Genomic DNA, 57,671 nt, shown 5'->3' on the forward strand with positions numbered 1-57,671 from the left:
AAATCGAACGCCCAATTATAGAAACACAAGCGGAAGAAGCTGCATGAATAGAAAATACAAAATTACCTGTGCCTTGACTGTTTTAACGCTTGCACTGGCTGGCTGTGCAGGTAAAACCACTAAAGTTCCAGAAGTAAAACCGAATCCACTTCCAAAACTGACCCAAGCCAAAACCCTGGTCCCTGTATTTTCCACCAGTGTGGCGTCAACAGATGCTGCTGATCCGTTGCGTTTACGTCTGGATGCAGACAATGGCGTGGTCTTTGCGATTGACCCGAAAGGCGAAGTGTCTGCATTTAAAGGCAAACAGCGTCTGTGGCAGAAGAAAGTCAGCAAAGACAATTTAAGTTCTGGCGTTGAAGCTGCCGAAGGTCTTGTTGTCGTCGGCAACCAGAAAGGCCAACTGTTTGCGCTGGATCAGCAAACCGGCGAGCAAAAATGGACTGCGCAATTGACGGGTGCTTTACTGGCACCTTCATTAATTCATGCTGGTCGTGTCATTAGCGTGAGCAATGACGGCACAGTATATGCGCATGAAATTGCGACGGGTGCGCAAGTTTGGACTTATAACTTACCTAATGTACAATTCAGCCTGCGTGGCATGGCTGCACCTGTTGCATTAGATGCTCGTAATATACTGATTGCCTCTTCCAATGCTTATATCTATGCATTGGATGCCTTAAGTGGTGTGCCAAAATTACAGCGTCGTGTCGCAGTGTCGGATGGACGTTCTGATATCCAGCGTCTGGTGGATATTGACGGGGAACCGGTCGTTGCAGGCCAGTTTGTGGTGACCACCAGTTATCAAGGTCAGGTGACTGTGCTGGATTTAGCTTCACAACAGGTGGTCTGGAGTGAAGATGCCAGCAGTATCCAGCGTCCAGAAGTTGTGGGCAATGGTGTATTTGTGGCGCAAACCGATGGCAAAATCAAAGCCTTTGAGATTACTTCGGGTCAACCGCTTTGGGAAAATGACCAGTTGCTGAATCGCAAGTTAAGTAATCCGGTGATGCTGGGTACTGACCTTGTAGTCGGTGATCTGGATGGTGTCTTGCACCTGATTGATCCGCGTACTGGACAGATTACTGGTCGTTCGAAAACTTCTGGGGAAGTGCGTAGCTTACGCGTCATCGACAACCAGCTTTATGTTTCTACACGCAAGGGCGCATTAAGCATTTGGCAGAACCGTTAATTTTAACGAGCCTTATGCTAAACTAGCCACAACCGTATTTTTGTGAACGCGGGGTGATTGAAAAATCAATGCCCCGTGTTTTTATTTAGGGTATTTCCCCCTTATATCTTCCTATGCTTTCTGATGTTCAGGCTACTTTGACGCCTGATATTGAATAAAGGTTACTCTATGAAACCCGTAATTGCGCTCATTGGTCGTCCGAACGTCGGAAAATCGACGCTGTTCAACCAGATTACCAAGAGCCGTGACGCATTGGTGGCAGACTTTGCAGGTCTGACACGCGACCGTAAATATGGCGATGCTACTTATCAAAATAAATCTTTCATTGTGGTCGATACTGGCGGTATTGGCGAAAATGAAGGTGGTATTGATTCATATATGGCAGAGCAATCCAAGACTGCCATTCATGAAGCCGATATCATCATTTTTGTGGTTGATGCGCGTGCCGGACTGCTGGCATCTGATGAACAGATTGCCCGTGAATTGCGTACTTTAGGCAAAAAAGTCTTTCTGGTGGCCAACAAGGTCGACGGCGTACATGCTGAAGCTGCCTTGGTTGAATTCTACAAACTGGGTATGGGCGAGCCGCTACAAGTGGCAGCCAGCCATGGTCGTGGTGTTCAGCAGATGCTGGAAGATGTACTTGCTGATGTACCTGAAGATGAAAATCCGGAAGAGCATGACAAAAACACGGGTCTGCGTTTAGCGATTATTGGTCGTCCGAACGTAGGTAAATCCACGCTGGTGAACCGCTTGCTCGGTGAAGAGCGTGTGGTGGCATTTGACCAGCCGGGTACAACACGTGACTCGATTTATATTCCATTCGAGCGTGATGGCCGTCAATACACCCTGATTGATACTGCCGGGGTGCGCCGTAAAGGTAAAGTTGATGAAATGATTGAGAAATTCTCGATTGTTAAAACTTTACAGGCAATGAAAGATGCTAACGTAATTGTTGTTGTGGTTGATGCGCGTGATGGTATTGTTGAGCAGGACTTGCATTTGATTGGCTATGCACTTGAAGCGGGTCGTGCCATGGTCATTGCAGTCAATAAATGGGATAACATGACTGAATATGATCGTAAGCAATGTAAGCTCGATGTAGAGCGTCGCTTCGATTTTATTCCATGGGCCAAAGTACATTTGATTTCTGCATTGCATGGAACGGGTGTGGGCGATCTTTATCCATCGATTCACCGTGCTTATGATTCATCTCGTTTGAAAGTATCACCGGCAAAAATCACCCAGATTTTAAATGATGCGACAGAGGCTCACCAACCACCTATGGTTCAGGGTCGTCGTATTAAAATGCGTTACGCACATATGGGTGGACAAAATCCGCCGACGATCGTGATTCATGGTAACAAGGTGGATAAAACTCCTGCGGATTATCGTCGTTACTTGGAAAACGTGTTCCGTAAAGTGTACAAGCTTGAAGGTACACCGATTAAAATCGAGTTTAAAACTTCTGAAAACCCGTTTGAAGGCCGTAAGTCTCAAGTGGATGAGCGTGCAGCTGCGCGTAAACGTCGTTATGTACAGAAGTTCAAGAAAGCCGAGAAGAAATTTAAACGCTAATTCTATAGTTTAAATTTTTCGGATAAAAAGCCTGCGTAAAGCGGGCTTTTTGTTTTGAGAAAATAATGAATTTCTCTCCCAATAAAAGTGTGAATTCTTTTACACTCAAATCAATTGATATCTTTTTAATGGATTCACGTGGCTCGGCTGATTCAAATTCATCTGCATCAACTTTCTGATCTGACTTGTCATTCGTTGTCAGACCGCAAAACCCAGGTTGCCGAACGGAAACGCGAAGTGGCGTGTTTGCGTAATCAGCTTTTATCCCAATCTTTTGAATTGCCAGTTAGCGATCAACAGGTGGTGCGGACGAATTTCGGCAAGCCTTATTTAAATGACTATCCGGACTTCAGTTTTAATCATAGTCATAGTCAAAATTTCTACGCCCTGGCCACGAGCAGGAATGTCCAAAACTTGGGAATTGATATTGAAGAACTGAGTCGTAAGGTTCGTTTTGAAGCCTTGGCACAACATGCCTTTCATCCCGAAGAATTAAAACATTGGAAAACGCTGGCTTATGACCCTGAATACTGGTTTAAAGTCTGGACGACCAAAGAGGCCGTGTTAAAGGCATCAGGCTTGGGAATCCGGATCAACCTGAATGAACTGAATACTAATCTTCATCCTGAGCAAAATGGCGGGCGCTGCGAACACCCAGAGATTGGCGTCTATGCCTATCAAAATTATACGCTTGCTGGCTGCATGCTCACCGTGGCCTGGCAAAGTGAGGATTCCTGCAAGGGATTGAGATTTCCTGTGATCCAGATTCATCACACTGTCTAAAACAGAATCAACCCAAATATTTTTTATTTTCTGGAAATGAGCAGATTACTCAGCCGATTCACAAATTGTGGACTCATCCGCGATAAATGAAATAAAAACTGGCTTTTGAATCCGACAGGATGATGGGTGGCTTGCCAGATGGAATCTTTGAGTTCTGCCAGTTTAAGAATATCTTGTGCAACATCTTCTGCTTTTAAATGCACGCCCATCTTTTTGATGCTTTCTGCCTGCATATCTTTGACCATGGCGGTACTGACGAAAAGCGGCATAACATCCAAGACTCGAATCCCATAGGGTTGCCACTCAATATCCAGACTTTCAGTCAGGCCACGCACTGCAAACTTGCTGGTGGAATAACTGCTTAAATCGGCTTGGCCATAAATCGCCGAAGCTGAAGATAGATTGATGATGCGGGCAAATGAAGATTCTTTTAAATAAGGGAAAGCGGCATGACAGCCGTTCATGACTCCTTTAACATTAATATCCAGAGTCCGATGATGCGCCATAATATCAGTTTCTTCAAAAGGGCCTGAATATAAAATCCCGGCATTATTGACCAGAATATTGATTTCACCTGCCCAAGCTGAAAATTCGGCTAAAGCTGTTTCCCAGGACGTATAACCAGCCACATCCAGAAAACCGGCTTTGGCATGTTCGCCCAGTTGCTGGGCCAGTTGTTCTGCCTGCTCCACCTGGACATCATAAATACCCACCTTGTAGCCGTGCTGGTAAAATAGGGCGGCTGTCGCGGCACCAATTCCTTGTGCTGCACCGCTAATCAATATACTGTGCATGTGCCTGATCTCCTTATTGTCTTTTTTTTGAGCATAACAAGGAACTGGCAGATTGACGCGACTATTTGGTAAAAAAGAGGTTTTTGAATATGGAACAACTACTCAAGGTCATGCGTGAATTACGTGAAAAATGTCCATGGGATCAGCAGCAGACCCCCGAATCTCTGACCAAATATGCGATTGAGGAAGCTTATGAAGTCGAAGCAGCAGTCCGCTCTGGAAAAGTCGACGATGTCCGCGATGAGCTAGGTGATTTGCTGCTACAGGTGGTGTTCCAGTCGCAAATGTACAGCGAGCAGGGGGCTTTCGATTTTCAGGATGTGGTGCAGGCCATTACCGATAAACTGGTTCGCCGTCATCCGCATGTATTTCAGGCTGAACAATTTGCAAAAATGAGTCCGGAAGATGTGTCTGAGCTATGGAAAGAAATCAAACAGCAAGAAAAGCAGGGCAAGCCGCGTTCACGTCTGGATGATATTAAACATGCACCGGCTTTGGCGCAGGCTGATGAAATTCAAAAAAATGTCGCCAAAATTGGTTTTGATTTTCCGGACATGGCGGGTGCTTATGCCAAGCTGGAAGAAGAACTGGCTGAATTAAAAGAAGCGGTAGCCGGACAAAATTCCGATGAAATACAGGAAGAATTTGGCGACTGCTTATTTTCTCTGGTGAATGTTGGTCGTAAACTTGGCATCTCCAGCGAGATGGCATTATTGGGGACGATCCATAAATTCCGGACCCGCTTTGCCTTAATGGAAGATCAGGCAGAACGACAACAATTAGACCTGGAAAAGCTGTCACTGGCTGAACTTGATCAGCTCTGGGAACAGGCTAAATTAGAATTAAAACAAAGAGCAGCACATGAAAAAAATACCTTATCAAATCGGTCCAACGTGGATTAGTCTTCTTTTAAGTTGTTGGCTGGGCTTTATTTCTATCGGAACTGTGCATGCGACTGCGACCGATTATATGGAATGGAAGACCCAGCAACAGCAACATGACGCTCGCCTGAAGAAAAAAGCTGCCTCCACGGCTTCATCAGAAAGCAATCACTATCTGGCGAAGCCTGCATTATCGGCATCTTCTGCTGCTGATAAAATCAGTTTGAATAATGCAACTGTGGAGCAATTACAGCAGCTAAATGGTATTGGTCAAAAAAAGACTGAAGCCATTATTGAACATCGGCAAAAAAACGGAAAATTCAAAAGCATTGAAGAGATCCAGCTGGTCAAAGGCATTGGGCCGGCATTGTTTGCCAAAAACAAGGCCAAATTGGCCTTGTAAGGCGACAGCATGGATCATGACTAGCTGATTGATTTGACTCGCAGGATTGACATAATCAAATTGCCCTTTAGGCGTGTAAGCGATATGATTAGCGTCATCTTGGAATTTTACGTTCAGACGTAGGAGACAGCGTCTTTTGCAAACTTTGCGCGCGTCAAAATGTGGTTTATCAACCGCTCAATTACCTTCTTATATTCTCGATGTGATTGATGCCTTAAACAAGGCAGGCTATGAAGCTTATATCGTGGGTGGTGGTGTTCGAGATCTGATGTTAGGTTTGAATCCTAAAGATTTCGATGCAGTTACCAATGCAACCCCGGCTCAGGTCAAGGAAGTTTTCGGACGACGTTGTCGGATTATCGGACGACGTTTCGAACTGGCGCATGTCTATTCAGGGCGGGAACTGGTTGAAGTGGCAACCTTTCGTGCACCACCAAAAAAAGCAGTGACCTCGGCCGCGGGAATGATTCTGCGTGATAACAACTGGGGCAGCATCGAGCAGGATTTTGCCCGTCGTGATTTCTCCATCAATGCAATGTACTACCAGCCGCGTAAAGGTATTGTGCTGGATTTCTGCAATGCAGTGGATGATATTCACAGCAAAACCTTACGCTTACTCGGCGATCCGACTTTAAGATTTGAAGAAGATCCAGTGCGGATGCTGCGAACCCTACGTTTTGCCGCCAAGCTGAACTTTAATATTGATGAAGCGATTCTGGATGTCTTTACGCCGGAAATGACCCAGTTGCTGCGTGATGTTTCTCCACATCGACTTTATGATGAATCACAGAAACTGTTTACCATGGGACACCTGAATCGTGTCTTGCCAATGCTGATCGATTTTGGGATCTGGCAGCAGTTATTTGCAGATATCAAGCCTGAAATTACGCCATTTATGGAACGCGCTGCGAAAAATACCGATCAGCGTATTTCTATCGGCAAGACCATCAACCCGGCCTTTTTCTATGCGGTATTGTTGTGGCAGCCATTCCTCGAGCGTTGTGAATTCTATCTAAATAAAGGCGTGGTAGCCGCCGAAGCTCGTGCCCAAGCTGGTCTGGACGTGTTAAAACGTCAGGCGACTCGTACCATTATTCCACGTTTTGCGGAAACCTTTATTCGTGAAGTCTGGGAAATGCAGACTCGTTTGTTGAATCCAAAACCACAGCAAATCGAGGCCTTGTCCAGCCATGCGCGTTTCCGTGCCGGCTTTGACTTTTTGCTGCTGCGTGAAAAATCAGGCGATGCAACTGCACAAGGCATGGGCAGCTGGTGGGATGCTTACCAGCAAATGAGCGGTGACGAGAAAGAACGGGCCATTAGCCAGTATAACCGTCAGCGTGCCAAGAGCCGTCGCAAGGCGAGTCAAGAAGAACATCTGGAACAGAAATTGACCCAGCAGCAAGATCTCACCGAGATTGAACCGTTGGTAAATGAACCTGAACCACGCAATCGTCGAGTGCGCAAAGCCAAGTTTGAAGACAAGGTGAAACCTCTGTCGCATGTAGCAGCCAGTGCCAGTGGTGAAATTGGCCTAGATCATCCGATTATGAAACGTAAGCGGGTGAAACGTGATCTGAGTCAGGTGGTATTTGGGCCAACACAATGATCGTGACGTATATTGGCCTGGGCAGTAACCTGGGTGATTCACGCCAGATTCTGGCAGAAGCTGTACAGAAACTGGCGACCTTGGGGCAGGTGAAAACTTCGAATCTGTATCAAAGTCCACCGATGGGACCACAGGATCAGCCGAACTATCTGAATGCAGTGGTGCAGTTAAATACCGATCTGGCCGCTTTAAGCTTGCTGGATCGTTTGCAAGCCTTTGAGCAGGACGCAGGTCGGGTACGTTTACGTCATTGGGGCGAACGTACACTGGATCTGGACTTACTAATCTACGGCAATGAGCACATTCAAAATGATCGTCTTACCGTGCCGCATGTCGGGGTGTTAGAGCGTGATTTTGTCCTGATTCCACTTCTGGATATTGATCCTGAAATACAGGTTCATGGACACAGATTAAAAGACCTGGACATCGTCAAACAGTCGACCCTTGCGGTACTCGATGACAGCAACTGGGCAAATATTTAATTTTTAAGTGATGGTAATTTCGACAGAACTTTCAAGCATAGAGGAACATTTTCATGGTCAGTCTGAGTGATTTAAGACGCTTTAAAGCAGATGGACGCAAATTTTCATGTCTGACTTGCTATGATGCCAGTATGGCCAAAGCCATGGAAATTGCCGAAGTGGACAGCATTTTAATTGGCGATTCTCTGGGAATGTCAATTCAGGGTCGTGATTCGACTTTGCCGGTTACGGTTGCAGATATGGCTTATCATACGGCTGCGGTACGCCGTGGTAACCAGCATGCCTTTATCATGACTGACTTGCCATTTATGAGCTATGCCACCTTGAATGATGCCTTGCAAAGCTCGAAAACCGTGATGCAGGCCGGCGCGCAAATGGTCAAGATGGAAGGCGGCGCATGGTTGGCAGAAACCGTGCAAGTGCTGACACGTAACGGCATTCCGGTGTGTGTGCATTTGGGTCTTACTCCGCAGTCGGTACATGTGTTTGGCGGTTATAAGCTGCAAGCTCGTACTCGTGAAGCGGCCGATCAGCTCATTGCGGACTGTAAAGCAGTAGTAGAGGCGGGTGCTGCACTATTGTTACTCGAATGCGTACCGGCACAGCTTGGCCAGGAAATCACCGAACTGTTTCCGCAGATTCCGGTGATTGGCATTGGCGCGGGTGCAGCCACTGACGGACAAGTATTGGTGGTTCAGGATATGTTGGGCCTGACCTTTGGCCACACTGCAAAATTTGTACGTAATTTTATGCAAGAACAATCGGGTGCGACCGCCATTCTAGATGCTTTTAAAGCCTACCATGCTGCAGTTTTAGATGGATCTTTCCCGGCACCAGAACAAACTTTTCAGGTTGAATTGTAAGATGAAAACAGAAACCACTATTCAGGGCTTAGCGGCATCCTTAAATCCGGCGCGTACCAGTCGCAAGATTATCGGTTTTGTACCGACCATGGGCAATCTGCATCAGGGGCATTTAAACCTGGTGCGTGAAGCGCGTAAGTTGTGTGATGTAGTGGTGGTCAGTATCTTTGTCAATCCGATCCAGTTTGGACCCAATGAAGATTTTGATAGCTATCCGCGCACGCTTGAGCAGGACCAGCAGCTTTTGGCAGAGGTCGGTTGTGACATCGTTTTTGCGCCGACGGTTGAGCAAATGTATGGTAAAAAACCGCGTCTGACCAATATCAGTGTTTCTGACATTACCAATGATTTATGCGGTTTACAGCGTCCCGGTCATTTTGATGGTGTGGCGGTGGTGGTGACTAAATTGTTTAACATCGTACAGCCGAATTACGCCTTCTTTGGCCAGAAAGATTATCAGCAATTGGCGGTCATTCGTCAGTTTGTACAAGATCTGAATATTCCACTGGAAGTAATTGGTGTGCCGATTGCCCGTGCAGAAGATGGCCTGGCTTTAAGTTCGCGCAATGGTTATTTAAGCGAAGAGCATCGTGCAATCGCACCGGTCATTTATCAAAGCTTGCAAAAGGCTGAACAGCAATTACAGGCAGGCGTGGAACTGGATACGGTATTGGCGGAGCTTCGCCAGACTTTAACCGATGCTGGATTTGTAGTGGATTATATTGAAGCCAGAACTCCAGAATTACAAAAAATTCATACGTTTAATCAAGATCTTGTGTTATTTATAGCTGCAAAGTTGGGGAATACACGTCTGATCGATAACCTGCAGGTTAAATACACTGCCGGCTAAGATGAAAGGGTAGCATGCATGAAGCGCATTTTAATCGTCACGGGACAATCTGGTTCGGGGAAATCATCTGCATTACAGGTGCTTGAAGATCTGGGTTATTACTGTATTGATAATCTGCCTTTGGCATTGCTTCCCGAAATCGTGGCCAAACTGGACAGTGAAAATAATCTGGAACAGTTGGCGCTGGGCGTCGATGTGCGCAGTACCCGGGCAGATTTACAAGAATTTGATCATGTATTTGAGCAGCTGCAACAGCATGGTTCGGTCGATATTATCTATCTGACCACGCAGGATCAGGAGCTGATTGCCCGCTTTAGTGCTTCGCGTCGGCCGCATCCTCTGGCGTCACGCTTTAAAAGTCTGAATCAATGCATTCAGGAAGAAAAAATCCTGTTGATGCCGATTCAGTTGCGTTCTACAGTTCATATCGATACTACCGATAAAAGCGTACATGACCTGAAACATACCTTATTGTCCAAGCTGGGACAGGCCGATAACCTGATCCTGATTCTGCAATCCTTTGGTTATAAGCATGGCATTCCACTGGATGCCGATTATGTCTTTGATGTCCGGCATTTGCCAAATCCGCATTGGGAACTGGAACTGCGCAAATTTTCAGGGCTAGATCAGCCGGTGCAGGCGTTTTTACAAAAGAGCGATCAGGTCGAGGACATGTTCAATGATCTGTATCATTTTCTGGACAAGTGGTTGCCGACCTTTGCCGAAGGGCATCGTCATTATATGACCGTGTCGATAGGTTGTACCGGTGGTCAGCATCGTTCTGTTTATATTGTGGATAGACTAAAAAAAGCCCTTGAGGCAAAATGGTCTATTCAAGTCCTCCATCGAGAAATGAAGCACTGGTCATGATTGATACGACAGTTGACGTAATTAATAAATTGGGTTTACATGCACGCGCATCTGGTAAACTGATAGAAGTTACCACCAAATTTCGTTCCAGTATTCGGATTGGCAAGGCTGACAAATTGGTAGATGCCAAAAATATCATGTCATTGCTCATGCTTGGTGCAGGCAAAGGAACAACTTTACGCTTAGTGATTGAAGGAGCAGACGAGGACAAAGCCTTATCTGAAATTCAGGCACTATTTGCAGCAAAATTTTATGAGGCAGATTAATCGTGGCACGTCGACCGAACAGTTTAACTGAAGAAGATTTTGATTCTTTAGAGGGACGCGCAAGTAAGACCGAACAGAAAAAAGCAGTCCAGCGTATGGCTGCTTTAGGTGCGCAGCTTGCAGAGCTGAGCGCTAAACAAATTAAAAACCTACCCGTAGATGAGCGTTTGATTGACGCCTTACTTGATGTGCAGGCAATTAGTTCGCATGAAGCACGTCGCCGTCAATTTTCACGGATTGGTAAATTATTACGCAATGAAAATGAAACGGTAATTTTGTCTTATTTAACACCTAAACAAGGTCTTAAAAAGACAGCTCAATTACAGCGTTGGGTGGATCGAATTGTCAAAGATGGTGATCCAGCCATCAATGAATTTACCAAAACCTATAATGCGACAGAGCGTCATACCTTACGTCAACATTATCTTCGGGTACACCGTGATTTAAAGAATCAAGCACCTGAAGAAGAAGTGAATGCTTCTAAATTAAAGCTGTTTAACTATGTACAGCAAGTGGCGTTGATTTCTGACAATTAAGCAGCCATGTAAAAAGGCGGTCTTTTTTAGGCCGCTTTTTTATAGCTGTTTTGAACTGATTGGTTTGACTTGGACATGCATAGTCTATAAGTGGTCTATCTTAATATTACTATTCCAGCTTCTAAAACTGCATTGATGATAAAAAATACAAAATTTCTGCAATTAATTTGTTAATGAATGTAAAATCTTTACAATTCTCAGTGGCTTTTTTGGCCTGTTTTTAGTCAATATCCTGATATTTAAATATTTCGTAGACTGGAATTGTTAAGATAGTTTTAAAAATTAAAAAATAATTCTGAGTGTTATTAGATAGATGAGACCTGATATAAAATTTCTTTTTAATCATAAGGTCAAGTTATATAATTGAAAAATCATTAGCTTTTACTCCAAATAGAGTAAAAAGCTATAGTGGGTATTTTTTAGTCAATAGTGTGTTACAGTAAATACAAATAAACATGCTTATTTTAGGTGAGATATATTAATTTCAAATACTTATGTAGGTTTTTTTCGAATAGTAAATTTTCAAGTTATTCTTAATCAATTAAATATCAGTGCTTTGCGGTTAAGAATGTATCTGGATAGAAACAGGTTAACAAATCCTTTAACCTATAGGTGAGTTTTCATCGTTGAGTAAATATAGAATCTTTGTTATTGATTGTATGAATTTGGTCGGCAGTGTTTTCTATATTCCATAAACATTCAGAGAGGCAGACATGGAACTAAAACTGCTAGAGGTCGGTCAGAATACGGAGCAATTAAGCTCGTGCCGTATATCTCTCATTTTAGGTGTCTATACCTCCAACAACCTATTAGACACCTTTTGTAAGATCGCCCGTAAAGTTTTAAACGTTAAAACCAGTATTATCGGCTTCCACACGGAACCCTATATCTGGTACAGCTGTCCGCGCGGTTTTCGGGCCTTGCACGCCCCACAGGAAGTGAATCTGCCTGCGTATCTGCAACAGTCAGATGTCATTGACCAGACGCATCCTGCTTATACAGAATTGTCAAATTATGTGAAAGATCTCGGTGTAGCGCATCAGAGATTAGTCGCCTTTAATTTAAAATCAAGTAGCGGTGTGTCTTTTGGACAGGTCATTTTCTTTGATGATCAGACTGAACTGTTCGATCAGGACGATATTGCCACCATCAAACAATTTGCTGAAAGTTTAGTGATTCGAATTCAGCTCAATCAAGAACATACTGAGTTGAAAGAATTATACGAGCAGCAATGCGCACAAAATTTCAGTAAAACTAAATTTTTCCAGATTATTGCGCATGATCTGCGTGCACCGTTTCACGGCTTGCTCGGCTTTTCCGAAGTACTGGCACAGGAACGTGACACACTGGATGAATCCAGTATTCAGAGTATTGCGGATTATTTATATGATAATGCACAATCGACCTATAACCTGCTGGAAAGCCTGCTGACTTGGGCGATGGCAGAGGGTGGGCGCTTTGTTTATCATCCGATCAATTATGAATTGAAACAGTCCAGCAAGATTGTATGTGGTGTTCTGAAAAGTTTGGCCTTAAATAAAAAGATCGAACTGGTCGATAATATTCCTGAAGACATCAAGGTACATGCGGATATCAACATGATTACCTCTGTCTTGCAAAACCTGGTGTCGAATGCGCTTAAATTTACCCCGGTGAATCAAGGCGGTAAAGTGATTTTAGCTGTAGAGATGGAAGGCGAGCAGGTCAAGATTACGATTCAGGATACTGGCCTGGGCATGACCGAAGAACAGATGCAGAATCTGTTTAAACCGACTTTGGGTGTGAGTGTCAGAGGCACAGCTGAAGAGAAAGGGGTAGGTTTGGGTCTGGTACTCTGCAAGCGCTTTATTGACCTGAACCATGGTCAAATTGCTGTAGATTCCAAAGAGGGCCGTGGTACGACCTTTACTGTGCATTTGCCGATGGTTACCAATGATCATCAGGCGCTAGTGCTTGAAGATGTACATGCCGAGCAATCTTAAAAGGTAAATTTCAAACTAAAACATTCCCACTGAGACAAAACTCCTGCTATCTTTAGTGTGAAAGAGGACTCCACCCAACATTAGGGTGGAGGTGAATTTCACGACTTTTTTTTAGTGCAATATGATAGAATAATTTGCATTAAGTTTCTGTATCTAAATAGATTTAAGGCGAAATGAAGATCAACAAAGCGTACAAATTTAGGCTTGAGCCTAATGCGGAACAGGAGCTTGTTTTAAACAAGTTGCTTGGCTCTGCACGTTTTGTTTGGAATCAAATTTTAGCTGTTTCGTTCGAGATGCTTGCTAATAATGAGCGAATCAACAAAGTTAATTTAGTCAATAAAATTCCTGAATTACGCAAAAAACCTGAATGTGCTTTTCTAGAAAACAGCTCAAATGGCGTTTCACTCCAACAAAAAGTTCGTGATCTTGGTGATGCTTGGGGGAAGTTTTTTAACAAAAAGGAACAAGCTAAGTTAAAGCAAAAACCATTTAGAGCTAAGAAGCCACGATTTTTTAAATTATCCGATGGTGGTGAAGTTCAACTTAGACCACTTATGCCACGATTCAAAAAGAAATCTGATGGTTATGATTCCATTCGTATTGTTCAATTTGGCAGATATTGTTGGGTTAAAGGCAACCAAGTTAAGTTACCTAATGACATTGGCGTTGTGAAATTCAGAAAATCACAAAATATTGTGGGTGAGATTAAGAACGTCACAATCTCAAAGCATGTCGGGAAATGGTATGTGTCATTTGGTGCTGAAAACACAGTAGAAGCACCAGTCCACCCATCAAAATCAGCCGTTGGCATTGATTTAGGTGTTAAAAAGTTAATTACAACGTCTAGTGGTCAAGTATTCGACCCGATCAATAGTTTCAAGGCCAATCAAGTAAAGTTGGCTAGGCTTCAGCGCAAGCTGAGAAAGAAAAACAAGTTCAGTCAAAATTGGAAAAAGCTGAATCTCAAGATCAATACATTACACCATCATATTGCCAATATTCGGCATGACTACTTGCACAAAGTCACCACAACGCTCAGCAAAAACCACGCAATGATCGTAGTTGAGGACTTAAAAGTAGCCAATATGTCGAAGTCAGCGAAAGGCTCAATCGAGAAAAAAGGAAAGAATGTTAAAGCCAAGTCCGGCTTAAATAAATCAATCCTGGATCAAGGTTGGTCAATGCTTGTTAATATGTTGGTGTACAAACAGCAATGGCGAGATGGTTTACTCGTTAAAGTTGACCCTAAATATACAAGTCAGACTTGTAGTTCATGTGGTCACGTTGCAAAAGAAAATAGGCTTACTCAAGCAAACTTTAGTTGTGTCGAGTGTAGCTTTGGCGAGAATGCAGATATTAATGCTTCTCGCAATATTTTGGCGGTAGGACATACCGTTTTGTCTGTGGAGGGTGGATGCGGTAAAGGTCGCCTTGCGAAGCAGAAAGCAAGTGAAATCCGTGAGGAAGTCACCTAAGAGCTTTTACTTTTAGAATCCCCCACTTGAACATCGTGAAAGTGGTGGGAGTATGTCAAAACTAAGCAGAATGTTTCAGGGGAAGAGTTGAGTGATGAATGCGGCACAATTGCAGAAAACCTTAAGAGCTAGCCAATATACCGAACAGGTATTGGCCAATCACCAGAGTTTACTGGAACAGGATTATGCAATTGATCAGTTTCAAGGCTCACTCAGTCGGGAATATATTGATCAGCTGGTGCAGCACTGCATCCTAAATATAAGCGATGAAGCAACGTGGATGCGCGCAATGCGTATTTTGCGGGCTCGATTGATGTTTCGTTGGATCTGGCAGGATGCCAATCAACTCACCGATGTCATTACCCTCACCCAAGAACTCTCCGATTTTGCCGATGCGTGCATCTGTGCGGCGAAAGATTTTGCCCGTATTCCGGTCGTTGCCAAGTATGGCCAGCCAATCGGCTATAACGGAAAAGTCCAAGATCTGATTGTCATTGCCATGGGGAAACTCGGCGCCCAAGAACTCAATCTTTCCAGTGATATCGACCTGATTTTTGCCTTCGATGAGCAGGGTGAAACTGATGGGCGTAAATGTATTGATGTGCAGCAGTTTTGCATCCTGTGGGGACAAAAACTCATTCATTTGCTGGATCAGATCACGGCGGATGGCTTTGTATTCCGCGTCGACATGCGCCTGCGTCCCTGGGGCGATGGTTCAGCACTAGCCATTAGTCATGCAGCCTTGGAAAAATATCTGAGCCAGCATGGGCGTGAATGGGAGCGTTATGCCTGGATTAAAGCGCGTATTGTCAATCCAAGTCCAGAAGGCGACGAGCTGCTGGAGATGACCCGTCCATTTGTATTTCGCAAGTACGTCGATTACAGCGCTTTTGAAGCCATGCGCGAAATGAAAGCCATGATCGAGCGCGAAGTACAGCGCCGTAATATTGAAGATGATATCAAGCTCGGAGCCGGTGGCATTCGCGAAGTCGAATTTATCGTGCAGGTGTTTCAGCTGATTTATGGCGGGGCCAAACTTGAATTGCAGGATCGGCAGTGTCTGGTGAATCTAAATCATCTGGATGATGCCGAGTTGCTGGATGAACAGGCGGTGCAGGATCTGGAAAATGCCTATTTATTCCTGCGCCGGGTTGAGCACGCGATTCAGGCACTGAATGATCAGCAAACGCAATCACTACCGACAGAGCCAGAGTTAAGGGCGCGTATAACGGACACACTTGGTTTTGCGGATTGGGACAGCTTTATGGCATATCTCAATGAAAAGCGTGACAAAGTGATGTATCAGTTTGATCATCTAATCAAGGAAAATGGCCCTGACACCTTGGTTGAAAGTTTTTCCCAGTTGGAAAAGAAACTCAAAGAAGTGTTGGATGATAATGCAAAGAATCTTGTCTATGAGTTTTGGAATGGGCATGCCTTAAAAAAATTACCGGCAAAGGCGGTACAACGTTTAAAAACCTTCTGGCCGCATTTAATTGAAGCCGTTTTACAGTCAGATGATCCTCAGGTGGCATTGGTGCGCTTGATGCCCTTAGTCGAATCAGTGATGCGCCGTACGGTATATCTGGTGATGTTAATCGAGAGTAAAGGGGCGTTGCAGCGACTGGTGAAGATGGCCACGGTCAGCCCCTGGATTTGTGAAGAACTGACCCATTATCCGGTGCTACTGGATGAATTCCTGTCGATGGATTTTGAATTGCCAAAACGTCAGGATCTGGAAGACTCTTTACGTCAGCAACTTTTACGGATTGAAATTGATCAGGTCGAAGACCAGATGCGGGTCTTGCGCCTGTTTAAAAAATCTAATGTTCTGGCCGTTGCCGCCAGTGATGTGCTGGCTGAAAGTCCTTTAATGAAAGTTTCCGATGCCTTGACCGATATTGCTGAAGTATCGGTGAATGCAGCGCTGCATCTGGCCTATCAGATTGTGGCAAAAAAGCATGGTTTTCCACTGGATGCAGAAGGGCAGCGCTGTTCAGTCGAGCATACGGCTTTTGCAGTCATTGGTTATGGTAAAGTCGGTGGAATTGAATTGGGTTATGGCTCGGATCTGGATCTGGTGTTTATTCACTATATGGGTGAACAGGCCGATACCGATGGACTTAAGCCGATCAGTGGCTTTGAATTTGCCATGCGGGTTGCACAAAAGTTTATGTCCCTCATGACCACGCAAACCTTGGATGGACGTGTATATGAAGTCGATACCCGATTGCGTCCATCGGGCGAAGCTGGGCTTTTGGTCACCAGTTTAAAAGCCTTTGAACAGTATCAGTTCAAGAGTGCCTGGCTATGGGAGCATCAGGCCTTGGTACGAGCCCGCCCGATTGCGGGTGAAATGAGCTTACGGAAAAAGTTTGAAGTCTTGCGCCGGGATATTTTGATTCAGCCCCGTGATGAAAATTATGTACGGGCAGAAGTACTGAAAATGCGTCAGAAAATGAAGGAGCATCTCGGTTCTTCCGCCGATCAAAAAAAAGATGGTATTTTTCATTTAAAACAAGATGCAGGTGGTATCGTAGACATCGAATTTATGGCACAGTATGCGGTGTTGGCTTGGAGTGGGACGAATAAAGATCTCGCCCATTTCTCCGACAATGTACGAATTCTTGAGGATGCCGCAAAATCAGGTTGCTTATCCAGCGACGATGCGACTGCTCTGATTCAAGCTTATCTCCGTGAACGCGCCGAGAGCCATCGCTTAGCCCTTGCAAATCAATCCATGCAAGTGTCTGCAAGCGACTGGCACGATACCCGAATGACCGTTTGCAAGTTATGGCAAAGACTGATTGATCCAAGTGCAGACTTTGCACTGGATAGTGAATAATTGTGAGAAATTGGAGTTTGTGGCATGAATTTGGCTGATCGTGATGGTTTCATTTGGCAAGATGGACAACTAGTTGACTGGCGTGAGGCAAAAACTCACGTATTAACACATACTTTGCATTACAGCATGGGTGTGTTTGAAGGCGTCCGAGCTTATGAAACCCCGAATGGAACGGCTATTTTCCGTCTTAAAGAACATACGAAGCGCTTGTTGAATTCTGCAAAAATTTATCAAATGAAAGTTCCATTTGATCAAGCAGCATTAGAACAGGCTCAAATTGATGTTGTTCGTGAAAACAAATTAGCGTCTTGCTATTTACGTCCAATTATTTTTATTGGTTCTGAAAAACTCGGTATCGCTGCAACTGACAATACCATTCATGCCGTAGTTGCGGCATGGAGCTGGGGTGCTTACCTCGGTGAAGAGGCGATGGCGAAGGGAATTCGCGTAAAAACGTCTTCATTTACCCACCATCATCCGAACGTGACCATGTGTAAGGCTAAAGCATCAGGTAACTACACCTTGTCGATTCTTGCGCATCAGGAAGTGGCGCATTCAGGTTATGATGAAGCAATGCTGCTCGACCCACAAGGCTATGTATGCCAAGGTTCAGGCGAAAACGTATTCCTGGTGCGTGATGGCGTGATTCATACGCCTGATATCGCAGGTGGTGCGCTGGATGGTATTACCCGTCAAACGATTATTACGATTGCTAAAGACTTGGGTTATGACGTAATTGAACGCCGTATTACCCGTGATGAGTTCTACATCGCAGATGAAGCATTCTTTACCGGCACTGCTGCAGAAGTAACACCAATCCGTGAATACGATGATCGTCAGATTGGTGAGGGTGTACGTGGTCCAATCACCACTCAAATCCAGAAAGCATATTTTGATGCAGTTCAGGGCAAAGACCCGAAATATGCACACTGGTTAACGTATGTGAAGTAATTAAGAATTTACTGATTGAAAAAACCTCTCATTTGAGAGGTTTTTTTTAACTGATGTACTTATTCTGCCGAACTTATGTCATCATATTCACCATCAAGAAGATTTTAAGATGAGCTTAGGCATACGCAATGAGTAACATCGTTATTTGTATGAAATGGGGAACCAAATACGGTTCGGAATACGTCAATCGTTTATACAATATGGTTAAACGACATACGACAGTCGACTTTAAAATGGTCTGTCTGACGGATCGTACTGAAGGCATTGATCCTGCAGTACAATGTTTCCCTATTCCACCTCTGGCATTGCCTGAAGGTGCGCCTGAGCGTGGCTGGAACAAGCTGTCCACTTTTGAGCCTGATCTGTATGGTTTGGAAGGCAATGCACTCTTCCTCGATCTTGACGTGGTGATTGTCGATAATATCGATGAGTTCTTTACCTATCCGGGTGACTTCCTGATTATTCATGACTGGAAACGTCCTTGGCGTATTACCGGTAACAGTTCGGTTTATCGGTTTAAACTGGGTGCTTTCCCAGGTCTGTTACCTTATTTCCGTGAACATTTTGATGAAATTCGTCAAAAATTCCGTAATGAGCAAGCCTATTTGTCTTGGTATGTAGACCGTGAAGGTAAACAGACGTATTGGCCAGAAAGCTGGTGCAAGAGCTATAAATATCACTGCCTGCAAAAAATTCCGATGGCTTATTTTAAGCCGCCTGTGAAGCCTGAAGGTGCCAAAATCATTGTTTTTCATGGCGAGATTAATCCGCCAGATGCAGTGAATGGTGGTGGTGGTAAATGGTATCGTTATGTGTTGCCATCGCAGTGGATTAAGGACGCTTGGCAGTAAGTTATAGAGTTTATTCAAGCTAATTGTTGATTAGAAGTATTATGGAAAAAATAGATTTTGTTATTGCGTGGGTCGATGGCAATGATGTAAAGCATCGACTTAAAAGGCAACAGTTTCAATCTACTAATATCGTAAAAGGTTCAGCAGAAGAAACTCGATTTGCTAGTAATGATGAAATCTATTTTTCAATTGCTTCAATTCTTAAATATGTTCCCTATTTTGGAACAATTTATATTATTACGGATGAACAGCAGCCTGCACATATTCATGATTTTTTCGAACAGGGATTATGTGCTCCTGAGCAGATAAAAATAATTGATCATAGAACAATATTTGCTGGTCATGAGCAATACTTGCCTACATTTAATTCTTTAAGTATTGAAACTATGCTTTGGAATATTCCAGGGTTATCAAAGTATTTTATTTATTTGAATGATGATTTCTTCTTTAATGCCTCATCTGAATTAGATGATTTTTTAGTTGGTGACCAGATAAAAGTCTATGGACATTGGGAAAATAACTCCTTAATTAAAGCAAAATTTAATCTACGTAAAGGTCTTAATAAATATTTTGGTAAACCTTTACAGCCTAAATATACAATTGCTCAAATGCTTAGTGCTGAATTATGTGGATTTAATAAATATTATGAAATTCATCATCGTCCCCATATATTGGATCGTGATGTACTACAAAATTATTTTCAAAAATACCCTACAACATTAGCTCAACAGATTAGGCATCGTTTTAGAAGTGCTTTTCAGTTTTTACCCGTAGGACTTAATAATCATTTAAAAATTCAGGCTAATGAAGCAGTTCTATACGATGATATTAATATTGCTTATTTAAAAAATGAAGCATTGCTATCTTTATTTTTAGAAAACTTAAATAATACCACTATTAAATTTGGTTGTATTCAAAGTTTGGATCAATTTGATCCAAAAGAAGCAGAAAAGGTATCTTTTGCTTTAATTGCTAAATTTAAAAACTATTTACCTCTATCTATTCAGCATTAAGAGTTAATCATGAAAGTTGTAACTTATTTAATTAATTTAGACGGAAGTGATGAGCGTCTAGCTGCAGCAACTCAGCAGCTTAATAGTGTGAGCTGGAGGTTTGAACGTTTTGCTGCTTATGATGGTCGGGGTAAAGCACTCTCTGAATTCATAAATTATAATGACGATCAAACTAATAAGGTATTAGGTCGTAGTTTAATGAATTCCGAGTTAGGTTGTTATTTAAGTCATTATGGATGCGCTGAAAAATTTTTAGCCACTGATGCAGATTATTTAGTGGTTCTGGAAGATGACCTTAAAATTAATAGTGACTTTAAGATTAAAATTGACAGCATCATTGAATATTTGCACCAACATCAAGATTTAAACTGGTATCTTATTAATATTGCTGCAAAAAAGAAAAAACTAGCAAAAGATATTACGCAAATAGGGGATATAAGTCTATGGCATGCTTTTTATTTCCCAATTCGTGGCTTAGGGTTAATCTGGTCGCGGCAGGGAGCACAGTCTTTTGTTGAGGTAGGCAAAACTATAAATATGCCGGTTGATATCTTCTTCCAGTCTTGGTTAAGTCAAAATGGCAAAGGTTTAGGGATTTGGCCACCACTAGTGAAGCCAGCAGGGGTCGATAGTGATATTTTGGGAACGGTTGCTACTCAGGGGATTTCTCGTAAAGCACTTGAAAATAGAAGCAGCTCCTATGGCTTTAAAAAGCAGAAGCGTATGTGGCGTGATCGTTATCATGCACTAAAATATCTGCTAAATTCTTAAAATTCATCGAATATCTTAATAATTGAATATTTATCATTAAAGGAATAAATCAATGAGCATGTTGGAAATAATTTAGATGAAAATATTTAAAAAAACTTATTATATGCTTAAGTTTTATATCATGTATTTTTACAAGATTAGAGGCACGAATTTAAAAATTCATAATTACGCAAATATGATTACGCTTAATCCAAAGCCAGAAGAAGTTAAAATACCTAAGCTGATTTGGCTGTATTGGGAGGGGGATGTACCATTATTTGTGGAAAAATGCATAGAAAATATAAAGCTAATAAATGCAAATTATGAGGTTCATTTTTTAACACCAACAACTGTTGATCAATTTATACAGATAGATTTTGATTCTTTAAATATTCATCTACCTCAGCATAAAGCTGATTTAATCAGATTTAAATTACTTTATGTTTATGGAGGAATCTGGTTAGATGCAAGTATTATCGTTTATGAAAATTTAGATTGGATTCAAGAGTTGGTTTCTCAAAATCAGACCGAAAGTTTTGCCTATTATCGTAAAAAAAACACTACCAATATTGATTCTCCAGTCATCGAGAATTGGCTTTTAGCAACGGCTCCTAACAATAGGTTTTTTAAAGATTGGTTTGATGAGTTGGTGAACGCCATGCAGGTTGGCCCTAAAACATATATCAATGAAATTAAACGTACTGTGCCAAATTATGAGAGAATATTTCAAAAGATTAGTAATTTAGAGTACCTGATTTCCTATGTGGTGTGTCAGGTGATTATGCTGAAAGCATTGCCTAGTATTACTTTAATTGATTGTGATCAAAATGCCTTTTACTATCAGGTAAAAAATAAATGGGTCAAAGAAAAAACATTAATTGAAATGGCAATCAATCATCATTCAGGTGAATACCCTAAATTGATTAAATTTGCCGGTAAAGAGCGTAAACATATAGGCGAATTTTATGAAAAAGGAATGTATTTTCAAGATTCACTGCTAGATTTCCATGATGATCAGAGTAAAACCTTATCTTAACGCTCTATCAGGTTGGATGATCTGAACCACTTAGAGGATGGTGTCTTGTTCGAGCGTTAATTTATTAAATGATTTGATAAGACTATGGGGTGAAAGATTATAAACAGACACTTTTTGACTTTCAAAGAAATAGGCTGCTGTTTCAAATGCCGCTATGATTGATTGGGTGTGCTGGTTTAATAAGGTAGGTTGTTTTGCATCTAAAGTTTCATAAAATCGTGGTAGGTCGAAGTTATTCATATCCACACCTGCAATATAGATATGTTGGTAATTTAATCCTGACATAATCTGTAATGCGGTATAAGCCACGGTATAGTAGTCAAATACTGTGTCATACATGTGTGTAGAAAAGCCAAAACCATTGTAGAAGTAATTACTCTTAACTTTTTCATCAACATGAATAGTGTTTCCCATAAAAAGTTCATTTTTACAGTTACTCGTGATTTCAATAATTTTAAATTGGCAACGAATCTGTTCGATTTTTACTTTTCTTAGAATATAGTCTAAGCAACGTGCGGTGGTGAAAAAATTGCATGCTGTGTCTAAAACCCGCTCAACGAGATCAAAACGATTTTGTACAAAATCATGATCAATAATGACATAGTGTTGAAAAGTGACCTCATTCAAAGCGATTGCTCCATTGACGCCAATATAGTCCAGTTTCTCATATTTAAAAAATTTATCAGGAATCTTTTTAATCGATGGTCCTGTTGCGATCAGCATACATTTTGAATGTTTATTCTTTAAGTTAAGCGTATGGTCTGCAATTAAGGTATTCCTAAAAAAAACTTGATCAATTTGACCCGATGCATTACGAACCACACGGTAAAAAGGCCAATAGCGTCTGTTGTGTTTGTAAGTACTCGGTTTTAAAAGTTTATAGGTATATTTTGTCAAATTTCGAACGAAATGGTTGAAAATTAAACCACACATATTCTTGTCTCTTTCATAGCTTATTTCTATGAGTTATATCAAGTTTATTTGAGAATAATCTAATTGATAAGATGATTCAGTTGCTTAGAGGGTTAATGATCTAAATTAAATGAATCACGCTTGGTTTTAAACTTGCTCAGGAGCCTCTTAAACCAAGGCTGGGATGTTTCTGACCGAGTAATGTTATTGCCCGAGTATTTTTTTTGAGATGCTTTGTGAAATTTTCCGTAGGGTGTAATTGTATAGTCCTCAAGTTGGTATCCGGCAGAAAGGGCTTCGTGATAGTATTGGTCAAAAAGTGTTGTCAGGTCCGCTCGGGGGTGAGGAATAATTTCGCCATCAAACCAATGTGTTGAATTATTGTGTTGAAGACGAGGAATTGAATATTTGTGACTAAACTGGGTGCCCATATCGGAATAATGCAAAATTTTAATCTCGTTGATACTTAGATTTTCACCATCGATGCAATTAAAATGATCATTATAAGCTTGAACCAATGACGGTTCTTTTTGAATTTGTCTCATCAGACTTTGATGACTGGCAGGGTTACTTTTTAATTCCTCAATTCTAGGAAGAAAATGTTTGGCCTTTTCACAATCCCAGACACAAGTGCATAAACGGGCTGAGCTTCCCCCCCCCTTGGCTGCCACAATAGCATTGGCTTCAATAGGATGTTCCCAGAGTAGTGCAAGATCATCGAGTACAATGACATCTGTATCCATGTAAATGGCTTTACCTTGAAATTGACAATACTCTGGAATAGCCCACCGAAATCCGGAAAAAGGTGTCGCCCAGTTTTCTGTTCTCCATCCTTGATTCGATTTCGGATCAGAATACCAATAGCTAGAAGGATCACGCGAAAGTTGCATCCAAATAATTTCTACAGGCTGCTGGGTATGTTTTTTAATGCTGTAGTCTAAAACCATCATTTGTTCTAAATCACAGTTGTTTGGGTCACAGCCTATAAAAATTTTGATTGTTTTGAGACTCATTTTTATCAATTATTTTGTGATATGATAATGTATATTAAAACAAAGACTATATAAAAACAAAGACTACATAAGATTTACTATGTTTTTTTATTTATTCTATTATAATTAAAACTTAAATAAAATAATCGAATTTATTTCAATGACTTCTTTGGTTTTTAAATAAATTACAATAACTTATGTGTATTATATTGTTATATAATTACGAAAAAAATTTAAAATTATAGTTTTTTATCACACTTTTATCTATGATTTTAAACTTAAATTGGTAGAAAATTAAAAGGATTCTTAATGTTGACAGTTTTTGGTTTTCATACAGATGATAAACTATATACGAAGCATGCTCAAATTTTAGCTGAATCAGCAAAAAAAATTAATATTCATATTCTATTAAAGCAATTTTCAAAAGATGACTGGCAAACCATTATTGCATTTAAGCCTGTGTTTATTTCGCAAATGCGTCGTGAAACTCATGGCCCACTTTTATTTGTTGATGCTGATGCTATAATTCTTGAGGATATCCGGCCATACTTCAATGCAATTGAAGAAGATATTGCAGTACATTACATAGATAATAAGCGTTTAATTAGTAGTACTATTTTTATAAATGACACTAAAAATGCACATTCTCTGATGGATGAATGGGAGAAGCGTATGTTGCAAAATCCAACTATTTGGGATCAGATTATTTTACAAAACTTGGTTGATGAGTGGCATGATGCAGGCCTTATTACATTAAAAAAGCTACCACCAAACTATACATTTATTTTTGATACATCTCGTAATTTATATGGGGATAAGATTCAACCTAGTATTGAACAATTACAAGCAAGTAGAGATAAGCGTTGGATACAGAAATATGAGCAAAGAAATTCAATTTATCAATGGATAATGCGTTCTTCTCTACTGTCAAAAAGTACTAAAAAGATTGTTAAACGACATAATGAAGTTAATGCACGAACAACAAAGTTAGGAATTGATATTAAGTTAACTTTAAGTGATTTAATTGAATAATTAAAATTTATTGATAAATATTACTTTCATCAATTATTTTCCTAAACCTTTTATACCCCCACAAATACTGTTCCGGAGCGACATTAATCATGCGCTCCATTTCTTTATTTAAGGTATCAACCGACAATTGTAAATCTTTAGATAAAATATCATTTGATAATTTAGTCACGTAAATATCATAGCCGGAAAAATCTTCACGTCTTAAACAACTAAGCCCAACTACTGAACATTGTGTTTTGGCTGCCAGTTTGGAAAGTAAGGTAGAAGATAGCGCATTTTGATTGTAGAAAAGTGAGTAGATACCACCACTTTCTTTAGGTACATGATCCGGCAATATTGCAGAAAAACCACCCTGTTTTAAATGCTTAAATAAAGCACGTACACCAGAATCATCTGTAGGAACCAGTGTGGCATTCAGGCGTTGCCGAGCTTCAAGCATAAAACGGTCAATATCCTGATTCTTACTGGGCTTGTACATAATTACAGGGGAGGTGTGCTGATTTACCCAGACATTTAAAAGCTCCCACGTACCAAAATGAGGCACCACTGCCAAGCAGCCATGAGGATTTTGCAAAGCTTTCAGGAAAATATCTTCGCCCTGCACATCTTGAATCAAAGACAGCGCATAGTCTGGTGATGATCCCCAAATCTTGACTGATTCTGCATACGTCATGCACTGACTTTTCAGGCTGCTTTTGGTCAAATCAGCCCGTTCAGCTTCCGAAAGTTCAGGATAGGCAGAGGCCAGGTTAATCTCGGTCACTCGGCGTGCAGAAGAATGGCTGAAATACAAAAGAGATCCAGCCAGTTGTGCAAGATTTTGAATGAATCTTAATGGAAGTTTAGAGAAATTTTTAAGTAGGGTGTACATGGTATCCAGATGGTCAGATTATAGGTCTTTGTCCGGATTGCCCTTCAGCACCATATAAATCAAACCTACAAAAATCAGCAGGGCACCTAAAATACTGCTCAGGCAAAAATACACAATACGGTCATTGGTATCGAGGTTGAACAGGTTGTTGGCAAGGATATAGCGCATGAACAGCCATTGAACCACTGAAAATACAATAAGCATAATGCTGCGATTACGAACTGCAGGACGCATAGCCATTGCTAATTACCTTAGATTAAAAACTGTGGCTATTATGCCACTGTTCCAGATGCGACTCAATCACACAAAAAAGCCCCACACGAGGCAGGGCTTTTTCACTTAAAACGTCAAGAATTATTCTTGAGATTCAGCTTTCGGTTTTTCACGTAAGCGAATCCCAAGGTCACGCAGCTGGTTTGATTCAACTGGTGCTGGCGCTTGAGTCAATGGACATTCAGCAGTCTTGGTTTTCGGGAATGCAATGACATCACGAATAGAAGAACCGCCAGTCATGAGCATCACAAGACGGTCAAGACCGAATGCCAAACCGCCATGCGGAGGAGCACCGTAACGTAATGCATTTAACAAGAAGCTAAATTTCTCTTCCGCTTCTTCTTCACCAATACCAAGCGCTTCAAAGATCGCTTTTTGCATTTCAAGGTTATGAATACGCAGTGAACCACCACCGATTTCAGTACCGTTCAATACCATATCGTAAGCCACAGAAAGCGCAGCGCCTGGGTTGTTCTTCACTTCTTCCACGCTAGATTTTGGAAGCGTGAATGGGTGATGCACAGATGTCCATTTACCATCATCAGTTTCTTCGAACATTGGGAAATCAACAACCCAAAGTGGCGCCCACTCGCAAGTTGCAAGTTTCATGTCATGACCGATCTTCACACGAAGCGCGCCCATGGCATCGTTTACAACTTTTGCTTTGTCTGCACCGAAGAATACGATGTCGCCATTTTCAGCACCAACACGTTTCAATAGATCAAGTACGATTGGCTCGATAAATTTCACGATTGGAGACTGAAGACCTTCGATACCTTTTTCAAGTTCGTTGACTTTGATGTAAGCCAAACCGCGTGCACCGTAGATGCCTACAAACTTGGTGTATTCATCAATCGCGCTACGTGGCAGTGAACCCGCACCTGGTACGCGAAGCGCAACGATACGACCTTTAGGATCTTTAGCAGGACCTGCGAATACCTTGAACTCAACGTCTTGCATGAGGTCTGCAACGTCAACCAGTTTCAAAGGAATACGCATATCTGGTTTGTCAGATGCATAGTCACGCATTGCATCGTTGTATGTCATGCGTGGGAATTTATCAAACTCTACGTTTAGAAGTTCTTTGAACATCTTTACGGTTAAAGTTTCCATCAGATCCATGATGTCATCGTCACTCATGAACGATGTTTCAACGTCGATTTGGGTGAATTCAGGCTGACGGTCAGCACGTAAGTCTTCATCACGGAAACATTTTGCGATTTGATAGTAACGATCAATACCGCCCACCATCAACAACTGTTTGAACAGCTGTGGAGATTGCGGAAGTGCATAGAAGCTACCATTCGATACACGGCTTGGTACTAAATAGTCACGCGCACCTTCAGGAGTCGCACGAGTCAAAATTGGTGTTTCAACGTCTAAGAAACCATTGTCTTCGAAGTAGTTACGAATCAGGTTGGTTAACTTAGAACGGAAGCGTAAACGATCTAGCATTTCTGGACGACGGATGTCCAGGAAACGGTATTTCAAACGGATTTCTTCAGAAATATTGGTGTTTTCGTCATTCAAAGGGAATGGCGGAGTTTCAGACTGAGCAAGAACTTCAATTTCTTTACCCAAGACTTCGATTTGACCGCTCACCATATTGGCATTTTCTGTGCCTTCATAACGGCGACGCACACGGCCTGTAATTTTTAATACAAATTCTGAACGTACTTTATCAGCAGTTGCAAATGCTTCAGGAGTATCTGGGTCAATAACCACTTGAACAAGACCATCACGGTCACGCATGTCAAGGAAGATTACACCACCGTGGTCACGGCGACGGTGTACCCAACCGCATAATGTTACGGTTTGGTCAATTTGAGCTTCGGTTAAAGAACCGCAGTAATGAGTTCGCATCATAGCGTTAGAAATCCAACTATATGGGTTAAGGTCAGCGAATACGTAAACAGCGTACCGCTTTGAGTAAAGGTAGGATTATGCCTCTTTGGGCATGTTGTCACAAGAACTTGGGTCAAAAACAATATCATTTTAAAGTGAATAGGCGCAAAGCCAGTGCTTTGTTTAATCCATCCTGTGCTCTCTGTCTAAAAATAAAAACAGTAAACAGCCCAGACTGAAGGTGATCAGAAAGCCTTGGCTAAATTCATTGATCGAGCGACCAGTAAAATAATAGAGGTCTGATTGCCAGACTTCCGTAGAAATATAGCGCGCATAATCCCAGACAGAAAATAGGCCGGTAAATATAGAAAAGAGCAATAAGCCCCAGGCAAAGGATTTGATTTTCACACTGACTGCAAGATATTGCTGATGAGTTTTATAGTAATGCAGGCTCATCCACAGGATAAGAGGCAAGACAATCACTGAGGTGCCAATCTGTAAAATCCGGTGCAGCGGATAACTTTGTCCAAACAACTGAAAATGTTGGGCTAAGACGTCATGAAAGGCAAAAGTTCGAAAATCGACGTGGGTCAGTCCATCCCAGATTAAATGGGTAGCTGTACCGACGATCAGTGCCAGACACATTACCAGGATAAATTTTAGTGCTGAAAGGATATTGTGAATCTTTAAATCATGCTGAATACCGATGCAACGGTAAATCACGGGCCGGTAAATCAGGTACCAGACCGCACAAAAAGCCAGACCGATCCAGAGATCTGGATGAATCAGCGAAGACCATAAATGGGTAATATTAGAATTAGTATGAGTAAACAGACGATAAAGATCTGGAACCATGCTGCCAATGGCCAGCGCAGCAACAGGGAGTCTATTCCCAGTCAAATATGAAATAGGTGGAGCAAGCACAGCATGCGATAAGGTAAAGGGCATAAAAATAGTGTTTTTAATGTAATAAAAAATATTAGAAAGACATTCTAATAAAATATTCAGCTCATTATCGTAAAGGATTGCAAAAATAATGAAATGTTATATTATAACATTCACCCAGATTACTGAATTTGAGCTTCGGTCATGTCCTTCCCTAAGAATCTAATAACATTGTCAATTTTTGCTGTAGTTGCGCCTACAGTATTTGCAGAGCAATCCTCATCTTCTATCCCGGTACAGACCCTGGACACGATTCAGGTGCAAGCTCATCCATTGGTGCAGACTGCGGCAGATTTTGCGGTTGCAGATCATGTCGTGGATCAGAAAGCACTGTCTGAACGCGCCACCACCATTGGTGATGCCTTGGCAGATGAGCTTGGTGTTTATTCTAATCAATATGGTTCAGGCTCGAGTCGTCCTGTGATTCGGGGTCAAGATGGTCCACGTGTGAAAGTGTTGCAGCATGCTTCTGAAACAGCGGATGTATCCACTTTATCTCCTGACCATGCAGTAACCGTTGATCCGATTCTGGCGAAACAGGTCGAAGTGATTCGTGGTCCATCTACGTTGCTTTATGGTGCCGGTACAGTCGGTGGGTTGGTGAATGTCACTGATCAAAAAATCCCAACTCAAATGCCTGAAGATGGTTTAGAAGGTACAGTCGGCCTCCGTTATAACTCAGGCAGTGATGAAAAACTGGTAAGTGCTGGTGTGACAGCGGGTATTGGTGAAAACTTTGCTTTGCGTGTAGAAGGCTCAAAGCGTAACGCCAATGATTATATTGCACCGGATTATTTTCATGAGCATGATGACGAATTAGAAAAAGAACGTCGTGTGGGCAATACTTTTGCTGAAGGACAGACAGTCAATATTGGTGGATCATGGATTCATGATCGTGGTTTTGTTGGTTTGTCCTATAGTAACCGTCAGGATCAGTATGGCTTGCCCGGACATAGTCATGAATATCATGGTTGTGTTTTACATGGTGATCATTTTCATGGTTGTCCAACACCTGACCCAGATGCACCAGCCCATGAAGAGCATGGTGGACCATGGGTAGATTTAAAATCTGAACGCTATGAAGTACGCACCGAACTGGAACAACCTTTTGCCGGTGTTGAAAAACTACGTGTACATGCCAGCATGACCGATTATGAACACGATGAACTTGAAGAAAATGAAGTGATCAGTAACTTTAAAAGCAAAGGTTATGACGGTCGTTTAGAGTTGGTGCACGTGCCAGTTGCAGGTTGGGAGGGGGTGATCGGAACCCAGATTTCACAGCAAAAAATTAATCTTGCCGCATCAGAGCATGACCATCATGAAGATGGCGATGAGGACGATGAAGAACATCATGTTCATGGTTCTAGTGTCGTGATGCCGGACACAAAAACTGACAAATTCAGTCTTTTTGCTTTAGAACATAAGCAACTTGGCGATGTGCATGTTGAACTTGGTGCGCGTGTCGATCATCAAAAAGTGAAAGTAGATTCGGATCAGAAAGATTATTCGGGGACTGGTGTTTCTGCATCCGCTGCTGCCAACTGGGAATTTGCACCGAACTACAAACTTTCTGTAGTGGGATCACATCAGCAGCGTTTGCCTTTAGCTCAAGAACTCTATGCTGATGGCTTGCATTTTGCGACCAATACCTATGAACTAGGTAATCCTGATCTCGATAAAGAAACTTCAAATAATCTCGAGTTAGGTCTGCATTATGAAGGGGATAAACTGGATTACCATGTGCACGTGTATCACAACTGGTTTGATGATTATATCTATGGCGAAACGGTAGCGCAGAAAGGTAATTTACGTGGCGTGCAATATACCCAAGACAAAGCCAGATTTTATGGTACAGAAGCACAAGCCGGTTATCAGATCAATGATATGTATAAGCTCAGCGTCTTTGGGGATTATGTGCGTGGCAAGATTGAAGGCGAAAATGCACCACGGGTACCTGCAGGTCGCTTAGGCACCAAAGTCGAAGCAGACTTTGCCGATGGCTGGTCAGGTTTGGCTGAGTATTATCATGTCTTTAATCAGGACAAAATCGCCAGCTATGAAGATGAAACCCAAGGCTACAATATGGTGAATGTGGGCTTAAGCTATGCCAATAGCCTTGCAGATAACAATGCTTATAGGGTTTATTTCAAGGCCAACAACCTGCTTGATGATCAGGTGTATTCACATACTTCCTTCCTGTCGAATATTCCGCAGGTGGGTCGCAACTTTACTGTCGGCGTGCAATATGATTTCTAACAGGTCTACTGAAATAATTGACCAAATCATCTAGATCTCACTGAAATCTACTTGAAAAATCATAAGATAAAACCTAGCCTGAGTATATTGGGTTAGGTTTTATCTTATGCGTATCTTTCAACGAATTCACAATAAATTGAACTGGTCGAATCGCCGTTATGCGACTTTGATCATTAGTATGCTGGCCGTGGGTTATCTGGCTTCAGCGATCTACCACACTTATAAGCCTTTGCCGGAAGGTCTGAATTACACAGGCAAAATGCGTCATGCCGAAGTCAAATTTCTGGCTGATCAGACTTATCTGGATGCCGAAGGAAAACAGCATCTAGATCATCGCATTTTTAATGAAATGCTGCATATGATTGAAGAAGCCAAATCGCTGATCGTGCTGGATATGTTTTTATTTAATCAGCAAACGGGGGCATCTACGCAGGAACATCAGGCATTAAGTCAACAACTGACGGATGCTTTAATCAGTAAACGTCTGCTGCAACCTGAGGTAGAAATCAAATTTATTACCGATCCGATCAATTCGGTCTATGGCGGAATTCGATCCGAGCAGTATCGAGCCCTACGTCAGCACGGTGTTGATGTGATTGAAACCAATCTGACGCCATTGCGGGCTTCCAATCCAGGCTGGTCGGGCTTCTGGTATATCTGTTGCCAGGGCATTGGCAATAATCCGGAAAAGGGCTGGTTGCCGAATCCATTTGGAACAGAAAAAATTACCCTGCGCAGTTATTTTGAGCTGTTTAACTTTAAAGCCAATCATCGTAAAACCATGGTGGTAGATACCGATCAGGGCTGGAAAGCACTGGTCACATCCATGAATCCGCATGATGGCAGTTCACGCCATTCCAATATCGGTTTATTGGTCTGGGGTAGCACCGCTGTGGATATCCTGAAAACCGAGCAATCTGTCGGCATGATGTCACAAGCCAATATGCCTGCCATTGTCGCCGGGGATTTTCAGGCAGACAGCAGCCAGCCACAAGTTCAGGTGCTAACTGAAAAAGCTATTTATGATGCGATTTTGAATCTCATTCAGACCGCCAAAGCCAATGAGCAGATTGATCTGGCGATGTTTTATCTGTCTGAGCGCAAAATTATTAAAAGCCTGATCGCGGCACATGAGCGTGGTGTCAAAGTCCGGGTTTTACTCGATCCAAATAAAGATGCTTTTGGCCGTGAGAAAAACGGAATTCCAAACCGGCAAGTGGCTTGGGAACTGCATAAAGCAGGTATTGATGTGCGCTGGTGCCGTACTCAGGGTGAGCAATGTCATAGCAAAATACTGATGAAGCGCAATGCTCAGCAAGCTGAAATGATTTTAGGCTCGGCTAATTTTACCGTACGGAATCTGAAAAACTATAATCTGGAAACCAATATGCGCGTGCTGGGGCAGCCTCAGGCCGAAGTGTTCAAGGATGCCCAGCAATATTTTGACGGTGCATGGTCAAATCTGAATGGTCGTTCGATGAGCGTAGATTACACTCAATATGCAGAAAACTCGTTCTTTAAATATTGGCTGTATCGTTTTATGGAATGGAGTGGCTGGTCGACGTTTTGATTTTAAATCCCTCCTGACCTCCCTTTTAAAAAAGGGAGGAAAGTCCCTCTTTAAAAAAAGAGGGATTTAGGAAGATTTTTTATTATCAGCTTTTTGATTCTGGATTTGGCGGAACCAGCTGATCCAGCTCTTTATCCGTTAATTGATCCAGCTCAGAAATATCGGTTTTAATTTTCCATTGCGCTTCATCATCGACCGGATTTGGCAAACGCGCTTCTAACCAGTCACAAACCACATCTGGCGGGAAATCTGCGTGATTACACTGGATCACCCAAGACAGGAAATCTTTGGCTATACCATTCATATATGGCGGTGGAGAAACTGGAAGGAACTGAGTTGGAAGACGTTCATTTTTAGAAATATAGTTCAGGACATGACCTAGTTCTTGCACAGTTTGCCAAGCCAGCGGATGATCTACATTGATCTGAAATTTAAACCACCATGCCTGCTTGCCATCTGAACCATAGCTATCAATCCGTTCTTTCTGAACACTCGGCACTTTAGAAAAATATTCATGCAAACGATCGAAATTTAAATCAGACACAGTATTCAACTCGAAACATTAAAAAAGTGATTTTAGCATAAAGCCACAGGATGCCGATGAGCCCGCTAGATTGAAAATAGGCAAGCACATTACAAAAAATTGCAGGCTCAGCAGCCTTATCCATATTTTCTGCATCTATTTTGTTTAAAATATAGACAAGGTATTAACAGGAAGCGCAGATGAAAATAGTATTCTTGAGTGCAATATTCGCTGCATTGCTATTGGGAGCTTCTACACAAAGTATGGCTGGCAATGCTTGGGTGGGTTATGGTGGTGTAGACCGATCTGTACCGAAGTATCGCAGCGCACCACGATCTTATGATCCACCACGGCAGCATTATCCGCAACGTCCGCTGCCACCAAGACCACATTACCCGCAACGACCACCATATTGGGGCTATCCACCTGCACAGAGTCAAAGTGGATTAAACATTCAGTATCAGGCACCGACCACTATTTATCAAAATTCGAATAGTTATAGCTGGGTCAATGGTGATCCGAATGTTGCCCGGATTGAAAGTTCGAGATATACGGTAATTACCGATTGGCAGCGTTTAGGGTTACCAGCACCACCGCGTGGCAGCTACTGGATTTATGAAAACGGACGCTATGTGCTGGTGCCGAATCGTTAAACTGCTCTAAACTCTGAACGGATAATTCAGTTATAAACGTCAATAACTCAAAAAGACCAAAATAGTTCCCTCTCCTGTGAGGAGATGAGTAGCACTGCTACGCAAGGGAGAGATTGCTTGAGATAAATCTCCCAAAACCCTAAACGAGGCTTAAGTATTACTTTAAGCTGAAGTGCAAAAAAAAGAGGGCTTAAAAGACTATGCCAATTCATCATCTTCTGGACGCGGTGTTTTGCCAAGGGGTAATGGCTTTTCACTATGTTTGTCACGAATCACGGATGGATAAGTCCATGAGGCATAGCGCACCACTAATATCGCAAAGGCCAGAATCAGAATCGAACCGGTAATAATCACCAGATCCATGCTGGCTTTATGCGTGTGTTGAATATCTGCAATCAGCAAACGGGTCAGTGCAGTAATGGCAATATAAATCAGGAAACGTACTGGCATATGGTTGGTTTTGAAATAGATGCCGACCATGGCACCAAGTTCCAGATAAATAAACAACAGAAGAATGTCGTCAATGGTGGCGAACTGTTTCACGGTCAGAATGTCAATGACGGTATGGCCAGCGGACCAGATCACCATACAGCCAATAATAAACAGCGCAATATAATGAAAGCTTTCTACAGCAAGATTGCCAAGACGGTCGAGGAGAGCTTCAAATTTTTCAATTTTCGGACGTGATTTAGACATATTATCCTCCTGATTTTTCATGTGAAATAAAGATAGTTGCAGAATAACGTGCAAAGATCATGCACAGAATGATTGAATGAAAAATAAAGATTAAATTATTTGAACTTTTGCGCTTTTTTTAGACTAAATTGCTATATTGTATGGGTGGTAACATTGAATAAATAGGAGAAAAAAGTGTTAGATAAAATTCAAACAAAAATTAGCCAATTAGAAGCCGGAAAAAAATTAATCCTCGGCGTAGGCATTAAGGCTGAAGATATGCAAAAGGTGGTGGAGCTCTGCGAGTCTTTAGAGTCAGAGGGGAATATCAAAATTGTGAATAAACATTCGAATCCGAAAAGCAATAATCAGACGGATACCTTGCTAATTCAAAAAGTTTAATTGTTGCATTTTCATAAAAAACGCCTGCTGATGCAGGCGTTTTTATTGCAGATTTTCAGCTTAAGCTTGAGTCGTGAAATAATCTTCAGAGAAGTTCATGATGACGTCAGAACCTGATTTCACTTTAGTAATGCGTAATGCCAGTTCAGGCAGAATGCGTTGCACAAAATAACGTGCCAAAGCGAGTTTGTTCTGATAGAAATCACCCTCTTTATTTTTCGCTGCATTGGCAATGCGCGCAAACATATAAGAGAAACTCAACAGACCTACAGCGTGCAGATAGTCGACTGCGGTCGCATTCGGAAAGTCATGACTTTCTCTTGCTGCTTCCAGAATATACTGAGTCACTGATTCAACTTCAGTCGCTGCATCCAGTGTGGCATCTTTAATGAAGTTCAGGTCTGCATCCAGACTATTGGCAAAGTCACGGATTTCAGAGATATATTCAGAGATATATTCGCCGCCACATTTAATGGTTTTACGGCCGATCAAATCTTGTGACTGTACGCCGTTGGTGCCTTCATAGATCTGGGAAATACGCAGGTCACGGATACATTGCTCCAAGCCCCATTCACGGATATAGCCATGACCACCGAAGACCATTTGTGCATCTAATGTCGCTTGGAATGCGGTATCCGTTAAATACGCTTTCGCGATTGGTGTTAATAGCGCAACACGGTCATTGGCTTTTTTCACCGCTTCAGGATCAGTCGAGAATTTGGTGATATCCAACTGTTGACCTACATACACGGCGAATGCACGTGAAGCTTCATTATTGGCACGTACATTCAGCAGCATACGGCGTACATCACCATGCACTAGAATACTGTCCGCAGGTTTGTTTGGTGATTGAACGCCAGCCGCGCTGCGACCCTGTAAACGGTCTGTCGCATATTGCGCAGCGTTTTGATAAGCGAATTCAGAAGCACCTAGGCCTTGGATACCCATCGACAGACGTTCGTAGTTCATCATCACGAACATCGCAGCCAGACCTTCGTTTTCTTTACCAACCAGGTAACCTTTGGCACCGTCAAAGTTCATTACACAAGTCGCAGATGCCTTGATCCCCATCTTGTGTTCGATTGAACCTGGGCCGACCGGGTTACGTTCGCCAATAGAACCATCTTCATTCACCAAGAATTTCGGTACGATGAACAGGGAAATACCACGAGAGCCGGCAGGCGCATCTGGGGTTTTCGCTAGAACGAGGTGAATAATATTTTCCGCCAGGTCATGATCACCACCCGTGATGAAAATCTTGGTGCCGCTGATGCTATAAGTGCCGTCTTCGTTACGTTCAGCTTTGGTCTTGATAATACCCAGATCAGTACCGGCATGTGGCTCGGTTAAGCACATCGTGCCTGACCATTCACCTGAATAAATTTTAGGTAAATAGGTTTCTTTTTGTGCTTGTGAAGCGTAGCTGTTCAGCGCCATGCCTGCACCAACAGAAAGCAGTGGATAGAGCATGAAAGATGGGTTGGTCGCGAACAGCATTTCATCAGAAAGTACCGTTAGCATTTTCGGCATTTCCTGGCCGCCCCATTCCATATCTGCGCCCAGACCAATCCAGCCACCTTCTGCATATTGTTTGAACGCTTCTTTAAAGCCAGCAGGTGTGGTCACATTACCATTTTCAATTTTTGCGCCTTCTTCATCGCCGGTACGGTTCAGAGGAAGCATGACGTTTTGAGAAAATTTTGCCATTTCTTCAAGAATCGCTTCTGCTGTCGCAGCATCCAGATGCGCTAGATTTTCATTGGCCTGCCAGAATTGTTCTGCATTGAAGACATCGTTCAGGATGAATTTCATATCGGCAAGTGGCGCGTTATAAATTGGCATGGTGTGTCACCTGTTTATTGTTTGATTAAATGAGTTTTAATCAGTCTAAAACACTCAAAATCTGAATGTTAGACGACTAAAGGTTAATTCTGTAACTCTTTATAAAGAAAAAGGACTGCCTGTTGATTGACCGTCCTTTTTCTGAAATGTAGCTAGTCTGAGACTAACTTAGAATGCAAAGTGTTCCGCATCCAGGTTCATCAATGGCTCTACACCTGTCGCAATCACTTCAACGTGTGAACGAACGCGTGGCAGGATTTTCTTGAAGTAGAAGCGTGCTGTCGTCACTTTGGCATTGTAGAAATCAACCTCAGTGGTGCCCGCAGCCAGTTGCTCCTGAGCAACCAATGCCATACGTGCCCATAGGTAAGCTAGAGTGACATAACCAGAGAAGTACAGGTAATCCACTGCAGCCGCACCGACTTCTTCAGGGTTTTGCATTGCACGCATACCAATTTGCATAGTCAGGTCGCCCCATTCTTTGTTCAAGGCAGCCAATGGTTCAATGAATTCTTTCATTGCAGCATTGTCTTTGTGCGCTTCAGCAAATTTATGGATGATCTTAGTGAAGTCTTTCAACATTGCACCTTGCGTACCCAATACTTTACGGCCTAACAAGTCAAGTGATTGGATCTCGGTTGTTCCTTCATAAATAGTAGAGATGCGTGTATCACGTACAATTTGCTCCATACCATATTCAGAAATAAAACCATGCCCACCTAACACTTGAACGCCATGTTTTGCAGACTCTGAACCTGTTTCGGTTAAGAACGCTTTTGCGATTGGAGTTAGGAGCGATAAGATGTTGTCAGAAGCTTTACGTTCCTCTTCTGTTGCCGCTTGTTCAACGATATCTGCATGTAGACACAATAGATACACTAGCGCGCGACCACCTTCTGCAAATGCTTTTTGCGTCAACAGCATGTTGCGTACCGCAGGATGCACAATGATTGGATCTGCTTCTTTTTCAGGTACTTTCGGGCCAGAAAGAGAGCGCATTGCCAGACGATCTTTTGCGTATGCAAGCGCGCCTTGGAATGAACCTTCAGATGCTGCAAGACCTTGAACTGCTGTACCGATACGTGCTGTGTTCATGAACGTGAACATGCAGTTCAGGCCGCGGTTTTCAGGTCCAATCAGAAAACCTTTCGCGTTTTGAAAGTTTAGCACACAGGTGGCGTTACCATGAATTCCCATTTTATGTTCGATAGAACCACAACGAACTGCGTTACGCTCTCCTAAAGAGCCATCTGCATTTACATTGAACTTCGGTACGATAAATAAAGAAATACCTTTGGTGCCTTTAGGTGCACCTGGCAAACGTGCCAATACAATGTGCACGATGTTTTCTGCCATGTCATGTTCGCCAGCAGAGATAAAAATTTTCTCGCCAGTGATGGCATAACTACCGTCGGCCTGAGGTTCGGCCTTGGTGCGAATAATACCTAAATCAGAACCTGCATGTGATTCGGTTAAACACATGGTACCCGTCCATTCACCTGAAACCAGTTTAGGCAGGTAAGCGTCTTTTTGTTCATCTGAACCGTGATGTTCTAAAGTACGTACGGCACCATGAGAAAGACCTGGGTACATGCCCCATGCCCAGTTTGCTGTACCTATCATTTCTGAAATCACGTTTCCTAGAGAAACAGGTAGAGCTTGACCGCCATATTGTTCTTCAGCAGACAGCGATGGAAAGCCAAGTTCGATGTATTTTTGGTACGCTTCTTTAAAGCCAGTCGGAGTCGTGACAACGCCGTCATTCCAGGTACAACCTTCACGGTCACCGGTCTGGTTGATCGGAGACAATTCGTTTTCACAGAAGTCGGCCGCAGCTTCTAAGTACTGATCTACTAGCTCACGGCTTACGTTTTCTTGGAATGCAGGGAGATTTGCATAGTGTTGTTCAGCATTTAATAATTCATGCAACACAAATTGCATATCACGTAAAGGCGCTTTGTATTGTGGCATATCGGTTTCCTCAATACTGGTTGAACCAGCGTTATAATCTTAGATGAACTAAAACCTGTCTTCATTGACACGGTTTGGAATGATCTAATCGTGCAACAACTTCCCCTGCGGTACAAGCTTTTCGGGGTGTTTTCTTGGTGACTGTAAAGTCAAAGATTAATCTGTATGATGCATTAAAGGTCTTGAGTATAAAGACTTTAGTCATATTCTGCAGGAAAGGAATAGTCAACTGTATGCATGAAAGAGCACGCAATAAAAAAGCACCCGAAGGTGCTAGTCGTGAAGCCTTGATTCCTATGCATTAATAAGCAGAGACTGTAGGCTGGAAACGGACATGACATTTGCCATTGATGGTTTGTTCACCCATCTTGATCTGTGCAGCAGTCCCGTCTTTTTTGCTTTGACAGGCTTGTAGCATGGCTTGTTGATGTGCCTGGTGTTGAGCGAGGCGCTGATCAAACTGTTTAGTCAATTCTGCACGTTTGGCATCCGTCAAGACTTCACCGTGCATCATGCCTCTACGCATATCGGCACGCATCGGACGATGCTCAGCTTTCATGTCGCGATGGCTTTTCATCTCTTTATGATCTGCTTTAAAGACCATCTTGCAGGTGCCGTCTATGGTTTTATCGCCAGTCTTGATTTGAACAGCCGAGCCCACAGCTTTATTGTCGCAGGCCTGTTGAAGCTGTTTGGCAAACTGCATGCGTTCTGCACGCTTTGCCTTAAACTGTTCACGCTGTTCGGGAGTTAGATGCTGTTTTTTGCCTTCATGATGTTTCATCATATGGGGGTGATCATTGTTTGGGACATTACTGGTGGATTGACAGGCAGTCAACGCACCCATTGATAAAACACTTGCACTGATTAAAGCTATTTTTGTCATGGTTTGCATTGTATTTATCCCCGTCAAGAAGCTGATTCTATGTCAGATAAAGATTAAACAATAAAGATGAAGAAACAATGAAGAGTTTTTTGCTGCGGTGTTCGCTACAATAATGAATATAGAAGAAAAATTGAGATTTCTATTTTGAACATTCGCCGCATTCCCATTGCATTACGTCTATTTTTGACCGTGCTGTTGACCACGCTGGTCATTACCACGGTAAGTCTGGGTGTATTGCATCTGAATATGCAGCGTAATTTCGCCCGTTATGTCGCTGATGTCGAAATGCAGAAGCTGGATTATGTGATTGAAAATCTGGCAGATGTCTATGCAGTCTATCAGGACTGGGGCAATGCGATTCAGGCACAGATCCTCCAGATGGAAGGTGAAGCCGCACCGGATGATTATGACCGTTTGTCACGCTGGTGGTTACGCCGTCAGTATGATATTGCCTTGCAGCAGCGTTATTTTCAGGAACAGACTCTGGCTCAGGTCGCACCCAGTATGGTAGATCCGGCGCTGCCACAACGTCAGGTCAATGAAGAAGAATTACGTGTGCTGGCATCTAATTTGCCTTCACAGTTTCAGCCCTTTGAAGGCTTGAAATTCCCGCTCAGCTCCAATCAGAATCTGTTTAGGGCTGATCGCAAGAATGGGGAACAGCCAGCACAGCAGCCGACCGGCAAGAAACAGTTTATCCAGATGCCGGATCGTCTTGGTCTCAGTTCACGTCTTTCTCTGTATGATGCCAAGCGTCGTTTTGTGGTCGGTGAGGCTTCGGATGAGCAGGTCTCTTATCGCCCAATTATGGTGAATAACCAGATTGTCGGCTATTTGGGCTTAAAACCGGTTCTGGATCAGGATGATGCCTTAAGTATCAATTTCTTTAGTAACCAGAAGCGTTATTTATTTCTGGTTTATGCACTCAGTATTTTGGCGAGTCTGATTGCGTCCTTGTTATTGGCGACTTATTTTAAAAAGCCGATTCAACGTTTGCTCAATGGTACACGTGCCTTGACCCAAGGAAATTATCAATATCAGGTTAAAGTGAACCGGAATGATGAATTAGGTGATTTATCCAATGAATTAAATGCATTGGCGGTGATTCTGGATCAGCATGAAACCTCACGCCGTCAGTGGGTGGCAGATACCTCGCATGAGTTAAAAACGCCACTAGCAGTCTTACAGGCACAGATTGAAGCGATGCAGGACGGGATTCGTAAACCAACGCCTGAACATTTTGCATCCATGCTGGCTCAGGTAAACAGCTTGAAAAAACTGACCCAAGATCTGGCCGCGCTGGCACAGGCCGATGCCCAGCAATTACAATTCTATTTTTCGACGGTGAATCCGTGGGAGGTGGTGCAGCAGGAACTCATCAACTTCCAGCCGAATTTTGAGCAGGCTGAATTGACGGTCAATGCAGACGGTGAGGGGACTGAGTTAAATCTGGATCTGGATCGTTTTAAACAGATTGTGGCGAACTTGCTCAGTAACAGTATTCGCTATACTGAAGCAGGCGGGCAGGTGCATATTCATACGACACAAGATGATAAAGAATGGACCTTATATATCGATGATAGTCCGTTTGGTCTGACTGATGAACAACTGGCGCGTATTGGTGAGCGTTTCTACCGTGTCGATGATTCTCGTACCCGGGCGACTGGCGGAACCGGACTGGGTTTGGCATTATCATGTAAAATTACGCAGGCGCTGGGCGGCAGCTTAAGCTTTGCACATTCACCACTGGGTGGTTTACGATGCAAGCTGAGCTTTCCTAAACAAGTGAAACCATAAAGGAAATATATTGATGAAACATGTCATGCTGGTTGAAGATGAAATCGAACTTGCACAGTTGGTGCGAGACTATCTGGAAGCTGCTGGTTTTGAGGTCAGTATGTTTCATGATGGGCAGGAAGCATATAACAGTTTTACCCAGCGTAAACCGAGTCTGATGATTTTGGACTTGATGGTGCCGCGTATGGATGGTCTGACCATTTGCCGTAAAGTCCGTGAACAGTCGGATTTGCCAATTATCATGGTGACCGCGCGTACTGAAGAAATTGACCGTGTGTTGGGTCTGAATATGGGTGCAGATGATTATCTCTGTAAACCATTTAGTCCGAAAGAACTGGTTGCGCGCGTACAGGCTGTGTTACGTCGTCTGGATCGTAAATCAGAACCGGAAAGCAATGACTTATTCCGTATGGACAAATCACAACAGCGCATCTGGTATCAACAAAAAGCCTTGAATTTAACGCCGACCGAATTCCGTTTGCTGGAGTTATTCGTGGAGCATGTCGGACAGGTCTATTCACGTGCGCAATTGCTGGATCATATTAATCCGGACAGTTTTGATGTGGCAGACCGTGTCATTGACAGTCATATCAAGAATTTGCGCCGCAAGATTTCCGATGCAGCTGAAACCGGCAACCGTCATGAGTGGATTCAGGCGGTGTATGGTGTGGGCTACCGTTTTGAATATCCTGAAGATTGATTAAAAAATAAATGTGGATGTTATTATTAACCATCCACATTTATTTAAACTTGTACTTTCAGAAAATATAAATCGTTAATCTGGTCCCATAAAAACTCATAGTCTTGCATGAGTGTAATATCGTTTCCGTAAGGCTTAGGAGTTCTATAACTTAATATCGTTCCTTCTTTGTACGTACTTTTATGCCTGAAATCAAAATCACGGGTATCATCCGAATATTTTATTTGGTTGCAATAGTGGGCATGATCAGTTGCGAGAATGAAATAACAAATGTCGATTCCATTTCTCTTGTAAAGTTCTAAATTTGAAAGATCTTTAAAGACATCTTAACGGTTGTTAGGTTCCCGATGGTTACTTTTCTTAAAGAATTTTAGTTCTATAGCAGCACAAGTTTGATGATCACCATCTTGATAACGAATTAAAATATCAATTCTTGCTCGCTCAGATTGACTCTTAATACTCGTTGTTTTTAAAGGTAAAAATGTTTCAAACTCTAAATGGAATTTGTCGCTTAACCTAAACTCATACAACTGCCCAAGTGTTTTTAAAATATGTCCTAATTCTAATTGGAAAGCACTTTCGTTATGTGTAATTAATCCTCCAAATGCGAGTTTGTGAGTAAGCAGCTTATATGCTGTTTCAATAATTTCATGTGTCAATTTAGTTTGATCAATTTTTTGCATGTTTTTTGAGTCTATTTATTAAGACGAACAACTCACCATCACTTCAGGCACATCACTTGGCAATGGCGCTAAATCTTCAGGCTGTTCCAAATCGGGCTGTTTCAGGTAAGGCTGACTGAGTAATTTAAACAGACGGTCTACTTCAGAAAAATCATCCCGCTCTGCCAGTTCAATGGCTTTCTGTGCCATATGATTCCGCAGAATATAATGCGGATTGGCCAGTTGCATGGCGGCATCCAATTCTTCTATATCCTGGTGTTCACGGATAGATCTATATTGCGCCAGGAATGCTTCAAACTGGCGTCGGTCCAGACAATCATCTTTAAGGGCTTCATAGTCTTTATTTTGCAACCCGATAAAACTCTGGGTATAGTCTAGTTGCTCACTTTGCAAAATTCGCAGAAAGGCCATAGCGCAGTCAAAACTGTCTTTATGGAAACTTGGCAAGCCCATTTTCTGGTTTAAACCATGTTTATAATGTTCCAAGAATGTTGGTTCATAATGCTCCAGACATGCAGCTAAATCCTGTTTCCATTGTTCTTTGTCATAATCTGTAGGGCAGAGCGGGACCAGATTGTTTAACCATTGCCACAAATTCCAATGTCCGATACTTGGCTGCTGCTGATAGGTATAACGCCCTTGATAATCCGAGTGGTTATTGATCCAGTTCGGACGGAAGCGCTCCATAAAGCCATAAGGACCAAAGTCCAAAGTTGAACCGGTAATATTCAGGTTGTCAGTATTCATCACGCCATGTGCAAAACCAACCAGTTGCCATTTGGCAATCATCACCGCAGTGCGCTGAATAACTTTTGTGGCAAAGCTCAGAATCGGCTGTTCGGCTTGCAGGCATTCTGGATAATGCCATTCGATACATTTCTGGATAAATTCAGCTAGTAGATCTGGCTGATACTGATTGATCCATTCAAAATGGCCGAAACGGATATGACAGTCTGAAGTACGCAACATCATCGCGCCCGGCTCTAGCTTCTCACGCTGAATACCTTGGATTGATGAAGTAAAACCAACTGCATTACTGGATGCTACACCTAAAGCATTTAAGGCATGACCTGCCAGATACTCACGAATGACTGAACGCAGTACTGCACGACCATCGCCCATGCGTGAATAAGGGGTTGCACCAGCACCTTTTAAATGCAGGTCAATGGTCTGATTATTTTTATCCAGAATTTGCGCAATCAACAACCCGCGACCATCTCCCAACTGTCCTGCCCATTGTCCAAACTGATGACCTGCATAGACCATAGCCAAGGGTTCAAATTCAGTAAAAACTTTCTGACCACTACAAATCTCGACCCATTGCGCCTTGTCTTCATCCGACCATTGCAGTTGCTCTGCTAAAGCTGCATTAAAATGTCCGGCTTTCGCACCTTTTAACGGCAGCGGAACTTGATGGTGATAGAGGCGGGCGGGCAGTGTTTGATAGCGAGAGTTAAAATACATGGCATCAGTACAGGATTGGAATAAATTTACTATAACAAAGATAGCTGTATAAAACTGTTGTATAAGCGAGAGTTCACGTTATCTTTCGGACATAAAAAAAGCCCCAATCGGGGCTTTAGTGTTCAACAGCTTTTATTGAGAAACTGCAGATTTTTTCAAATTACGAACCAGTAGATTCAAGGTTTGACGATGATGAGAAAGACGCTGTTCAACCAGCTGGAATTCAACTTTCAGCTTGTCATCCATCTGATGGATTTTTTCAGCCATCGATGCTTTCTTGACCTGAATTTCCTGTTCTTTCAGCTTCGCCCAGTCATTTAAAGTTTGGGTAAATGCATCATATTCCTGTGCGATCTTGGTTTTTACCGCCGAGATATCTTCAGAAACATCATGGCCATATACCGCAAGATCCTGTTCAGCATATTTAAACTTCATTGCCAATTCCGCTTTTTTGATATTAAAGCTAGGAATGCGGCGCAAGTTTTTAGCTAAACCAAGTTTAGAACAAGTCCAGATCAACCATTTAGTTGGATCGTATTGCCACCATTTTACGCCGTTACGGTAATCGTATTGGAAAATGTGGTGATAGTTATGATAACCCTCACCCCAAGTTGCAACCGCGAGTACGAAGTTGTCACGTGCAGTATTTTCGTCGGTATAAGGACGATTTCCCCACATGTGGCATAGCGAGTTAATGAAGAAGGTTACATGATGGCTCAGGATTAAACGCATTAATCCACCCAACAGCAATACGCCCCAGACATCGCCGACTGCCCAGCCAATTGGCAATAAAATCGCGGCATGAACAGCTATTACTAAAGGAACGTAGTATTTGTCCTGAAACATCACCACTTTGTCTTTTAACAGATCTGGCGCATTTTTATAGTTGGCAGCACCAGATGGATAATCACGTAACATCCAGCCAATATGTGCGTACCAGAAGCCTTTATTGATCGAGTACGGGTCTTGATCAACATCATCGACATGACGGTGATGGGTACGGTGACCAGATGCCCAGAATAAAATACTATTCTGTACAGCAAATGTACCCATAATCATCAAGATGATTTTTAATGGTAAAGTGGCTTCATAAGCACGATGTGCCCACAGGCGATGGTATCCTGCTGTAATGCCGAGGCTGCTTACGCCCAGTAAAACAAACATACTGATCCAAGCGGCAGCGCTAAAATCATGGTGATACGCATACAACGGAATCGCAATCAGGGCTACAATCGGTAAAAATACCAATGCAAACACAGCAATCCAGTTGATGGGGGCTTTGGGTAAGGGAGCATTCATCTCCAACAGCACTCCTAGAACCTCGGAAGGTATAACAAAAAGCAGAAACTACTGTTGGTTTTAACAGCAGCCTATCTTGTCCATATTAGCATGTGCCCTAAGGCATCACTAGCATTATTGTACGGTTGTATTGTACTTGTCGGTAACAGAATTAGTAGGGCAGAAGTGACCATTTTGCGAGCGTAGACGGGTTCTGATTTCCTACTAAGTGACTGAGGATTATCACTCTTTCAGAAAATGGAAACCGAATGAATCAGAGGAAAATGGTTGTTCATAATTTCTACAATATTATCAGCAAATTTGCGGAATATAGATGTTGGACAACTTTATTTCACTTTCAAATAAAATCTGATTAAGGACGATTCACGCTTTCCTTATTGTATTATCGACATGAACTGGGTCAAGAAATACCGAGATCAATCAAGGCTAAGAGAGATTATCTAGAGTTGTTGTAGCATCAATTTTGGATAATCGGTAATCAGCCCCTGAATGCCCCAGTCTCGCAGCTGTTTAGCTCGGGTCACATCATTGACCGTCCAGACACTGATATTCAACTCGGCAGCCTGAGTGGCCTGAATCAGGTCTTTACTGGCCAGTTCATCCATCCAGCCAATATGACAGCATCCCAGTTCCAGCGCCTGATCAATGGCCTGATGTTTAACATCGGTTTCAATCAATAAACCGCGTTTTAAACGTGAGTTATGCTGTTTGAAAGCATCCAGAATTTTGGCATCAAAGCTGGTAATAATGGCTGCCTGCTCATAACCTTGTAACTGCTGTTCGACTTCAAACGCGATTTTTTCAGCTGCTGCTTCAGAGTCAACACTTTTAATTTCGACTTCAATATGCTCAAAATTTCGAATGACATTTAAGGTTTGATCGAGCAGTGGGGTTGCTTCGATTTTATTCCATTCTGACCAGGCCATTGCGTGATTATATTGGGTAAGATCTTGACGGTTACACTCATATAGATGCTTCTGCAAACCGGTGGTACGCACAAAGTCGTCATCATGCATGATAATTAAAGCGTTGTCTTTAAGCTGACGGACATCAAACTCAACGGCGCGAATGCCGATCTCCTGAATATATTGAAAACCGCCCAAGGTATTTTCAGGGGCTTCGCCACGTGCACCACGATGTCCAATTATGCGCATAAGATGCTCATGAGTGGGAAAGTTAAGTTCATTTTGCGAGGGCTACGTGACAGAAGGATGACACATTCTATTTTCGTCAGATGCTCTGTAAAATCAAGAGACATCTGACGTGTATTTTTAGATGCTAACTTGAAACATAATTTTACTTTTCGATGCTGTCATTGATATTTTTTTGCCATAGTATTTCGGAGCCGCCCTCAGCACGTTGCAGGGTGCGTGATGCGACAAATAACCAGTCCGATAAACGGTTAAGTAGTTGCAGTGACGCTGCCTGAATATTTTGGTCACGGTGATGCACGGACATCACGCTGCGTTCTGCGCGACGGCAGACTGCACGCGCCTGATGGGCAAAGCTGCACACCAGCGTTCCGGCAGGCAGAATAAAGTCTTTTAACATCGGCAACGCTTCATTCATGCGGTCGATATCATTTTCCAGAAACTCAATCGATACCGATTGCACCAGATTAAAATCTGGAATACATACTTCACCACCCAGATCAAATAGCCAGTGCTGGATCAGGCTTAAAGATTTATCCCAAGTAGCTTGATCTTCAATGTTACTTGCTGAAATTTGTGCACGTAATACGCCAATCACGGCATTTAGTTCGTCGACATCACCGAGTGCTGTGATACGCAAATCATCTTTGGCAACACGTGAGCCATCACCGAGTCCTGTGGTACCTGAATCGCCTGTGCGGGTGTAGATTTTGCTTAAACGGTGGCCCATATGTGTTCCTTGAATTTTTAATGAAGATAATAAAAAAGGATAATGTCGGTCATAACATTATCCATAAACTGCGCTGTTTTAAAGTTTTTTGCTGTTTAGAGCTTAGTATTTAAAGGTGATGCCTGCAGAAGCGAGACGGCCACCGTTCACATAGTACTGGTCGCCAGCGCTATGCACAGTTTTGTATTTCACATCACCGACATTTTCAATGTTAGTAAACAGTTTAACTGTTGGATTAATATTCCAATATGCATTTAAGTCAACACGTGCATAACCTGGAATATCACGACTAAAGTCCTTCGCTTTCGATTTTGCTACCAGTGCAGCACTTAAACCGTAATCGGCATTTTGTAGACCTGTCGATACAGTGAATGACTGACGAGGGCGACGTAATAGCTCTGAATTCTGTTTCGTATCTTCAGTTTTGACATAAGTGTAACCGGCATTAATAAAGAACTGATCTTTTGCCCATTGTGCCGTCAATTCGCCGCCAGTCATCTTGGCTTCATCAATGTTTTGGTTTTGGTAAACAGTAGTTGGAAGCCACTCTTCTCCACAATCAATAATACATTCCGAATTAATTAAATTATCGACTTCCGTATAGAAAGCGGAAGCACCTACTAAAATATTTAATGGAAGTTTTTGATCTATCCCCATTTCATACGAAATGCTTTCTTCAGGCTTCAGTTGATCATTGCCGCCAAAAGCATACATATCATTTAAAGTCGGTGCCTTAAATGCTGAACCAATATTGGTATAAATGCTGGTATTAGGGAGCAGGTGATAACGGATACCACCTTGTGCAACGGTATGTGAGCCAAATTTTTCGTTATCTTCGACACGCACACCCATCTGAGTGCTTAAGCTATTTGTCTGATACTGATGCTGAATATAGTAGCCTGTTGAATTAATATCTTCATCAATAGCCTGGGTTTTTGCATCGGTATTACGCTGGGTAATGCCCAGTAAAACATTTTGTGCTGCTGTGAAATTCCATTTGCCATAGATTTCTGCTTCTTGCGTGGTGCTATGTACAAAGCTGCTTGATGTGACCTGATCTAAGTCATCTTTAAACTGAGATAGACGTGCATTAATTTCAGTGGCTTGTGTTGGGTTAATACGACCTTTTAAGTTTACAATTTTATTTTCAAAATCTTGGCTGGAAAATGCACCCCAATTACTGTATTGGACATTTCCTGAATTTTGACTGTAATCGAGTGATGTTGCATAACGCTCTTTTTCAATACCGAATTTTGCACTATAGCCTTTTTGATCATAACTGTAGTCACGGTTGTCATTGATATTGAATACAGGTGTGCCGTCAGTTTCTAAAACTTGACCGCGAATCTGCGCATACACCCCATTTTCTGCCAAGTCAGCCCCAATAATTGATTTGTAGGTTTGATTCTCACCAATTTCACCTGTTACAAAGGCACTCGTTTTTTCAGGCGTTTTTGTTACAAACTGCACTACACCACCAATTGCGTCTGTACCATAAAGCACAGACGCAGGGCCTTTTAATACTTCAATCTGTTTAAGATCTGTGGTGTCTAAAAAAGGAATAGACGCTGCACCTGTGGTGGCTGTATTTAAACGAACACCATCACGTAGTACTAAAACTTGATTGGAATTGGTACCGCGTAAAAAAATAGAAGTTTGCTGGCCATAACCACCCGATTGCACGACATTAATACTTGGGTCTGTTTTGAGTAAATCTGGTAGTGCTTTAAGAGGTGATTGCTCAAGAATTACAGGTTCAATAATCGAAATACGCGCTGGTACATTTTCAATGTTTTCTGCAGAGCGAGTTGCCGTGACCACAATGGTATCTAAAGATGCTTTCGCAACTTTTTGCTCGTTAGCAAAAACAGATGAAGTGGTACCCAACGCAAGTGCGATCGCACCTACCAAGGCAGTAGGTTGAAATTGAATAGACATGAATTGCTCCCTACATTCACTTCCCCGTGAATGATTGAGTTATAGAACACAACAAGCAGGTTTCCGGACTTAAATGTGCAAAGCAGCGACTTTGCTGTATATCCACCTTCCCACATCAAGATGCAGTGGTGTAAACCGAAGAGTTTAAATTGATAGACGTTTCATTTTTTACCGTTGCGGGGGCAGTGCTGGATTTACACCAGCTTCCCTAAAGCCTGAAGGCTTGGACTTGCTGCAAAGTGAGCGCAGTATAAAGTCAGTATGAGTTATATACAATCTGCATAGAGAATAATCCGGATGAACTTTTACGCAAGTCAGAAAAATTGCATTACAATGATTTGCCCCAATCTTACAGATTGTTCAATACATTGGTAGATCTAGAGCCAACATAATATGCGAACCCGTGCCAAAATTTGTGGAATCACCCGAGTTGAAGATGTACATGCCGTAGTCAATGCCGGCTGTGACGCGATAGGATTTGTATTTTATCCACCGAGTCCACGACATGTTACTTTAGAGCGGGCTGAAATCCTGATTCAGTCGGTTCCAGCTTATGTACAGGCGGTGGGTTTATTTGTGAATAGTCACGCAGATGAAATTCAGGCGATTTTAAATAAAGTACCGCTGGATATTTTGCAATTTCATGGCGATGAAACGCCTGAACAATGTCAGGCCATCGCCCAACAGGTCGGACGCCGCTGGTATAAAGCCATTCAGGTAAAACCTGATCTGGATGCAGTCGCAGAAATTCAAGGTTATCAAGATGCAGGCGCAAGCGCAGTGCTATTAGATGCATGGCATCCTGATCTGAAAGGTGGCACAGGGCACAGCTTCGATTGGGACACATTTCCCAAACTCAATATTCCCTTGATCTTGGCAGGCGGTTTAAATCCTGACAATATTGAACAGGCAATTCTCACCACACAGGCGTATGCCGTCGATGTGAGTGGCGGTGTCGAGTCCGCAAAAGGTATTAAAGACCAACAACTCATAGAACGCTTTATGCAAGGAGTCCATCGTGGATCAGCAAAGTACTAGCCAGAACAGTCAGGCAGTTGACTATACCCAATTCCCGGATGAACGCGGGCATTTCGGTATTCATGGCGGACGTTTTGTGTCAGAAACACTCATGGCGGCTTTAGAAGACTTGGAAAAGCTCTATTTCCGTATGAAAGATGATGCGCAGTTTTTGGCAGAATTTGACCGTGACATGGCGTTTTACGTCGGTCGTCCGAGTCCTTTATATCATGCTGAACGATGGTCGAAAGAGTTGGGTGGCGCACAGATTTACCTGAAACGTGAAGACCTGAACCATACCGGTTCGCACAAAGTAAATAATACAATCGGTCAGGCCTTACTGGCGAAGCTTTCCGGCAAGAAACGTATTATTGCCGAAACAGGGGCAGGCCAGCACGGTGTGGCGACGGCCACCATCGCAGCACGTTTAGGTCTTGAATGCGTAGTATTCATGGGCGCAGACGATGTAAAACGTCAGGCGATGAACGTCTACCGTATGCGTTTATTAGGCGCGACGGTTGTGCCGGTAGAAAGTGGCTCCAAAACATTAAAAGATGCCATGAACGAAGCCATGCGTGATTGGGTGACCAATGTTGATTCAACTTATTACGTGATTGGTACTGTGGCAGGTCCACACCCATATCCGCAACTGGTTCGTGATTTCCAGTCGATCATTGGTCGTGAAGCACGCCGTCAGATTCTGGAACAGGCTGGCCGTTTACCAGATGCCCTGGTAGCATGTGTCGGTGGTGGATCTAATGCAATGGGCTTGTTCTATCCATTCCTGAATGACCAAGATGTGAAAATGTACGGCGTTGAAGCAGCAGGTCATGGGATTGAATCAGGTAAACATTCTGCGCCATTGAATGCCGGTCATGTCGGTGTTCTGCATGGTAACCGTACTTATCTGATGTCGGATGCGCAAGGCCAGATCATCGAAACACATTCAATTTCTGCAGGTCTGGATTATCCAGGTGTGGGTCCGGAACATAGCTTCCTGAAAGATATGGCTCGTGTTAAATACGTACCGATCAATGATCAGGAAGCTTTACAAGGTTTCCGCGACTTGACCAAGATTGAAGGCATTATTCCGGCGTTAGAAAGCGCACATGCTATGGCTTATGTCACTAAACTTGCACCGACCATGGACAAGGATCAAATTATTATTGCGACGGTTTCAGGTCGTGGTGATAAGGACTTGATGACCGTTGCCCGTATTGATGGCGTGGAAATGGTAGAGATGTAAGCTCCTTAAAGTCCTCTCCTTGCAGGAGAGGGTTTGGGAGAGGTTATTTCAATAAAAAATCGTGCTAAGTTTTCTTAGCACGATTTTTTATTGAGTAGATTTTGAAAGAACACGTTTGTATGGAATTAAGAGAATTCACCTTGCGCGCGCTCTTTGGCCCATTCACGTAAAACAAATTTCTGCAATTTTCCGGTCGAAGTTTTTGGAATTTCGGTAATCACCACATCCTTAGGCACTTTAAAACGGGCCAGATGCTCACGGCAAAATTCCATAATTTCTTCTTCAGTGGCCTTGGTGCCTTCTTTGAGCTCAATAAAGGCACAAGGAACTTCCTGCCAGCGTGGATCAGGCTTGGCGACTACCGCTGCAGTCAGCACCGCCGGATGCTGATACAGTACTTCTTCCACTTCAAGCGATGAAATATTTTCTCCGCCAGAAATAATCACATCTTTGGAACGGTCGGTAATTTTGGCATAGCCATCCGGTTGGCATACCGCCAAATCTCCCGTATGGAACCAGCCACCGGCAAAGGCTTCTGCTGTCGCCTCAGGATTTTTCAGATAACCTTTCATCACGATATTGCCACGGAACATGATTTCACCCATGGTCTGACCATCATGTGGCACTTCCTGCATGGTATCCGGATCAAGCACTTTCATGCCATCTTGCAATGGATAAGGTACGCCTTGGCGGGAGTGCAACTGTGCTTGTTCCTGAATAGATAAATCACTCCAGCCGGCTTGGGATGCGCACAGTGCAGAAGGACCGTAGGTTTCTGTCAGGCCGTAGACATGGGTTACGTTAATGCCAATATTGCGCATGCCTTCAATGATTGCTGCTGGAGGTGCGGCACCCGCCACCATCACTTCGACACGGTGATCAATTTTGGTCTTTTTCTCTTCAGGTGTGTTAATCAGCATCGACAGGACAATCGGTGCCCCACAGAAGTAATCGACTTTATGTTCGGCAATCAGTTTAAAGATCAGTTCAGCATCGACTTTACGCAAGCAAACGTTGGTTCCGCCGTTGGCTGCCATGGTCCAGGCAAAGCACCAACCATTACAGTGGAATAGCGGCAGTGTCCATAAATAGGTGGCACGTGGTGTCATGCCACAGGCAATAATAACCTGAGTTCGACATAAAAAATAAATAAAAAAAAGCCTTAGCATCTGTAATATCTTGGTTACGAAGACAAAACATTTCAGAGCAAGGCTTTTTCATGGACTATATTACCGAATTATTTTGTATCTTGGATGATTTCTGCAAAAAGTTTAATGAATCTTTAGAGAAAGCTCTAATTTCTGATCAAAAAACAACAATGAAAAAGTCAGCTTTAAGCTTGTCTGAAGTCATGACCATTGTCATTTTATTTCATAAATCCGGGTTTAGATTTTTCAAATATTTTTATTGTCATATGATCATCCCATTTTGGAAATCAGCTTTTCCCAAGCTTCTTAGTTACAATCGTTTTATTGAAATTATGCCGCGTTGTTTGCAAGCTTTGAGTAGTTTCTTCCATCAAGTTAAAGGAGAAGATACCGGAATTTGTATTATTGATTCGACTAAATTGGTCGTTTGCCATAATCTTAGAATTAAAAGACATCGTGTATTTAAAGGCTTAGCTGGTCGTGGTAAAAGTAGCACAGGTTGGTTTTATGGATTTAAAGTCCATATTGTTATCAACAACTTGGGTGAAATTATTAATCTCAAGATTACATCGGGAAGTGTTCATGATGTTGCTGTACTTGAATCTTTAACCCAAGAGTTAAAAGGTATTTTACTGGGCGATAAAGGCTATCTGAGTAAAGCAAAAACTGAAGCTTTAGCAGCAAGGGGGCTCAGACTATTAACCCCGTCACGCAAGAATATGAAAAATAAACCCATCCAAACTGAAGAAGAAAAACAATTGCTTTGCAGAAGAGGATTGATCGAAACAGTGAATGATCAGTTAAAAAACTTACATCAAATTGACCATTCACGTCATCGTTCGGTGAATAACTTTATGGTGAATATTATGGCTGCTATAGTGGCTTATTGCTTAAATCCAAATAAGCCAACTTTCCAAAACTTGCTAAAAAGCTAAAATATTTCATCGAACTCAGGTTAATATTACTGGCTGCGTTAATGTAGGCACCGCGATGATGATAGACCACGCCTTTCGGGTTGCCTGTGGTTCCAGAGGTATAGCTTAAGCTGATGGCATCCCATTCATCTTGTGGTAGATGCCATTCAAAGTTTGCATCGCCTTGCGCAATCCATTCTTCATATTCAATTTGACCAATACGTTGATCTTCACCTTCAAACTCTACATCGGCCACATCAATGACATAAATGTCTTGTGAAACTAGAGCGAGTGCTTCAGTCGCAAGTGCGGTAAATTCAGGATCGACCAATAACACTTTACTTTCAGCATGTTCTAGCATGAAAGCAAGGGTCTTGGCATCCAGACGGGTATTTAAGGTATTCAGAACTGCGCCTGCCATCGGCACAGCAAAATGCGCTTCGATCATGGCAGGGACGTTAGGCAGTAAGACAGACACGGTATCATTTTTACCGATGCCTAATTTTTGGAGTTGGTTGGCAAACTGACGACAACGGTTGTATTTCTCACGCCAGGTAATACGACGCTTACCGTGAATAATCGCGTTCTGGTTTGGATAGATATAAGCTGCACGATCAAGATAGCGTAAAGGTGATAAGGCTACAAAATTCGCGGGGGTACGCGGTAATTCATCATATGCGCTAACCATTGTAAAACTCCGTTCTATATTTATTTTCATATCCTGTTGAAAAGATATGTATTTCTCAGAAATCTTGCATTTATGCTTTAGTCGAGTACGATTTTACAAATTTTAAGTAATTGAATATTAATAAAAATATTTAACCCTACTTAAATGTTCTGAACGCCTGGGTTCCCAAGTTTGATTTTTTAGGTATTTTACTCTAATTGAGCGATTAAAATAATATCAGCCAAGGAAGAATAATGAAAATACAACAGGCGAATGACGTCTGGCGAAACTGGTCGGGGAGCCAGTTTAGTGCAGTCCATATATTTAAACCAATAAATATCAATGAATTAAGTGGTATGGTGCAGTCGCATGCACATATTCGTGCAGTGGGGGCAGGACATTCCTTTAGCCCATTGGCCAAGACAGATGAGGTGTTGCTTAATCTCGATTTGTTAAAAGGTATCGTTGCCTTTGATCAAGAGAAAACCCAATGCACCGTGCGGGCCGGGACGCGTTTATATGATTTGGGGAAAGATCTGGTACCGATCAATCAGGCCTTAATCAATCAGGGCGATATAGACCAGCAAAGTCTGGCCGGAGCGATTTCTACCGGAACGCATGGCACGGGCATCGATTTACCTTGCATCTCTGCTTTCGTGGAAGGCTTTGAATTACTGACCGCGGATGGAGAGCTGTTGCAATGTCATCGTGAGCAGAATGCTGAGATATTTCAGGCTGGACGGGTGGCGTTGGGCAGCTTGGGCATATTGACCCAAATAACCCTGCAAAATCGACCACGATATAAACTAAAAGAACAGATCCAGCTCTGTTCATTAAAAGACATATTTACCCATATTGGTCAATGGAAACATCAGCACCGACATATTGAGTTTTGGGCTTTTCTGCATGCCGATCAGGTGATACTGAAAACCCTGGATGACACGGAGGATGACATTCAGCCGAGACAGGAAAGCTGGCCTTCGGAAGGTACTTTATTAACCGTATGTTCGGAATTGACGCGACTTTTCCCAAAGACAAATCCCTATCTGCAAAAACTGCTGAGTGTGTTTGTTAAATCGACTTGCTATGTAGATTGGTCATCCCGGATTTTTCCGACCCCGCGCCAGACCAAATTTAATGAAATGGAATATCAGATTCCGGTTGATTCAGGCTTGCAGTGTCTGGACGAGATTCTGCATATTTTACGTAAACATCAGGTGCCGATGTTTTTCCCGATCGAGTTCCGTTATGTCAAAGGCGATGAGATCTGGCTGAGTCCTTTTTATCAGCGTGATTCAGTTTCTATTTCCATCCATCAGTTTTATAAACAGGATTACCATGCCGTATTTGATTTGGTCGAACCTATTTTGCAGAAATATCAGGGACGGCCACATTGGGGGAAATTGCATTCCATGAGCGCAGCTTCACTTCGGAATTTATACCCGAAATGGGACGATTTTATGACGCTGCGTCAGCAACTGGATCCCAAGCAAAAATGGCTAAATCCGTACTTAAAGCAGCTTTTTTTGCCTGAAAATTAGGAAATGGCGATGCAACCGAATTATTTTCAGCAATTAACCCAGGATTTAAAACAGCAGGGAACAGGCACGCCGCAACTGATTTTAGATGTAAAAACTTATCAATATAATTTGGACTATGTACAGTCAAAATTACCTACGCAGTTAAAACCACGCTTGGTGGTGAAATCCTTGGCCAATATGCAGTTGCTTAAACTGGCTAGTGAAAAACTGAATACTCAGCGTTTTATGCTGTTTCATCTTCCGCATCTCGCAGAGATTATCCAAGCCTTTGAACAAGCCGATATTTTGCTGGGTAAGTCTATGCCGATCCGGGCAGTAGAACTGTTTTATCAAAGCAATGGTCAACACGATATTTATATTCAATGGCTGATTGATGATCTGGGGCGATTACAACAATATCTGCAGCTCGCTCAACAACTCGACATCAGTTTGAATGTAAATATTGAAATTGATGTCGGTTTGCATCGTGGTGGAGTACAAAATTCGCAGCAATTTGTGGCATTGCTTAAGCTGATTCAACAACATTCAAAGCATTTAAAACTATCAGGTTTGATGGGCTATGACGCGCATGTCGCAAAGTTACCAAAAATCACTCTGTACACGACAAATTTCACAGAACCCTTATCCTATCAGGGTTCTGCCTTCTTAAAATTGCCAAAATTTCCTTAAACTCTTCTTTTTTCCCAAAACCAATTAAACGCTGAATCGCCATTTGAACATAGTCTAAACCATAGCGAAATAAACTCATTGAGAGTCGTCCATGCTTCTTTATTTTTATCGCTTTTTTTTGATCATGTTGCCATTCACCCGTTAAGTAACACCAACAGAAGCTTATAGCTAACACCGCAATCAATTTTTTCACTCGTCTAGGGTCTGTCAAGCGCGTATTTTCAAGATTAAACCCGCGTCCTTTGAGACAACTGAATAAGGTTTCAATTTCCCAGCGTAATGCATAATCCTGAATAGCATTGGCATTAAACTGAGGAGAAACGACGAGTAAAAGCTCTCCATTTTCTAACTGTAGTGCACTTATATATAGTTTCACCCGACCAACCAAAATCCGTCGTTTACGACATTCAATTTGACCAACTTTAAGATGGCGAAATAAATCACTAATTTTATGATTCTTTCCTAAATGATTGGTGACAATGAAGTTTTTTTAACACGAATGCAGAAGTTGATGTCTTGTTCAATTAACCATGTAAACCACTGCTCACCGATAAACTCTCTGTCTGCGAACACATTCACAATACGGTCTTTACCAAAAATGGCTATAAAGCGTTGAATCAAAGCAATACGCTCTTTCGTATCTGAATTTCCACGTTTATTAAGCAATGTCCAAAGGATAGGTATCGCTATTCCACGATAAACGATTGCGAGCATCAGGATATTAATATTTCGTTTTCCCCATTTCCAATTGGTTCTATCTAAAGTCAGTTGCACTTGGTCGAATGAAAACATATTGAAAATCAACTGAGAAATTTGACGATAATCAAAATACTGACCTGCAAAGAAGCGCTGCATACGTCGATAAAATGATTGTGGTAAGCACTTGATGGGCAAGGCTTTAGATGCAGAAGAAAGATTACATGTTTGCTTTAAAATAATCACAAGCATGATGAGCGCAAAGCACTTTAAATGTGACTTGTTCCATTTTAGATATTTGTTTAAGATAAGATATAACTCATTGAGATGTGTCATAGTATTCGTCG

General features: G+C 42.4%; 51 protein-coding genes, 3 pseudogenes and 1 riboswitch (1 of these 55 only partly in view). Of the genes and pseudogenes, 33 read left to right on the forward strand and 21 right to left on the reverse strand.

Annotation, left to right across the window (positions count from 1 at the left end; genetic code table 11):
• The 4 genes from F891_RS02255 to F891_RS02270 form a co-directional block, all read left to right on the forward strand.
• On the forward strand, positions 1–47 hold the 3' portion of the coding sequence (locus F891_RS02255; protein WP_005261827.1) for a YfgM family protein. 652 nt of this gene lie to the left of the window's left edge; only the last 47 of its 699 coding nucleotides appear in the window; its start codon lies off the left edge, out of view; its stop codon occupies positions 45–47.
• Entirely contained in the window at positions 44–1,192 is a 1,149-nt protein-coding gene (bamB, locus tag F891_RS02260; RefSeq protein ID WP_005261833.1) for an outer membrane protein assembly factor BamB, read from the forward strand. The genes F891_RS02255 and bamB overlap by 4 nt, the downstream gene beginning before the upstream one ends.
• A 168-nt stretch (positions 1,193–1,360) precedes the next feature.
• Complete coding sequence (gene der, locus F891_RS02265) at positions 1,361–2,770, forward strand: ribosome biogenesis GTPase Der (RefSeq protein WP_005103252.1); 1,410 nt, start codon at positions 1,361–1,363, stop codon at positions 2,768–2,770.
• Positions 2,771–2,908: 138 nt separating this feature from the next.
• The gene (locus F891_RS02270) at positions 2,909–3,553 is read left to right on the forward strand and encodes a 4'-phosphopantetheinyl transferase family protein (protein WP_005261835.1); all 645 of its coding nucleotides are present in this window, start codon (positions 2,909–2,911) and stop codon (positions 3,551–3,553) included.
• A gap of 23 nt (positions 3,554–3,576) precedes the next feature.
• Here F891_RS02270 and F891_RS02275 read toward each other — a convergent pair whose 3' ends face one another.
• Positions 3,577–4,347, reverse strand: a complete 771-nt coding sequence (locus tag F891_RS02275; RefSeq protein ID WP_004733034.1) for an SDR family oxidoreductase — start codon at positions 4,345–4,347, stop codon at positions 3,577–3,579.
• Between the two features lie 89 nt (positions 4,348–4,436).
• On the opposite strand from F891_RS02275, the gene mazG reads away from it, so the two are divergent.
• The 17 genes from mazG to F891_RS02360 all read left to right on the forward strand — a co-directional run bounded on the left by mazG (position 4,437) and on the right by F891_RS02360 (position 22,013).
• Positions 4,437–5,249: a nucleoside triphosphate pyrophosphohydrolase gene (gene mazG / locus F891_RS02280; RefSeq protein WP_005103258.1), complete on the forward strand. Its 813-nt coding sequence runs from the start codon at positions 4,437–4,439 to the stop codon at positions 5,247–5,249.
• Positions 5,209–5,631 carry a ComEA family DNA-binding protein gene (locus F891_RS02285; RefSeq protein ID WP_005261836.1) on the forward strand — a complete coding sequence of 141 codons (423 nt, stop codon included), beginning with the start codon at positions 5,209–5,211 and terminating at the stop codon, positions 5,629–5,631. Before mazG ends, F891_RS02285 begins: the two co-directional genes overlap by 41 nt.
• Positions 5,632–5,767: 136 nt before the next feature.
• Positions 5,768–7,240, forward strand: a complete 1,473-nt coding sequence (gene pcnB / locus F891_RS02290) for a polynucleotide adenylyltransferase PcnB (RefSeq protein ID WP_004647477.1) — start codon at positions 5,768–5,770, stop codon at positions 7,238–7,240.
• Positions 7,237–7,722 carry a 2-amino-4-hydroxy-6-hydroxymethyldihydropteridine diphosphokinase gene (folK, locus tag F891_RS02295; protein ID WP_005103266.1) on the forward strand — a complete coding sequence of 162 codons (486 nt, stop codon included), beginning with the start codon at positions 7,237–7,239 and terminating at the stop codon, positions 7,720–7,722. The genes pcnB and folK overlap by 4 nt, the downstream gene beginning before the upstream one ends.
• 53 nt (positions 7,723–7,775) lie before the next feature.
• Positions 7,776–8,585 carry a 3-methyl-2-oxobutanoate hydroxymethyltransferase gene (gene panB, locus F891_RS02300; RefSeq protein ID WP_004278337.1) on the forward strand — a complete coding sequence of 270 codons (810 nt, stop codon included), beginning with the start codon at positions 7,776–7,778 and terminating at the stop codon, positions 8,583–8,585.
• A gap of 1 nt (position 8,586) precedes the next feature.
• Positions 8,587–9,435, forward strand: a complete 849-nt coding sequence (gene panC / locus F891_RS02305) for a pantoate--beta-alanine ligase (RefSeq protein WP_004647479.1) — start codon at positions 8,587–8,589, stop codon at positions 9,433–9,435.
• 18 nt (positions 9,436–9,453) lie between these two features.
• Positions 9,454–10,305: an RNase adapter RapZ gene (gene rapZ, locus F891_RS02310; protein WP_004278335.1), complete on the forward strand. Its 852-nt coding sequence runs from the start codon at positions 9,454–9,456 to the stop codon at positions 10,303–10,305.
• On the forward strand, positions 10,302–10,571 hold the full coding sequence (locus F891_RS02315; protein ID WP_016806787.1) for an HPr family phosphocarrier protein: 270 nt from the start codon (positions 10,302–10,304) through the stop codon (positions 10,569–10,571). The genes rapZ and F891_RS02315 overlap by 4 nt, the downstream gene beginning before the upstream one ends.
• A gap of 2 nt (positions 10,572–10,573) precedes the next feature.
• Positions 10,574–11,107, forward strand: coding sequence for a ribosome biogenesis factor YjgA (gene yjgA / locus F891_RS02320; protein WP_004278333.1), 534 nt, complete (start codon positions 10,574–10,576; stop codon positions 11,105–11,107).
• A 713-nt stretch (positions 11,108–11,820) separates the two neighbouring features.
• Positions 11,821–13,089 carry a sensor histidine kinase gene (locus F891_RS02325; RefSeq protein ID WP_004733022.1) on the forward strand — a complete coding sequence of 423 codons (1,269 nt, stop codon included), beginning with the start codon at positions 11,821–11,823 and terminating at the stop codon, positions 13,087–13,089.
• A gap of 173 nt (positions 13,090–13,262) precedes the next feature.
• On the forward strand, positions 13,263–14,567 hold the full coding sequence (locus F891_RS02330) for an RNA-guided endonuclease InsQ/TnpB family protein (protein ID WP_005261840.1): 1,305 nt from the start codon (positions 13,263–13,265) through the stop codon (positions 14,565–14,567).
• A 94-nt stretch (positions 14,568–14,661) separates the two neighbouring features.
• Positions 14,662–17,412, forward strand: a complete 2,751-nt coding sequence (gene glnE / locus F891_RS02335) for a bifunctional [glutamate--ammonia ligase]-adenylyl-L-tyrosine phosphorylase/[glutamate--ammonia-ligase] adenylyltransferase (protein WP_005103272.1) — start codon at positions 14,662–14,664, stop codon at positions 17,410–17,412.
• A 24-nt stretch (positions 17,413–17,436) separates the two neighbouring features.
• Positions 17,437–18,363: a branched-chain amino acid transaminase gene (locus F891_RS02340; protein ID WP_004278329.1), complete on the forward strand. Its 927-nt coding sequence runs from the start codon at positions 17,437–17,439 to the stop codon at positions 18,361–18,363.
• A gap of 128 nt (positions 18,364–18,491) precedes the next feature.
• On the forward strand, positions 18,492–19,214 hold the full coding sequence (locus F891_RS02345) for a glycosyl transferase (protein ID WP_004278328.1): 723 nt from the start codon (positions 18,492–18,494) through the stop codon (positions 19,212–19,214).
• Positions 19,215–19,255: 41 nt separating this feature from the next.
• Positions 19,256–20,227 carry a Stealth CR1 domain-containing protein gene (locus F891_RS02350; RefSeq protein ID WP_004278327.1) on the forward strand — a complete coding sequence of 324 codons (972 nt, stop codon included), beginning with the start codon at positions 19,256–19,258 and terminating at the stop codon, positions 20,225–20,227.
• A 9-nt stretch (positions 20,228–20,236) separates the two neighbouring features.
• Positions 20,237–20,998 carry a glycosyltransferase family 25 protein gene (locus F891_RS02355; RefSeq protein WP_004278326.1) on the forward strand — a complete coding sequence of 254 codons (762 nt, stop codon included), beginning with the start codon at positions 20,237–20,239 and terminating at the stop codon, positions 20,996–20,998.
• Between the two features lie 76 nt (positions 20,999–21,074).
• Positions 21,075–22,013 carry a glycosyltransferase family 32 protein gene (locus F891_RS02360; protein WP_004278324.1) on the forward strand — a complete coding sequence of 313 codons (939 nt, stop codon included), beginning with the start codon at positions 21,075–21,077 and terminating at the stop codon, positions 22,011–22,013.
• Between the two features lie 30 nt (positions 22,014–22,043).
• Here the strand turns inward: F891_RS02360 and F891_RS02365 are convergent, their stop codons facing one another.
• Together F891_RS02365 and F891_RS02370 are read right to left on the reverse strand one after the other, a co-directional pair.
• Positions 22,044–22,946, reverse strand: coding sequence for a hypothetical protein (locus tag F891_RS02365; RefSeq protein WP_004782138.1), 903 nt, complete (start codon positions 22,944–22,946; stop codon positions 22,044–22,046).
• Positions 22,947–23,038: 92 nt separating this feature from the next.
• Positions 23,039–23,938, reverse strand: a complete 900-nt coding sequence (locus F891_RS02370; RefSeq protein ID WP_004278322.1) for a glycosyltransferase — start codon at positions 23,936–23,938, stop codon at positions 23,039–23,041.
• Between the two features lie 288 nt (positions 23,939–24,226).
• Between F891_RS02370 and F891_RS02375 the strand changes: the two genes are divergently transcribed.
• Positions 24,227–24,949, forward strand: coding sequence for a putative nucleotide-diphospho-sugar transferase (locus F891_RS02375; protein ID WP_005261841.1), 723 nt, complete (start codon positions 24,227–24,229; stop codon positions 24,947–24,949).
• A gap of 7 nt (positions 24,950–24,956) precedes the next feature.
• Here F891_RS02375 and F891_RS02380 read toward each other — a convergent pair whose 3' ends face one another.
• The 4 genes from F891_RS02380 to F891_RS02395 form a co-directional block, all read right to left on the reverse strand.
• A complete protein-coding gene (locus F891_RS02380; protein ID WP_005261842.1) occupies positions 24,957–25,820 on the reverse strand; it encodes a lysophospholipid acyltransferase family protein in 864 nt (287 codons plus the stop codon).
• An 18-nt stretch (positions 25,821–25,838) separates the two neighbouring features.
• Positions 25,839–26,060: a hypothetical protein gene (locus tag F891_RS02385; protein WP_004278319.1), complete on the reverse strand. Its 222-nt coding sequence runs from the start codon at positions 26,058–26,060 to the stop codon at positions 25,839–25,841.
• Between the two features lie 114 nt (positions 26,061–26,174).
• Positions 26,175–27,959: an aspartate--tRNA ligase gene (aspS, locus tag F891_RS02390; RefSeq protein WP_005107847.1), complete on the reverse strand. Its 1,785-nt coding sequence runs from the start codon at positions 27,957–27,959 to the stop codon at positions 26,175–26,177.
• Between the two features lie 162 nt (positions 27,960–28,121).
• Complete coding sequence (locus F891_RS02395; protein ID WP_005103282.1) at positions 28,122–28,886, reverse strand: DUF4184 family protein; 765 nt, start codon at positions 28,884–28,886, stop codon at positions 28,122–28,124.
• 141 nt (positions 28,887–29,027) lie between these two features.
• Between F891_RS02395 and znuD the strand changes: the two genes are divergently transcribed.
• Both znuD and F891_RS02405 read left to right on the forward strand, forming a co-directional pair.
• On the forward strand, positions 29,028–31,142 hold the full coding sequence (gene znuD, locus F891_RS02400) for a zinc piracy TonB-dependent receptor ZnuD (RefSeq protein WP_005261850.1): 2,115 nt from the start codon (positions 29,028–29,030) through the stop codon (positions 31,140–31,142).
• A 106-nt stretch (positions 31,143–31,248) separates the two neighbouring features.
• On the forward strand, positions 31,249–32,712 hold the full coding sequence (locus F891_RS02405) for a phospholipase D-like domain-containing protein (RefSeq protein WP_004733001.1): 1,464 nt from the start codon (positions 31,249–31,251) through the stop codon (positions 32,710–32,712).
• A gap of 85 nt (positions 32,713–32,797) precedes the next feature.
• On the opposite strand, the gene F891_RS02410 is transcribed toward F891_RS02405, so the two are convergent.
• Positions 32,798–33,256 (reverse strand): hypothetical protein, encoded by a 459-nt coding sequence (locus F891_RS02410; protein WP_004732999.1) that lies wholly within the window; start codon positions 33,254–33,256, stop codon positions 32,798–32,800.
• A gap of 179 nt (positions 33,257–33,435) precedes the next feature.
• Here F891_RS02410 and F891_RS02415 point away from each other — a divergent pair, with 179 nt between their 5' ends.
• Positions 33,436–33,888, forward strand: coding sequence for an RcnB family protein (locus tag F891_RS02415; RefSeq protein ID WP_005261853.1), 453 nt, complete (start codon positions 33,436–33,438; stop codon positions 33,886–33,888).
• A gap of 198 nt (positions 33,889–34,086) precedes the next feature.
• On the opposite strand, the gene F891_RS02420 is transcribed toward F891_RS02415, so the two are convergent.
• Positions 34,087–34,584 carry a phosphate-starvation-inducible protein PsiE gene (locus tag F891_RS02420; RefSeq protein WP_004647497.1) on the reverse strand — a complete coding sequence of 166 codons (498 nt, stop codon included), beginning with the start codon at positions 34,582–34,584 and terminating at the stop codon, positions 34,087–34,089.
• A 174-nt stretch (positions 34,585–34,758) separates the two neighbouring features.
• On the opposite strand from F891_RS02420, the gene F891_RS02425 reads away from it, so the two are divergent.
• Positions 34,759–34,965 carry a hypothetical protein gene (locus F891_RS02425; RefSeq protein ID WP_005261855.1) on the forward strand — a complete coding sequence of 69 codons (207 nt, stop codon included), beginning with the start codon at positions 34,759–34,761 and terminating at the stop codon, positions 34,963–34,965.
• A gap of 60 nt (positions 34,966–35,025) precedes the next feature.
• Here the strand turns inward: F891_RS02425 and F891_RS02430 are convergent, their stop codons facing one another.
• From F891_RS02430 to F891_RS02440, 3 genes are all read right to left on the reverse strand, one after another.
• On the reverse strand, positions 35,026–36,807 hold the full coding sequence (locus F891_RS02430) for an acyl-CoA dehydrogenase C-terminal domain-containing protein (protein ID WP_005261858.1): 1,782 nt from the start codon (positions 36,805–36,807) through the stop codon (positions 35,026–35,028).
• A gap of 168 nt (positions 36,808–36,975) precedes the next feature.
• A complete protein-coding gene (locus tag F891_RS02435; protein WP_005261860.1) occupies positions 36,976–38,778 on the reverse strand; it encodes an acyl-CoA dehydrogenase C-terminal domain-containing protein in 1,803 nt (600 codons plus the stop codon).
• A 301-nt stretch (positions 38,779–39,079) separates the two neighbouring features.
• Positions 39,080–39,673: a hypothetical protein gene (locus tag F891_RS02440; RefSeq protein ID WP_005261862.1), complete on the reverse strand. Its 594-nt coding sequence runs from the start codon at positions 39,671–39,673 to the stop codon at positions 39,080–39,082.
• A gap of 135 nt (positions 39,674–39,808) precedes the next feature.
• Here F891_RS02440 and baeS point away from each other — a divergent pair, with 135 nt between their 5' ends.
• Positions 39,809–41,461: a sensor histidine kinase efflux regulator BaeS gene (gene baeS, locus F891_RS02445; protein ID WP_005261864.1), complete on the forward strand. Its 1,653-nt coding sequence runs from the start codon at positions 39,809–39,811 to the stop codon at positions 41,459–41,461.
• Between the two features lie 13 nt (positions 41,462–41,474).
• Complete coding sequence (locus F891_RS02450) at positions 41,475–42,161, forward strand: response regulator (protein WP_005261866.1); 687 nt, start codon at positions 41,475–41,477, stop codon at positions 42,159–42,161.
• Between the two features lie 326 nt (positions 42,162–42,487).
• Here F891_RS02450 and F891_RS02455 read toward each other — a convergent pair whose 3' ends face one another.
• The 6 genes from F891_RS02455 to F891_RS02480 all read right to left on the reverse strand — a co-directional run bounded on the left by F891_RS02455 (position 42,488) and on the right by F891_RS02480 (position 49,426).
• Positions 42,488–42,844, reverse strand: a complete 357-nt coding sequence (locus tag F891_RS02455) for a hypothetical protein (protein ID WP_005261868.1) — start codon at positions 42,842–42,844, stop codon at positions 42,488–42,490.
• Between the two features lie 18 nt (positions 42,845–42,862).
• The gene (locus F891_RS02460) at positions 42,863–44,308 is read right to left on the reverse strand and encodes a protein adenylyltransferase SelO (protein ID WP_005261870.1); all 1,446 of its coding nucleotides are present in this window, start codon (positions 44,306–44,308) and stop codon (positions 42,863–42,865) included.
• Positions 44,309–44,440: 132 nt separating this feature from the next.
• On the reverse strand, positions 44,441–45,607 hold the full coding sequence (locus F891_RS02465; protein WP_004647507.1) for an acyl-CoA desaturase: 1,167 nt from the start codon (positions 45,605–45,607) through the stop codon (positions 44,441–44,443).
• Between the two features lie 440 nt (positions 45,608–46,047).
• Entirely contained in the window at positions 46,048–46,761 is a 714-nt protein-coding gene (locus tag F891_RS02470; RefSeq protein ID WP_005261873.1) for a glycerophosphodiester phosphodiesterase, read from the reverse strand.
• Between the two features lie 142 nt (positions 46,762–46,903).
• Positions 46,904–47,488, reverse strand: coding sequence for a cob(I)yrinic acid a,c-diamide adenosyltransferase (locus F891_RS02475; RefSeq protein ID WP_005261875.1), 585 nt, complete (start codon positions 47,486–47,488; stop codon positions 46,904–46,906).
• A 102-nt stretch (positions 47,489–47,590) separates the two neighbouring features.
• Positions 47,591–49,426, reverse strand: a complete 1,836-nt coding sequence (locus F891_RS02480) for a TonB-dependent receptor plug domain-containing protein (protein WP_005261876.1) — start codon at positions 49,424–49,426, stop codon at positions 47,591–47,593.
• Between the two features lie 36 nt (positions 49,427–49,462).
• Positions 49,463–49,674, reverse strand: a riboswitch (cobalamin riboswitch).
• A 145-nt stretch (positions 49,675–49,819) separates the two neighbouring features.
• Here F891_RS02480 and F891_RS02485 point away from each other — a divergent pair.
• Entirely contained in the window at positions 49,820–50,464 is a 645-nt protein-coding gene (locus tag F891_RS02485; RefSeq protein ID WP_005261878.1) for a phosphoribosylanthranilate isomerase, read from the forward strand.
• A complete protein-coding gene (gene trpB / locus F891_RS02490; protein ID WP_005261881.1) occupies positions 50,445–51,689 on the forward strand; it encodes a tryptophan synthase subunit beta in 1,245 nt (414 codons plus the stop codon). The genes F891_RS02485 and trpB overlap by 20 nt, the downstream gene beginning before the upstream one ends.
• Positions 51,690–51,814: 125 nt before the next feature.
• Here the strand turns inward: trpB and F891_RS02495 are convergent.
• A pseudogene (locus F891_RS02495) lies at positions 51,815–52,813 on the reverse strand (AMP-binding protein); the annotation flags it as partial.
• Between the two features lie 95 nt (positions 52,814–52,908).
• On the opposite strand from F891_RS02495, the gene F891_RS02500 reads away from it, so the two are divergent.
• A complete protein-coding gene (locus F891_RS02500) occupies positions 52,909–53,772 on the forward strand; it encodes an IS982 family transposase (RefSeq protein ID WP_004729973.1) in 864 nt (287 codons plus the stop codon).
• 4 nt (positions 53,773–53,776) lie between these two features.
• Here F891_RS02500 and F891_RS02505 read toward each other — a convergent pair.
• A pseudogene (locus F891_RS02505) lies at positions 53,777–54,439 on the reverse strand (AMP-binding protein); the annotation flags it as partial.
• Between the two features lie 233 nt (positions 54,440–54,672).
• Between F891_RS02505 and F891_RS02510 the strand changes: the two are divergent.
• Both F891_RS02510 and F891_RS02515 read left to right on the forward strand, forming a co-directional pair.
• Positions 54,673–55,959: a D-arabinono-1,4-lactone oxidase gene (locus tag F891_RS02510; protein ID WP_005261886.1), complete on the forward strand. Its 1,287-nt coding sequence runs from the start codon at positions 54,673–54,675 to the stop codon at positions 55,957–55,959.
• Positions 55,960–55,968: 9 nt separating this feature from the next.
• Positions 55,969–56,550: pseudogene (locus tag F891_RS02515) on the forward strand (alanine racemase); the annotation flags it as partial.
• Positions 56,551–56,569: 19 nt separating this feature from the next.
• On the opposite strand, the gene F891_RS17150 reads toward F891_RS02515, so the two are convergent.
• A protein-coding gene (locus F891_RS17150; RefSeq protein WP_085940413.1) for an IS4-like element ISAba1 family transposase occupies positions 56,570–57,660 on the reverse strand; the annotation gives its coding sequence in 2 pieces (ribosomal slippage) (positions 56,570–57,120 and positions 57,120–57,660; 1,092 coding nt in all).
• Positions 57,661–57,671: the final 11 nt, after the last annotated feature.

Source organism: Acinetobacter sp. CIP 101966, assembly GCF_000369725.1.
Lineage (GTDB): Bacteria > Pseudomonadota > Gammaproteobacteria > Pseudomonadales > Moraxellaceae > Acinetobacter > Acinetobacter lwoffii_Q.

Coding starts and splice junctions, on each gene's coding strand:
- bamB (WP_005261833.1), top strand. CDS start 44: ATGAATAGAAAATACAAAATTACCTGTGCCTTGACTGTTTTAACGCTT.
- der (WP_005103252.1), top strand. CDS start 1,361: ATGAAACCCGTAATTGCGCTCATTGGTCGTCCGAACGTCGGAAAATCG.
- F891_RS02275 (WP_004733034.1), bottom strand. CDS start 4,347: ATGCACAGTATATTGATTAGCGGTGCAGCACAAGGAATTGGTGCCGCG.
- mazG (WP_005103258.1), top strand. CDS start 4,437: ATGGAACAACTACTCAAGGTCATGCGTGAATTACGTGAAAAATGTCCA.
- F891_RS02285 (WP_005261836.1), top strand. CDS start 5,209: ATGAAAAAAATACCTTATCAAATCGGTCCAACGTGGATTAGTCTTCTT.
- folK (WP_005103266.1), top strand. CDS start 7,237: ATGATCGTGACGTATATTGGCCTGGGCAGTAACCTGGGTGATTCACGC.
- panB (WP_004278337.1), top strand. CDS start 7,776: ATGGTCAGTCTGAGTGATTTAAGACGCTTTAAAGCAGATGGACGCAAA.
- panC (WP_004647479.1), top strand. CDS start 8,587: ATGAAAACAGAAACCACTATTCAGGGCTTAGCGGCATCCTTAAATCCG.
- rapZ (WP_004278335.1), top strand. CDS start 9,454: ATGAAGCGCATTTTAATCGTCACGGGACAATCTGGTTCGGGGAAATCA.
- F891_RS02315 (WP_016806787.1), top strand. CDS start 10,302: ATGATTGATACGACAGTTGACGTAATTAATAAATTGGGTTTACATGCA.
- F891_RS02325 (WP_004733022.1), top strand. CDS start 11,821: ATGGAACTAAAACTGCTAGAGGTCGGTCAGAATACGGAGCAATTAAGC.
- F891_RS02330 (WP_005261840.1), top strand. CDS start 13,263: ATGAAGATCAACAAAGCGTACAAATTTAGGCTTGAGCCTAATGCGGAA.
- glnE (WP_005103272.1), top strand. CDS start 14,662: ATGAATGCGGCACAATTGCAGAAAACCTTAAGAGCTAGCCAATATACC.
- F891_RS02340 (WP_004278329.1), top strand. CDS start 17,437: ATGAATTTGGCTGATCGTGATGGTTTCATTTGGCAAGATGGACAACTA.
- F891_RS02345 (WP_004278328.1), top strand. CDS start 18,492: ATGAGTAACATCGTTATTTGTATGAAATGGGGAACCAAATACGGTTCG.
- F891_RS02350 (WP_004278327.1), top strand. CDS start 19,256: ATGGAAAAAATAGATTTTGTTATTGCGTGGGTCGATGGCAATGATGTA.
- F891_RS02355 (WP_004278326.1), top strand. CDS start 20,237: ATGAAAGTTGTAACTTATTTAATTAATTTAGACGGAAGTGATGAGCGT.
- F891_RS02360 (WP_004278324.1), top strand. CDS start 21,075: ATGAAAATATTTAAAAAAACTTATTATATGCTTAAGTTTTATATCATG.
- F891_RS02365 (WP_004782138.1), bottom strand. CDS start 22,946: ATGTGTGGTTTAATTTTCAACCATTTCGTTCGAAATTTGACAAAATAT.
- F891_RS02370 (WP_004278322.1), bottom strand. CDS start 23,938: ATGAGTCTCAAAACAATCAAAATTTTTATAGGCTGTGACCCAAACAAC.
- F891_RS02375 (WP_005261841.1), top strand. CDS start 24,227: ATGTTGACAGTTTTTGGTTTTCATACAGATGATAAACTATATACGAAG.
- F891_RS02380 (WP_005261842.1), bottom strand. CDS start 25,820: ATGTACACCCTACTTAAAAATTTCTCTAAACTTCCATTAAGATTCATT.
- F891_RS02385 (WP_004278319.1), bottom strand. CDS start 26,060: ATGGCTATGCGTCCTGCAGTTCGTAATCGCAGCATTATGCTTATTGTA.
- aspS (WP_005107847.1), bottom strand. CDS start 27,959: ATGATGCGAACTCATTACTGCGGTTCTTTAACCGAAGCTCAAATTGAC.
- F891_RS02395 (WP_005103282.1), bottom strand. CDS start 28,886: ATGCCCTTTACCTTATCGCATGCTGTGCTTGCTCCACCTATTTCATAT.
- znuD (WP_005261850.1), top strand. CDS start 29,028: ATGTCCTTCCCTAAGAATCTAATAACATTGTCAATTTTTGCTGTAGTT.
- F891_RS02405 (WP_004733001.1), top strand. CDS start 31,249: ATGCGTATCTTTCAACGAATTCACAATAAATTGAACTGGTCGAATCGC.
- F891_RS02415 (WP_005261853.1), top strand. CDS start 33,436: ATGAAAATAGTATTCTTGAGTGCAATATTCGCTGCATTGCTATTGGGA.
- F891_RS02420 (WP_004647497.1), bottom strand. CDS start 34,584: ATGTCTAAATCACGTCCGAAAATTGAAAAATTTGAAGCTCTCCTCGAC.
- F891_RS02430 (WP_005261858.1), bottom strand. CDS start 36,807: ATGCCAATTTATAACGCGCCACTTGCCGATATGAAATTCATCCTGAAC.
- F891_RS02435 (WP_005261860.1), bottom strand. CDS start 38,778: ATGCCACAATACAAAGCGCCTTTACGTGATATGCAATTTGTGTTGCAT.
- F891_RS02440 (WP_005261862.1), bottom strand. CDS start 39,673: ATGCAAACCATGACAAAAATAGCTTTAATCAGTGCAAGTGTTTTATCA.
- F891_RS02450 (WP_005261866.1), top strand. CDS start 41,475: ATGAAACATGTCATGCTGGTTGAAGATGAAATCGAACTTGCACAGTTG.
- F891_RS02455 (WP_005261868.1), bottom strand. CDS start 42,844: ATGCAAAAAATTGATCAAACTAAATTGACACATGAAATTATTGAAACA.
- F891_RS02460 (WP_005261870.1), bottom strand. CDS start 44,308: ATGTATTTTAACTCTCGCTATCAAACACTGCCCGCCCGCCTCTATCAC.
- F891_RS02465 (WP_004647507.1), bottom strand. CDS start 45,607: ATGAATGCTCCCTTACCCAAAGCCCCCATCAACTGGATTGCTGTGTTT.
- F891_RS02470 (WP_005261873.1), bottom strand. CDS start 46,761: ATGCGCATAATTGGACATCGTGGTGCACGTGGCGAAGCCCCTGAAAAT.
- F891_RS02475 (WP_005261875.1), bottom strand. CDS start 47,488: ATGGGCCACCGTTTAAGCAAAATCTACACCCGCACAGGCGATTCAGGT.
- F891_RS02480 (WP_005261876.1), bottom strand. CDS start 49,426: ATGTCTATTCAATTTCAACCTACTGCCTTGGTAGGTGCGATCGCACTT.
- F891_RS02485 (WP_005261878.1), top strand. CDS start 49,820: ATGCGAACCCGTGCCAAAATTTGTGGAATCACCCGAGTTGAAGATGTA.
- F891_RS02500 (WP_004729973.1), top strand. CDS start 52,909: ATGGACTATATTACCGAATTATTTTGTATCTTGGATGATTTCTGCAAA.
- F891_RS02510 (WP_005261886.1), top strand. CDS start 54,673: ATGAAAATACAACAGGCGAATGACGTCTGGCGAAACTGGTCGGGGAGC.